We start from the raw sequence: 56300 nt of genomic DNA on the forward strand, positions 1-56300 counted from the left end.
ACGCGCTCATGCGTGAACTGGTCAAACTGGAAACCGAGCATCCCGAGCTGATCACACCCGAGTCGCCTACCCAACGGGTGGGGGCGGCACCTTTGGCCGCATTTGGCAGCGTGCAACACGCCGTGCCAATGTTGTCCTTGGGCAATGCCTTCGAGGCCGAGGATGTCCAGGCGTTCGATCGTCGCGTTTCCGACACCCTGCGCGGGGCGGGTCTGTTGCGCCTCGATCAATCTCCAGAATACTTCTGCGAGTTGAAATTCGACGGCTTGGCCATCAGCTTGCGCTATGAGGACGGCGTGCTCGTCCAGGCGGCGACACGCGGAGACGGTCAGACCGGCGAGGACGTGACGGCCAACGTGCGTACGATTCGCGTCGTCCCTCTGCGTTTGAAAGGCGCAGCCCCTCGTGTGCTGGAGGTGCGGGGCGAGGTCCTGATGAATCGCGCCGACTTCGAACGTCTGAATCGTACTCAGGCCGCGCGCGGTGAAAAGGTTTTCGTCAATCCGCGTAATGCGGCGGCAGGGAGCTTGCGCCAATTGGATCCGCGCATCACGGCTCAGCGTCCACTACGGTTTTTTGCCTATAGCTGGGGCGAAGTGCACGGCTTGCCGGGCACGCAATCGGGCTTGTTCCAGGAGCCCACGGGCAATGCACGCCAGCAATCCACGCTGCCGCATGACTCGCACGGCGCCATGTTGAGCTGGCTGGCTGAATTGGGTCTGCCCGTCAACACGCAATACAACAAGCGCGTCCTCGGCGCCGAAGGGCTGCTGGCATTTTACGAACAAGTCGGTCGCGAACGGCCGGGCTTGCCGTATGACATCGATGGTGTGGTCTACAAGGTCGATTCCCTGGCAGCGCAAAAAGTGCTGGGTTTCGTCGCACGTGCGCCGCGCTTTGCGGTAGCGCACAAGTTTCCCGCCGAAGAAGCCACGACGCGATTACTGGACATCGAGGTGCAGGTGGGACGTACCGGCGCCATCACGCCGGTGGCGCGACTGCAGCCTATCTTTGTGGGCGGCGTCACGGTCACCAATGCGACACTGCATAACGAGGACGAAATCCGCCGCAAAGATGTCCGTATCGGCGACACCGTCATCGTGCGCCGCGCTGGCGACGTGATTCCCGAGGTTGTGGGGCCCGTCTTGAGCCAACGGCCGCAGGACGCGCGCGAGTTCGTCATGCCGACTCGCTGCCCCATCTGCGATTCGGCGATCGAGCGCACAGAAGACGAGGCGATTGCACGATGCACGGGGGGACTTTTCTGTGCGGCCCAGCGCAAACAAACTCTCTGGCATGCGGCGGGACGCAAAGCGCTGGACATCGATGGCCTGGGTGAAAAGCTGGTCGATCAATTAGTCGAAAGCGGGCGCGTCAAATCGTTGGCTGATTTGTACAGCCTGACGGCATTTGAATTGGCTGCTCTCGATCGCATGGGCAAGAAGTCCGCCGAGAACCTCGTGGCGGCAATCGACAAGGCACGTACGCCGACTTTAGGGCGTCTGTTGTTTGCGCTGGGCATTCGCCATGTAGGCGAGACCACGGCTCGCGATGTGGCCCGTCATTTCGGCAGCATTGAGGCCATCATGGATGCGGACGAGGAAGCCTTGTCCGGTGCGCCCGATGTCGGCCCTGTCGTTGCGGGTTCGATTCGGCGCTTTTTCGCCGAGCCGCATAATCGTGAAATCATCGAGTTGCTCAAGGCCCAAGGTGTACATGCGGTTGCTGAAGCAGGGCCTGAGGGCAATGCGCTGGCAGGCAAGACGTTTGTCTTGACCGGGACCATGCCTACCTGGACGCGTGACGAGGCTACTCGGTACATCCTGGCGGCGGGGGGCAAGGTCAGTGGTTCGGTCTCCAAGAAAACCGCTTATGTGGTGGCGGGGGAAGAGGCTGGCAGCAAGCTCACCAAGGCGCAGGAATTAGGTGTGACGGTGTTGGATGAGGATGGGTTGAAGGCTCTGTTGGGCGTTTGATCTTGTTCTGATGGTCCGGTTGCTATGGTTATGTTGAGGTGAAGTCATGGCCGTGTGCTCATGCGTCGGATGGAGTTCTTTTGGCGCAGGAGCTCGGCGTGTAAAAGCCCCGCCGGGCCTATCGCATTAGCAAAGACAGCTTAAAAAAATGCTGATGGCAATCAGCCCTCGTTGCATTCCCTCATCATCAGTCCCTGTCGCGTGCCTGGGCGTGGCGCCGGGCCGTTGAGCGCGGATTTAGTCCGCGCAGCGGACCGAGGCCCCTGGTCATGGGCCGAGTCCGTGCGATAGGCCCGGCGCCACGCCCAGGCACGCGGCAGGGACGCCTTCATAGAGACAATCAAGAGCAGCAAATGCCTCCACAACACCAACAGCGATAAAAAAAGCCCCAGTTCAAAACCAGGGCTCTTCTTCACAATCATCATGCAACGGCCAGCTAGCAAGATCCGTTAACAAACGCGTCCTGCCAAACCTGACCACAGTACTAAACCGCAGCCAGGCGCACCATCAACATTACTTGATCGTAGCTTTCGCGCGCAGTTGCTTCTGGTATTCACCCAGCGCCTGCTGACGCAGCATTTCCTCGAGTTGCGGACGGACCTGATCCAGCGGGGGGAATTCCACCGGACGGGTGTCCTCGACCTCGATGATGTGCCAGCCGAATTGCGTCTGCACCGGCTTGTCGGCCAACTGGCCTTTCTTCAGGCTGCTGACGGTGTCGGCAAACGGCTTGACGTAGTTGGTGGGAGCAGCCCAGCCCAGGTCGCCGCCATTGGCGCCGCTACCAGGATCCTTGGAGTTTTTCTTGGCCAGATCGGCGAACTTGCTTTTGTCTTTCTTGATCTGCGCGAGCAAGTCGTTGGCGGTTTTCTCGTCTTCGACCAGGATGTGGCGGACCTTGTATTCCTGTTGGCCAGCTTGTTGCTGCTTGGCCTTGTTGTACTCGTCCTGAATCTGCTTGTCGGTGACGGGATGCTTTTTCAGGTAGTCGGCCATCAGCGCGCGAACCAGGATGCCTTCGCGGGCCAGCGAGATTTCGGTCTGGACGTCGGCTTGTTTGGCGATGCCGTCTTTTTCGGCCGCCTGGACGAAGATCTGGCGGTTGATCATTTCCTGCTTGACCTGTTCGCGCAGTTGCGGCGAATCGGTTGCGCCCTGGCTGACCAGCAGTTTGACGAATTGATCCAGGCTTTGCTGAGAGATCGCCTTGCCATTGACGGTGGCGACGTTCTGAGCAAATGCAGGTACCGCGACCGCGCAAGCAGCGGCCAGCATCACGATGCGTTTCATGGATTTCCTTTAGGATTTTGTCAGAGGGGCTTGGGCGTCAAGCGCAAGCGCATGGATAGGATGAGGGATCAGGTCTTGCAAAAGATCATACACCAGACGATGCCGGGCAACCGGCGTCAAACCGGCAAAGCGCGAGGCCACGATACGTACATGGTAATGGCCAGCACCACCTTGTGCGCCCGCGTGTCCGGCATGCAGGTGCGAGTCGTCTCGGATGTCCAGGGCGGTCGGCTCCAGGGCAGCCAGGCGAGTGCGTATCAGCGCGATGCGGTCAGTGGTGTCGGGCATGAGTAAAACAATGAACGATGGGTAAAACGATCAGACCTTAAACAGAGAATACAAGCAGATGACTCAAACGGATGAAAATCGGACGATGAGTCCTCGCTGAGCATCACTCTTTGCCTATTTCGCGTTGGGGATCATTGGCCTCTGGTTGGCTGGGATGCTGCATGTGCTTGCCGAGCCACAACGACTGGCCAATCACAAATACCAGTAGCAACCCCATCAGCCCGAAGACCTTGAAATTCACCCATTGCGATTCCGTGAAATGGCCGGAAAACGCCACGTACAGATTAATGGCGCCGGCGGCCAGGAAAAACAAGGCCCAGCTCAGGTTGAGTTTGTCCCAGGCTGTATCGGAAAGTTCAATTTGGGTACCGAGCAGCCGGCGCATCAGGTTGCGGCCGAACAGGAAACGAGAACCGAGCAGGGCGCCGCCAAACAGCCAATACAGGACCGTGGGCTTCCATTTGATGAACACGTCGCTGTGCAACCATAAGGTCGCGCCGCCGAAAATCACAATGACCGACAGGTTGATCCAGTGTGTCATTTCGATACGTTTGCCTGTTGCCCGTAACCAGACAAACTGGGCAACCGAGGCGGCGATCGCCACCGCTGTTGCGGTATAAATATCGGCAAACCGGTACGCGATGAAGAAAAGGATCAGCGGGAACAGGTCAAACAGGAATTTCTTCATTCGTTCTCGAGGGGTTCGAATTTGAGCGATACCGAATTGATGCAATAACGCAGCCCGGTGGGCTCCGGCCCGTCGGGGAATACGTGGCCCAGATGGGAGTCGCAGATATTGCACAGGACTTCGGTGCGCACCATACCGTGAGAGGTATCGCGTTCTTCGCGCACGCGCGCTGGATCGATAGGCTCGAAATAGCTGGGCCAGCCACAGCCGGCGTCGAACTTGGTGTCCGACGCAAACAGCGGGGTGCCACAGCCGATGCAACGGTAAATGCCCAACTGCGTCGTGTCCCAATAACGGCCGGTAAAGGCGCGCTCGGTGCCTTTTTGGCGCGCTACCGCGTATTCTTGTGGCGTCAGTTGGGCGCGCCATTCCTCGTCGGTTTTACGTACTTTTTCCATATAACCTCTTGGAGCCCGGATGATTGAAATGGTTCAAGCATGGGGTTCGGGCATAATTCCGCCCCATGTTAATCGAGTTTGAACACGCCGTCGTTGCCACGCCGCATTCTCAGGCATTGCGGGGGGTGAGTTTGACCGTCGATCAGCGCCGGGTAGGCGTGGTCGGCCCGAATGGCGCCGGCAAGAGCACCTTTGCCAAGCTGCTCAATGGTCTGGTGCTGCCGACGGCCGGCCGGGTGACCCTCGATGGCCTGGATACCCGGCACGATATCAAGGCGATTCGCCGCCAGGTAGGGTTCGTGTTCCAGAACCCCGAAAATCAAATCGTATACCCTATTGTGCGCGAAGACATGGCTTTTGGCCTGAAAGCGCAGCGTCTGCCCGCGCAAGAGTCGGCAGAGCGCATTCAAGCCAGCCTGGACGGCTTGGGGGTCGGGCATCTGGCGGACCGGGCGAGCCACACCTTATCTGGCGGTGAATGCCAACTGGTGGCGTTGGCATCGGTACTGGTGATGCGCCCGGCCCTGGTGGTATTTGACGAGCCTACGACACAACTGGACCTGCGCAATCGTAATCGGGTCGCCGGCGCGATTGCCGGGCTGGAGCAGCAAGCCGTCGTCGTCAGCCATGATCTGGAATTGTTGCAGGACTTTGATCGTGTCCTGGTGGTCGTCGACGGCCAGATCGCTGCGGACGACAGTCCCGGCCCTGCGTTGCGCTGGTATCGGGAGCACTGCGCGTGATGATCGAGCCCCTCTATATAAAGGGTGATCGCTGGCTGCATCGGCTGCCTGCCGGCTATAAGTTGGCAGCGCTGGTGATTGCGGGCATCGGCTTGTTTCTGGTGCAGAATGTCTGGGCGTTGACGGCGGCATTCGCAGTGTCCTGCTTGTTGGTGTGGTCTACCGGCGTGGGGGCGGCGGCTTGCTGGCGTCAGGTGCGTGGCCTGGTTTGGGTGCTGGCGGCAATTGGTGTGTTCGCCGTGGTGTTCCAGGGCTGGCTGCCGGCGGCTATTGTGCTGCTGCGCATCGCGACCTTGGTCGGCCTGGCTTTGGCGGTGACGCTGTCGACGAGGAGTTCGGACCTGATCGCCGTCTGCGAACGCGCTTTATCCCCGCTGGACCGGCTAGGATGGGTGGACGCAGGCAAGGTGGCACTTGCCCTGGCCTTGACCTTGCGTTTCGTACCGGAAATCTGGCGTCATTATCAGGAAATCCGCGAGGCCCAGGCGGCACGCGGTTTGGCCCGACATCCCCTGGCCTTGCTGGTGCCGTTGGTGGTGCGGACATTGAAACGGGCCCAGCAAGTCGCTCAGGCCATTGATGCGCGTGGTGAATAGTGAAAACTCAAGATACCGTGTTGATTGCGCTGTTTGCAGCGCTGATTGTGGTGCTGAGTCTGGTGCCGCCGATCCCCCTGCCGGCTATTCCTGTGCCAGTGACTTTGCAGAGCCTGGGCGTCATGCTGACTGGCGCCATGTTGGGGCCGGTGCGCGGCGGGTTGGCCTGCTCGCTATATTTGCTGCTGGCCGCAATTGGACTGCCCGTGCTGCCCGGCGGCCGTGGCGGGCTGGGCGTGTTTTTCGGCCCGACCGGCGGTTTTCTGTTCGGCATGGCGCTAGGCGCCTTCGTGACGGGTTGGCTGGCGCGTAGCTGGGTCCGTGCCCCGGGCCAGAGCGTCAGGACCGTACTGGCTTATGGCTTGGCGTGCATCGCTGGCGGTATTGGCGCCGTGTATCTGATCGGCGTGCCATGGCTCGCCTGGGTGACGCAGATGGGCTTGGGCAAAGCGATGATGGCGATGTTGGTATTCATCCCGGGTGATCTGGTCAAGGTTGCCGTTGCCTCTTGGGTGGCGTGGCGTGTCGAACGCGTATGGCCGATTCTGCGGGAATCCCCTTAATGACGCCGTTCCCGGTCAGAGGCAACATTCGCTATTGTTGAATGCATTTGATTTTTTGGTGTGCCCATCTGACCGTGGGGAACGGGGAGGGCAGCCTTCGCCAATCGCGGCGGGCTCGTCGTCCGCGCGGCCGACGGCAGGCTGCATGTGGGGTCACTTCTACACCGAGATGCTTGCACGCATTCGAAGGCAGACTAGGGAAGTCACGGGGTTCTATTTGAAGGCTATTTGATACACTTCTGGCTCAAATATCTGAATTTCTGTATAACGTCAACCGGGCTCACTTTCCCGATTTCGGGGCCATAACAAGAGCCCACACAGGAGACAACAACATGACGCGCAAGTATTTCGGCTTGTCCGCGGCCGCCGCGGCTGTGGCGCTGAGCCTGCCGCTACTGGCCAGTGCCCAGGTCAAGGTGGGAGTCACCCTCGCCAGTACCGGCCCGGCAGCATCGCTGGGGATTCCTGAGCGCAACACGGTGGCATTGCTGCCCACCGAAGTCGCAGGTCAAAAAATCGAGTGGATTGTGCTGGATGATGCGACCGACACGACTCAGGCCGTGAAAAACTCGCGCAAACTCGTCTCTGACGACAAGGTCGACGTATTGGTCGGGACCTCTGTCACCCCAGGCTCGCTCGCCATGGTGGACGTTGCCGCCGAAGCCAAAGTCCCTATGATCAGTGTCGCTGCCAGCGCCAAGATCGTTGAGCCGGTTGATGACAAACGTCGCTGGGTCTTCAAGACGCCGCAAAACGATGCCTTGATGGCCAGTGCCTTGGCCGATGCCTTGGTCAAGTCCAAGGTGAAAACCTTGGGCTTTATCGGTTTTGCCGATGCCTATGGTGATGGTTGGTTGGCAGTGATGCGCGAGGCCGTCAAGGGCAAGGGCATCGAGATCACGGCGGTCGAAAAATACGGCCGCACGGACACGAGCGTCACGGGCCAGGTACTGAAATTGGTCAGCGCCAAGCCCGATGCGATTCTCATCGCAGGCGCCGGTACGCCCTCGGCACTGCCGCAAAAAGAACTGCGCGCGCGCAATTACCGAGGCACGATTTATCAAACGCACGGTGCGGCCAACAATGACGTGTTGCGCGTTTGCGGCGCAGATTGCGACGGCATGCTGCTGCCTGCGGGCCCGTTGCTGGTTGCGGCGCAATTACCTGACAGCAATCCGGTGAAAAAATCGGCCCTGGCCTACACCACCGCCTACGAAGGCAAGTATGGCGCCGGCACCACCAATACCTTTGGCGGCCATATGTGGGACGCAGGTCAGTTGATCGTTGCGGCCTTGCCCGAGGCGCTAAAGAGCGGCGCCAAGCCTGGCACCCCCGAGTTTCGTGCCGCGATGCGCGATGCGCTGGAGGGCATCAAGAATCTGCCCGCCTCGCAAGGTGTGTTCAACATGAGCCCCACCGATCATGCCGGTTTTGACGATCGCTCGCGCGTCATGGTCAAAGTCGAAAAAGGCAAGTGGGTGTACCAGCCTGACCTGTGAGGCAGCCAACGCCCGACGTGGCGCTGACGTCTGCTGGGTTTTCAATACACCGGCCTGAGGGCCGGTGTGTCATATCCGCGATAATCCACGTCAACCCTGATGGCATATCCGTGCCATCAGGCAGTCTTGTCAGAATCCCATAAGGCAGTTTCATGGATTTTTCAATTGCCCTCATCCTGTTGCAGGACGGTATCGTCAACGGTGCCATCTATGCATTGCTGGGTATGGCGCTGGTCCTGGTGTTCACCGTGACGCGCGTCATCTTTATTCCTCAGGGCGAGTTCGTCGCGTTTGGCGCGTTGACCTTGGCCATGTTGGTCAATGGCCGCGTGCCGGGTACCGCTTATCTGTTGCCGCTGTTGGGCGCCGTGGTGCTGGTGCTGGAACTGTTGCGCGCCGTGCGTACAGGCAGCTGGACCGCATTGCCCAAAGTCGTATTGACGTGTGTGATCCTGCCGCTGGCGTTGTTATGGTTGGCCTCGGTCTATGCCGCGCCGGATAACTCGCTGTGGTTGAATATGTTGCTCGCCTTGGTGCTGATCATTCCGATGGGTTCGATGATCTATCGCATTGTGTATCAGCCGCTGGCCGAGGCGTCGGTGCTGGTTCTATTGATTGTTTCCGTGGCTGTGCACTTTGCGCTGACGGGACTGGCGTTGGTGTTTTTTGGCGCAGAGGGATGGCGAACGCCGGCCTTTGTCAGCGGGCAGGTGAATCTGGGGCCTGCCACGTGGTCGGCGCAGAGCCTCTTTGTCGTCGGGACCTGCGCGCTGTTGATTGTTGCGCTGTGGTTGTTCTTTGGCAAAACCCTGTATGGCCGTGCGTTGCGTGCGACGGCGGTGAATCGCCGCGGTGCGCGGCTGGTCGGCATCAGCACCACGATGTCAGGCAGCTTGACCTTTACATTGGCGGTCGCGATCGGCGCCATGTCGGGCATGCTGATCGCGCCGATCACGACGGTGTACTACGACACGGGCTTTCTGATCGGCCTGAAAGGCTTTGTGGGCGCCATCATTGGCGGCTTGGCCAGTTATCCGGTGGCGGCCGCAGGGGCGATCCTGGTGGGCGTGCTCGAGGCGTTTTCTTCATTTTGGGCCAGCGCCTACAAAGAAGTCATTGTGTTCACGCTGATCATTCCTGTGCTCGTGTGGCGATCGTTCAGCAGCCACCATACGGATGACGAGGAGTGATCGCCATGAGCAACCGTATTCTGTTAATCGTGTTCATTGCCTTGGTGGCAATATTGCCCATGGTGCCTGCGACGCCCGAGTTCTGGATTACGCAGCTCAATTACATCGGACTGGCTGCCATGGTGGCGCTGGGGCTGGTGTTGTTGACGGGCGTGGGCGGCTTGACCTCGTTTGGCCAGGCAGCCTTTGTCGGGTTGGGGGCATACACCACCGCCGTGTTGACCAGTCATTACGACACCTCGCCGTGGCTGGCCTTGCTGGCCGGGCTATTGTTGACCGCGGTCATCGCCTATTTGCTGGGCCTGATCACCTTGCGTCTGTCGGGCCATTATTTGCCATTGGGCACCATTGCCTGGGGCCTGTCGCTCTATTTCTTGTTCGGCAATCTGGATTGGCTAGGCAAGCATGACGGGATCGCGGGTCTGGAACCGATCAGCCTGTTTGGCTTTTCATTGGCCAATGGCCGCCATATTTACTACCTGATCTGGGTGTTCCTGCTGTTGTCGTTGTGGGCGACCAGCAACTTGCTCAGCTCCCGTCCGGGCCGCGCCATCCGTGCACTGAAAAGCGGTGCGGGCATGGCCGAGTCCATGGGGGTGAACACCGGTTCATACAAAATCATTATTTTTGTCTGGGCCGCCTTGCTGGCCTGCTTGTCGGGCTGGATCTACGCGCACATGCAGCGTGCCGTCAGTCCCAGTCCGTTCGGCTTGAACTACGGTATCGAATACCTGTTCATGGCTGTCGTGGGCGGCGCGGGTCACGTCTGGGGCGCCTTGGTGGGCTCGGCCGTGATTCTGGGTTTGAAAGATCAACTGCAGAATCTGCTGCCAAAATTGCTGGACACGGATGCCAATTTCGAACTCATCGTTTTTGGCGTGCTGCTCATTTTGGTGCTGCAGTATGCCGCGAATGGCTTATGGCCGATTCTGTCTGCGGGCTGGGCTCGTTTGACGGGCAGCGAGGGATCGCGTCGCCATCGGGCGCCTCCCCCCGACGCGGAGGCCTTGCCACATCGCGATCGTCCAGGGCGCGGTGAACTGGTGCTTGACGTCGAAGGCATACGCAAAGAGTTTGGCGGCCTGGTTGCGGTCAATGATATTTCGTTCAAAGTCCGCGCTGGCGAGATTGTGGGCCTGATCGGTCCCAACGGCGCGGGCAAAAGCACGACCTTCAATTTGATCAGCGGCGTGTTGCCGGCGACGCGCGGTGAGGTTCGTTTCCTGGGCGAATCCATCAACGGCCGCAGCGCGCGCGATATCGCGCGCCGTGGCGTAGGACGTACCTTTCAGCACGTGCAGCTCTTGCCGGGGATGTCTGTCCTCGAAAACGTCGCGCTGGGTGCGCACATGCGTGCGGATGTCGGTGTCGTGGCGGGCGCGCTGCATGCCGACCGGGCCAAGGAAGCCCGCTTGTTGCACGAGGCCGCCACGCAGCTCAAGCGCGTAGGCCTGGGCGATTATCTCTACGAGCAGGCGGGCAACCTGGCTTTGGGTCAACAACGCATTCTGGAAATCGCGCGCGCGTTGGCGAGCGATCCGATCTTGCTGTTGTTGGACGAGCCTGCAGCGGGCTTGCGCTACAAGGAAAAGCAGGAATTGGCACAAGTGCTTGAGCAATTGCGCGCCGAGGGCATGAGCATTTTGCTGGTCGAGCACGATATGGATTTTGTGATGCGTTTGACCAATCATCTGGTCGTCATGGACTTTGGCACCAAGTTGGCCGAGGGCATTCCGGCGGAAGTTCAGCAGAATCCTGCCGTGCTGGAGGCCTATCTGGGAGGCATCGACGATGACCTGCCCGAAGCCGATCAAGGTGCACCGGTAACGGGGAGTGTGCAATGACGCAAGCTCAAAATGTGATCCTCGATGTGCGGGGACTCAGTGCTCGCTATGGCAAAGTCGGTGCGCTGAACGAGGCCTCGTTGACGGTGGCTCCGGGCAGCATCGTGACGGTGATTGGCGCGAACGGCGCAGGCAAATCCACGTTATTGAATGCGATGATGGGAGCCTTGCCGACGACGGGGCATGCTTCGGGTGTGGTGCATTACGCTGGAGCGGATGTGTCCGGGTGGGGTGTGGAGCGCCGTGTTGGGGCGGGCATGTCCCTGGTTCCCGAACGTCGCGAATTGTTCGGCAGCATGTCGGTCGAGGACAACCTCTTGTTGGGCGGCTTTCGTCGTTATCGTGCGCGCGAAAGCGGTTGGCGAGATACGCTGGAAGAAGTGTTCACCTTATTTCCCCGGTTGAAGGAGCGCCGTCGCCAAGAGGCGGGTACGCTGTCGGGCGGCGAGCGCCAGATGCTGGCCGTGGGCCGTGCCTTGATGGCCAAACCGCGTTTGCTGATGCTGGATGAGCCCAGCCTGGGGCTGGCACCTCGCATCGTTCGCGAGATTTTTCACATCATTGCTCGATTGCGTGAGACCGGTGTGGCGATCTTGCTGGTCGAGCAGAATGCGCGGGCGGCGTTGCAGGTGGCCGATTATGGGTATGTGTTGGAAACAGGTGAAGTGATCCTGCATGGTCCCGCGCGGGAATTGGCTGGGAATCCTCGGGTGATTGAGAGTTATCTGGGACTGGGGAAGGGGGCGGCTGAGGGGTGATCAGTGTTCTATTGGACGTCGAGCCGAGGCAATCGGCCCGGCCGGGCTTCACAAAGTCGGTCCGGCGCGCGGGCGCCGGACACCGCGTCGCTCACCTCGTCCGCGCCTTCGCGCTCCCTACGGTGGCTGCTCGCTCGACTTTGAGGCGCCCGGCCGGGCCGATTGCCTCGGCTCGACTGGCAGCAACTAGAATTCTCTGCATCGCTGGCACGACTTTCTTGCTTGGCGTTTTTTCGCAGCCGCATTGGCAAAGAAGAAAATCTTACAGTGCTGCTTTCGGCGGACGCCCAGCGCGTCCCCCTCAAGCGATCGGTCCGGGCATGCGGAAGGGGTGGCATGGTGCCTGGTTGGAAGATCTGCTTGGCTACGTTTGATGCTTGCGGCGATGATGCGTAGGGCACTTTTTCCGGCGGCGTATCCATAGCATGCCCGTGCTCTGGATCAGAGTTCATCGCCGCGGACATGATTTGCGCTCACCACGATCGCGCTATAACGAGTGCCATGCGTGGCATTACGTCAATGTGACTCGAGAGATCTTTTGCCCAGCAACGGTGCCACAGCCTGTGCATGCCGATTCCGAACGCGATTTTCGGGTGTGCAGGGCACCCGAAAATCGCAGCCCTGCAAGATCTTTCTCTTTACCCAGGCTGATACAGAAAAATGCCAAGCAAGAAACTCGTGCCAGCGATGTGATGAGCTTGAGATACTGCGAGTCGATGCGGGGCAGTGGCTGCGTGGGGGCGCCTCGTGGTCGAGTGGAGCGGACACCGTAGGTAGCGCGAAGGCGCGGACGAGGTGAGCGAACACGGTGTCCGGCGCGCAGGGCGCCGGACCGACCACGTGAAGCCCCCACGCAGCCACTGCCCCGCATCGACGTCCATAAGTACTCAATCCTCCCCCCACACTCAAGCCCAACTTAACCTTTACCAGCCGGCCACCGCCCACCGAGTGCCTGCGTCGCAGCCGTAGCAGCCTGACTCGCAAGACGCGACATTTTTTTGATGGCTGCCGGCGTAAAGCGCTCCTTCGGCCCGGATAAAGAGATTGCCCCGCACATCTCTCCGTCTGGACCGAACACCGGGCAGGCGACGGCCGCGCAATTCGGATCCCGTTCACCCATGGAGATGAGTGTCAGCTCGGACGGTGGCAGGGTCTGGCGCTTGACCAGATAGGTTGTCAGCAATCGGCCTGCGGCTCCTTTGTCCAGCGGCAGCAGGTCCCCCACGCGAATACGATCCAGTGTGGAGTGATGCGAGTCTACGCGTAACAGGCACACGCGCGACTGCGCATCATGGTAGGCATGGAACGATGCGCTCTCCGTGCCTTGATCGACCAATTGCTGCAATAGCGGCTGGACGGCCTCGGCGAGGCGATAGGTCGCTTCATAGGCGCGCCCCAGGCGATGTGCATAGGTACCCAACGCGTATCGGCCATCCGCACGCCGTACGACCAATGCCGATTTTTCCAATGAGGCGATCAGCCGCAGCAATGTACTCTTGTAGAACCCCGTGGCCCGGGATAGATCAGCCAGGCTGATTGCTTCGGTACGCTGCGCAATGGCGTCGACGATGGATAGGGCACGTTCGACGGCGGCGACGCCGTCGGAGGAGGGTTCAGATTGAGAGCTGCGGTTCATTGGTCGGATAAGACGTTAATCGGGGCCGGCCGAGTCCGCATCGATGTATCGACTGATGACCGGAAAATAGCAAGTGCCCTGGCCCTGTTCGATGGCGGCAGCAAACCAATCATCGACATTGCGGGCACCCGACGCATTCACGCCAGTCTGCGCCGCCAGGGCCAACGCATAGCGCAGGTCTTTGCGGGCGTACTCGACCGAGAAGGCTTTCTCAGGAAAGTTTCCGGGCAGCATAGCCTTTAAGCCATGGTTGCGCAACGCGAAGCTGTCCGCGGACCCACGCGTAAACGTCTCCAGCAGGACCTGCGGATCTACGCCGGCACGGCGCGCAATTGCCCGCGCTTCCGATAGCGCTGTCACCGTTTCGAATAACACCATATTGTTCAGGATCTTTACGACCTGACCGCTGCCGACCGGACCGCAATGGGTAATCTCGGAGGCAAAGGTGGCGATGAGCGGGCGCACTTGTTCAAAGATGCCCGCATCGCCGCCCACCATCACTGACAAGGTGCCTGATTCGGCCGCTGCGCGGGTACGTGCCACCGGCGCATCGATAAAGACAGCGCCACGTGAGGAAAACTCGTCCGCCAGCGCTCGCGTTACGTCGATAGGAGAGGTGCTGGTATCGACGATGATCTGCCCCGGGCGGGCATGGGCTAACAGGCCTTGGGGGGCGCGTGCGACGTCCGCGACGACTTCCCCCGAAGGCAGTGACAAAAATATGATGTCGCTGGTTTGAGCGACCTCGGCCACCGAAGCGGCCGTGGTCACGCCGTGTGTCGCCAGGCGCTGCAAAGGTTCAGGGTTGCTGTCGAAACCTCGCACGGGCAGTCCGCCTTTTTGTGCCAGGTTGCGACAGATGGGCTCGCCCATTACGCCCATGCCGATGAATCCGGCATGCTGGAAATTCGTCATGTGAATCGTCTCCTTGAGATGAAAAAGGCTTACATGCCCCAATAAATACCCTTCGATTGCTGGTACAGACGCAGCCCTGACAAGCCTTTCTCACGCCCGATACCGCTTTGCTTAAAGCCTCCAAAGGGCGTCGCAATCGACAACTGTTTGTAGGTGTTGATCCATACGCTGCCCGCCTCCAGACGACGAGCTACTCGCCAGGCGCGTTGATAGTCGGCGGTCCAGATGCCTGAGGCCAAGCCATAGACGCTATCGTTCGCCTGATCGATCAGGTCGTCTTCGTCATCGAAAGGCAGCGCACACAGGACCGGGCCAAAAATTTCTTCACGCACGGCATGGGCGTCGCGCGTGAGGCCGCCCAGAATTGTGGGCAGGTAGAATGCGCCGGATTGCAATGCGTCGGTGGCAGGGCGTTCGCCGCCCAGCAGGACCTCGCCGCCGTCTGCCAAGGCGGTGCCCACCATGCGCTCGATTTTGTCGCGGTGGGCGAACGAGGCAATCGGCCCCATTTGCGCACCTGCCGCATCGGGCAGATCCACTTTTAGTTGCGAAGCCCGTTTCACCAGCTTGTCGATGAATTGCTGGGCGATATTTCGTTGCACATAGAGTCGCGAACCTGCCACGCACGATTGGCCGCTGCCCTCAAAGATGCCGCCGATCACGCCCTCGACTGCTTTGGGCAAGTCGGCGTCCGCGAACACAATATGAGGCGACTTCCCGCCTAGTTCCAGCGCCACGGGCATGAGTTTCTCGGCCGCAGCGAGCGCAATAGCGCGACCGCTGGCGGTGCCGCCGGTAAAGGACACCATGCGTACGCCGGGATGCTCTACCAGTCGTTTCCCCACTGTCGCTCCCAAACCGGTGACCACGTTCAGAATGCCCGGCGGCAAGCCTGCCTCCAAGGCAATACGCCCTAGTTCGAGAGCCGGCGAGGAGGTGACCTCCGATGGTTTCAGGATGACGGCATTACCCGCTGCGAGCGCTGGTGCGACCTTTTGCGCTTCCATGGTCATGGGCGAATTCCATGGTGTGATCGCTACGACTACGCCATAGGGTTCGTACTGCGTCATCGATAAGTAATTGCCGCGAGATGGCGTGACCTCTGCATTCAAGGTCTCGCAGACGCTGGCGTAATAACGAAACGTGGCTGCGGCGCTGGCGACTTGTGCCTGGCATTCGGCCCACACTTTGCCGTTCTCGATCATCTGCAGTCGCGCCAATGTGTCGGCATGACGTTCCATGCCGTCGGCAATCGCACGCAGTATGGATGCACGTTTGTGCGGCAGCATATCGCGCCAGGCAGGTTGGCGTACCGCTTGCCATGCGGATTCGACAGCTTGATCAACGAGTGACTCCGAGGCAGCGCTGATTAGAAAGTTGGCTGATCCGTTTGCAGGATTGATCGATTCAAAAGTGCTGGTGGCAGTGGTGATCCATTCGCCAGAAATCAGCAGTGGCTTGACGGTATTAGGGGATGCAGATGCGGCTGGCATGCACGTAGTTCCTTGTTTTGGCATGGCTGCCCGCAGGTTGGGGAAAACCTGGATGACAGCATTTTCTTGTTGACACCTAAAGTGGCTAAACCTATAAAATAGAATATACGTTCTGCTAAACAGAACATCAAGAATAAAGCAAACCGCTCGCAAATGACAAGAGGAGATTCGTAAAAATGCTCAAACAGTGGATGCGTGCAGGTCTCTGTGCGGCTGTATTAATCGGTGGTGCTGCTCATGCGGATTCGTATCCGGTCAAGCCTGTCAGCATGACCGTTCCTTATCCCGCAGGTGGCGCAACAGACGTGGTTGCGCGTGCTGTTGCCGAGCAATTGACGCAGCTCTGGAAACAGCCCGTCGTTGTTGAAAACAAGAGCGGTGCAGGGACGACGATTGCCGCGGCCGCCGTCGCACGTGCGCCGGGTGACGGCTATACCTTGTATATGACGACCTCCGCGCACACCATCAGTGGGTATCTATATCCGGACCTGGCCTACGACCCCGTCAAGGACTTTGCGCCCATTACGTTGGTCACGAAAGTGCCCCTCGTGCTGGTCGTCAATCCCAGCGTGCCGGCGACCACACTACCTGACTTTTTGACCTACCTGAAGACGCATGGCAATGAGGTCAATTTTGCATCGCCAGGTAACGGGACAGCCCAGCATTTAAGCGGTGAACTATTCAAGCTGGCGACCCAGTCGACGATCACCCATGTCCCATACCGTGGCGATGCGCCTGCGTTTACCGATCTCGCCGGTGGTCAGGTGCAGATGATGTTGGCGACCATCACCTCGGCATTACCGTTGATCGAATCAGGAAAGCTGCGCGCTCTGGCTGTCGCAAACGCCACGCGTGTCCCTGCATTGGCCAATGTGCCAACCTTCGATGAAGCAGGCATGCCGGGTTTTGAGGCAGCAACCTGGTTTGGTGTTCTGGCTCCCGCATCGTTATCGCCGGAGCGCGCGCAGCGCATCTATCAGGATATATCGCGCATTGTCGCCACGCCAAAAATGCGCGAGCGGATCGAGGCGTTGGGCGGAGAGGTGGTCAACAGCACGCCGCAGGCCTTTGCCGATTTCATTACCGTCGAACAACAAAAATGGGGCAAGGCGGTGCAGGTCGCTGGCGCAGCCAAACCTTAGCAGTGCAGGACGCCCTGAGCGCGTCGCAATCGAGCTAACGACAGCGTCGGTCTATCGCTACCGTCCGACGCGACATATATCCATAATCAGGAGACATCGATGAAGCGTCTTTGCAATTGGCTGGCCGCGGCTGGCGCGGCTATGAGTTTGATCACCGTTGCGGCACATGCTGCCTATCCCAGTGAACCGGTGAAATTCGTGGTGGGATTCAGCCCTGGCAGTACGATCGATACCGTTGCGCGTATTGTGGGGGATGCACTGTCGGCGCGCACCGGGCAGTCAGTCGTCGTCGAAAACAAGACGGGCGCCAACGGCATGATTGCTGCTCGGGCGGTTGCCCAGGCGGCCGCGGATGGCTACACCATCCTGGTCAGCAACTCCAGTTCCATTACGGTCAATCCGCTGCTCTACAAAGACCTCGGCTATCACCCGCTAAAAGATTTCGCGCCGGTCACGACGGTGGTAGAGGTGCCGTTTGTATTGACGATCAATCCGAACAACAGCCGTATGCGCGATGTGGGCAGTGTGCAAGACCTGATCGCCCAGGCGCGCGCGAAACCTGCGTCGGTGAGCTACGGCTCTGCCGGCAATGGCAATCTGATGCATCTGGCCGGCGCACAACTGGCCACGATGGCCGACGTGCAAATGCTGCATGTGCCCTACCGGGGGGCGGCGCCCATGGAGGCAGGATTGCTGGCCAACGAGGTCGACTTTGGTTTTGACACCTTGTCGGGCGTGCCGTTGATCAAGGCGGGAAAGCTAAAGGCGCTGGCGGTGTCGACGGCGAATCGTTGGCACGATTTGCCAGAGGTTCCGGCTGTCGCCGAACTCGGCTATCCCGATTTCGATATTTCGTTCTGGGTCGGCATATTTGCGCCCGCCGGCACGCCACCTGCGATTGTGAAACAGTTGAATGAAGCAATCGCCGATGTGGTGTCCGATCCCGCAGTCCGTCAGCGCCTGGCGTTGCAGGGGCGGCCGTTGACGCAGTCCCCCGAGGCGTTCCGCACCAAAATCGGGGATGAGCTCAAACAGAATGAAGCACTCATTCAGCGTGCCAATATCAAGATCGATTGATCGTACCGACCCAAGACAAGGAGCAGAGCGTGACGTGGCACAAAGAACTGGACGAACTGGCACAACGCAAGAAACTGGCCGCTCAAATGGGCGGAGCAGAAAAGGTTCAGCGTCATCGAGACGGCGGAAAACTGCCGGTGCGCGAACGTATTGAGCGTTTGGTGGATGCGGGGTCTTTTCGCGAGGTCGGCGGATTGGCCGGCAGCGCGCAATACGATGAGCAAGGACGATTGCTCGATCTGACGCCTTCGAATTTGCTGATCGGCAGGGCCCGTGTGCAAGGCCGTCCCGTCGTGCTGGCCGCTGATGATTTCACTGTGCGCGGCGGTGCCAACGATGGTGCAGTGGGCGACAAGCTGGTTGAGTCAGAACGGATGGCGCACGATCTGCGCCTGCCATTGGTGCGGCTGGTCGATGGTACGGGTGGCGGCGGCTCGGTGCGAAATATCGAGATCAAAGGGCATACGCTGTTGCCCAAGCTGCGTATGTGGCCGCTGATGACACAGAATCTGGCTTGCGTGCCGGTGGTGTCGCTGGCATTGGGTTCCGTCGCAGGCCTGGGGGCGGCCCGGGTGGCGGCGAGTCATTACTCGGTCATGGTGCGCGATACGTCGCAGTTGTTTATTGCGGGTCCGCCTGTGGTCGCTCGCATCGGTCAGGTGTTGAGCAAGAACGAGTTGGGCGGCAGCGACATCCACACTCGTAATGGCGTAGTCGACGACGAGGCGGAATCCGAAGAGCAGGCATTTGCCATGGCGCGCCGCTTTCTTTCGTACTTGCCTCGTTCGGTGCACGAATTGCCTGCACGTGGGCCGTTGCCTGAGGGCGAGGTCCCCGATTTGGCTTGGTTACGCGACGCCATACCGCGTGACGGACGCAACGTGTACAAGATGCGACCCATTGTGGATGCATTGATGGACCCGGGGTCGTTCATGGAGATCGGGCGGCGATGGGGGCGGGCCATCATTACCGGCTTGGCACGCATTGACGGCTGGCCCGTCGCCGTGTTTGCCAGCGACCCGTATGTGTATGGCGGTGGTTGGGATGGCCCAGCAGCCGAGAAGTTCACGCGACTGCTCGATCTGGCCGAGACGTTTCATTTGCCGGTGGTCAACTTTGTCGATATCCCGGGGTTTCAAATCGGGCTGGCGGCCGAAAAGTCAGGTGCGATGCGCTACGGCGTGCGCGCATTGACGGCGGTCGCGCAGTCCACGGTACCCTGGTGTTCCATTCTGGTACGCAAGGCGTTCGGCGTAGCCGCGGGTGGACATCAAAGCGCGGGCCGATTCAATTTTCGCTATGCATGGCCCTCGGCACAATGGGGATCCCTGCCTATCGAAGGCGGGCTGGAGGTTGCGTACAAGGCCGAAATCGAGGCGGCCGCCGATGCCGAAGCAAAGACCCGCGAGATCGAGGAACGTGTCCGCAGCTTGACTTCGCCCATGCGCAGCGCCGAGGCATTCGTCGTCGAAGACATTATCGATCCCGCGCAGACCCGTGACGTGTTGCGGGAGTTCATTGATGTGGTGATCCCATTACGCCAACCCGGCGAGCGCGCCGTGGGCTATCGACCATAAGGAGCGGTAGATGAAACGGGTGCTAGTCGCGAATCGCGGCGCCGTGGCCAGGCGGGTCATCCGCGCGTTGCGCGTGCTGGGTATGGAGTCTGTCGCCGTGTATTCGGAGGCGGACGCAGCGATGCCTTATTTGCAGGAGGCCGATCATCAATGCCTGATCGGTCCGGCAGCGGCGATCGATAGTTATCTGAATATCGAAACCTTGTTGCGCGTCGCACGTGAACAGGCTGTGGATGCTGTGCATCCTGGCTATGGCTTTCTGTCAGAAAATGCGGATTTTGCGCAGGCGGTGGAGGATGCAGGGCTGATATTTATCGGGCCCTCACCACGTTGGATCCGGCTGCTTGGGCACAAGACGCAGGCCCGGGAAACGATGCGAGCGCTCGGCATGCCGATGGTGGCGAGCAGTGCGGTGCTGGAGGGCGGTGCTCAGGAATTGCAGCGTGTTGCGTCAGCGCTGGGCTATCCGGTGCTGATCAAGCCCGCGGCAGGCGGCGGCGGTATCGGCATGCTGCCTGCAAACGGACCGCATGATATCGAAACGCAGTGGGCACGCGCCCGGGATATGGCGCAACGCAGTTTTGGCCGTGCGGATCTGTATCTCGAAAAGCTGTTGCAAGAGCCACGCCATGTGGAGTTTCAGTTCCTGGCAGACAGGTATGGCAATGTTCGCTGCTTGTATGAGCGTGATTGCTCAACCCAGCGGCGCCATCAAAAAGTCATCGAAGAAGCGCCAGCGCCCGGCATCGATCGCGCTGCGCTCGATGCGATGTCCACTCAACTGCAGGCCATTCTCGGCGGCCTGGGCTATGACGTGATTGGCACCGTCGAAATGCTGTACACCCCGGATACAGGCTTCTCCTTTCTGGAGGTCAACACGCGTCTGCAGGTGGAGCATGCGGTGACCGAACAGGTCACCGGTGTGGATATCGTGGTGGCGCAGTTGCGATTGGCGGCGGGCGAACGTCTGGACACCGTACTTGATTCCGTACCGGTACCTATGGGCCACGCCGTGCAGGCGCGGGTCTATGCCGAAGACCCCGTTCGTTTTTTTCCGTCGCCTGGAATGCTGACGAGGTTCGAGCTGCCTGCCATGTCCGGTGTCCGTGTCGAAACGGGATATGCGGCAGGCTGCCGAGTCTCGAGTCACTACGATCCCTTAGTGGCCAAAGTCATTGCGCATGCGGCGACTCGGGCCGGCGCGATCGATCTGCTCGAGCGGGCGCTGTCCGAATTCCGGATCGAGGGCATCAAAACCAATATTCCGTTTGTCATGCAAGTGTTGGCAGACGCAGATTTTCGTGCAGGCCGAGTCTCGACTGGCATGGCCAGCCGTGTATTGGCTGCTACGCGCGAACCCGCGCAGATATCGTAAGGAGACCACAATGAGCAAATTGGAAACACCGGTAGCAGGCCGCGTGCTGTCAGTAACCGTAGCCGTCGGCGCTCGCGTTGCAGAGGGGGACACGATAGCCACGATCGAGTCGATGAAAATGGAATTGCCGGTCGAGGCGGAGCGCGCCGGCACGGTTGCGCAGGTGCTGATCGCGGTGGGTGACGAGGTCGATGAAGGCCAGGCCCTGCTGGAACTGGCATGAGTACGGCACTGATTCATACCGAACGTCGCGCTAGCGGCCGTGTTGCACTATTGACGCTGGATAACGCGCCGGTCAATAGTTTGAGTGCAGCGATACGCCAGGGGCTACATGATGCGTTGACGTCAGCCCTGGCGGATCCGGGTGTGCAGGCTATTGTGTTGGCCGGCGCGGGGACTTTGTTTTGCGGTGGTGCGGAAATCCGTGAATTCAATACCCCTGCGTCGGTACGAGAGCCGACATTGCGAGACATCGTGCGGCAGTGTGAGCAGGCCGGTAAGCCCATTGTGGCGGCGATGCATGGGACGGTGCTGGGCGGCGGGCTGGAGTTGGCGCTAGGCTGCCATTATCGCGTGGCGCATACCGATACCTCGTTGGGGCTGCCCGAGGTGAAGCTGGGCATCCTGCCTGGCGGTGGAGGAACGCAGCGTTTGCCGCGTGCTATCGGTGTCGAGCGCGCGTTGAACATGATCGTCACTGGCGATCCTGTCGATGCCGGCACCGCGATGCAGTGGGGCCTGATCGATGCGGTATTCGACGGTCAGCTTGTGGAGCAAGCCGTTGCCTATGCCCTCGAGCAGGCCGGACAGCCATTGCAAACGCGAGTGCTGGGCGCACGCCGCGCGCAGGCGCCCGCCGATCCTACGGCGTACGCCCGGGCGCGGTCCGAGGGAGCCCGTCTCTACCGGGGATGCGTGGCGCCTGATGCTTGCGTAGATTGCATCGAACAAGCTGTCAGCAGTGATATTGATGCGGGCCTGGTCTACGAGCGCCAGCGCTTCGTCGAGTTGGTCAATGGCGAACAATCGAAGGCCCAGCGTCACCTGTTCTTTGCCGAACGCAAAGCGCAGAGACCGCCCACGCAACGGCGTACAAATGCCTCGCTTCAGATCGTGGGGGTGGTGGGCGCCGGAACGATGGGCGGCGGCATCGCCATGAGCCTGGCTAACGCGGGCATCACGGTGATTCTGGTTGAGCGTGAGCAGGCTGCGCTCGACCGCGGCTGGGCTCTCATTCAGCGAAACTATGCTGCAACCGTTGCCAAGGGTCGATTGACCGAGCAGGAGCGTGATGCGCGATTGGCCCGCATTCGTTGCAGTTTGAGCCTGGCCGATTTGGCGGAAACTGAGTTAGTGATCGAGGCCGCCTTCGAAGACATGGCCGTCAAACTTGAATTGTTCCGCGCATTGGATCAGGTCTGCAAGCCGGAAACCGTGCTGGCATCGAACACCTCCCGTCTGGATATCAATCTATTGGCGCAAGCGACGGGTCGGCCGGGCTTGGTCTTGGGCACGCATTTTTTCAGCCCTGCAAACGTGATGCGCCTGGTTGAGGTCGTTCGCGGGACTGCTACGACAGACGAGGTCATCGCCTCGGTGTTTGATCTGGCACGCCGCATGAAAAAACTGCCCGTGCTGGTGGGTGTATGCGATGGGTTCGTCGGTAATCGAATGGTGAGTCCCTATACACGTGAAGCCCATTTCCTGCTGGAGGAGGGCGCATCACCCTCGCAGGTCGATGGCGCTCTGCAACGTTTCGGCTTCGCCATGGGCCCATTGCGCATGGCGGATATGGCAGGGCTGGACATCAGTTGGGCGGCACGCAAGCGGCTGGCGCCCACGCGGCCTGCCCACCAACGTTATTCGAGAGTCGCCGACACCTTATGTGAGCGCGGACGGTTCGGCCAGAAGACCGGCGCGGGATTCTATCGCTATGAAAAGGACAGCAGAAGCCCGCTGCCCGATCCTGAGGTGGATCTGCTGATCGAGCAATGTGCCCGTGAGGATGGCATCACGCGCCGGGACATCAGTGATGCAGAGATCATCGAGCGTACGGTGTATGCCCTGGTGAATGAAGGCGCACGCATCCTCGAAGAAGGTATTGCCGCAAGAGCATCGGATATCGATGTCATCTATGCCCATGGGTATGGCTTTCCTGTATATCGCGGCGGGCCGATGTTCTATGCCGACCAGATAGGGCTGGCGAATGTATTGAACACGATCGAACGGTTTCATCTTCAGCATGGCGAGCTGTGGGCGCCGGCGCCGCTGCTTCAGCGGCTGGTGCGTGAAGGTCGCAGTTTCGGCGATACCTGAGAAACATAGGAGAACGCGTTTGGATACAAAAAAGGAGATGGGCATGGCTAGCGAGGCGGCAGGCATGGGACCTCAGGCGCATTACTTTGCCGCGCTGTCAGAGGGGCGGTTTGAGATCCAGCATTGCGGCGTTTGCCAAGCCTGCCAGTTTTTCCCTCGTACGGTGTGTATGCATTGCGGCGCAGAGGATCTGACTTGGATCCGTCCTTCTGGACGAGGCACGGTGTATTCCACAAGTGTCGTGCGGCGCAAGCCTGAGGCAGGAGGGGATTACAACGTCGCTCTGATCGATCTGGAAGAAGGCGTACGACTCATGAGCCAGGTTGAAGGGGTTGCCGCTACGGACGTGCGTATCGGCATGGCAGTTCAGGCGCGGGTACGCCAGATGGATGCCGCACCGCGGCTGGTTTTCGTGACGGAGGCTGCAGAATGAATCTGGAGAGTTTGCGTGGACAGGTGGCGATCGTTGGGGTAGGGCATGCAGGCCTGGGGGCGGCCCACGGGTATACCGAAATGGAAATTCTGGCGCAGGCGGCTGCGAGAGCGGTCGCGGATGCCGGGATGTCGATGAGCGACATCGATGGGCTGGCCACGTGCAGCTCGTCGGCCACCATGTGGAGCATGCCTGTTGCCGAGTATCTGGGACTGCGGCCTCGTTATATCGAGGCGACGATGTTGGGCGGCTCCAGTTTTGTCGCGCATCTGCTGCCGTCTGTAATGGCGCTGGTGACGGGCCAGTGCGATGCGGTATTGGTGTGCTACGGCAGTACACAAAAAACGGCTACCTTCGGGCGCCAGGCGGGTGTAAAGGCCCGCGCCTTGCTCGACCCTCAGCCATTCGAGCAACCCTACGAACCGATTTCTCCCATCACTTCTTATGCATTGGCCGCCGCGCGGCACATGCATGAATACGGAACCACGCGGCGGCATCTCGCCGAAGTCGCGGTCGCCGCGCGTCAATGGGCGCAGCTCAATCCCGAGGCCGCCATGCGCGACGCGCTGACGATCGATGATGTGCTGGGCGCGCGTATGGTGTCGGACCCTCTGAGCGTGCGTGATTGCTGCTTGGTCACAGACGGCGCTGGCGCCTATGTGATGGTGCGTGCCGACCGGGCGCGCGATTTGCCGCAGCCGCCGGTGTACGTATTGGGTAGCGCCACGGCGGTGTGGAATCGTCAGATCTCTTGCATGGCGGATCTGACGGTGACTGCCGCAGCTGAATCCGGCCAGCGTGCCCTGGACATGGCCGGCCTGAGCGTTGGCGATGTGGACGTGGTGGAGCTATATGACGCGTTCACGATCAACACATTATTGTTCCTGGAGGACCTCGGTTTCTGCGGCAAGGGTGAGGGCGGATCCTTTGTGCAGGACGGTGGCATCGCGCCGGGAGGCCGACTGCCGGTGAACACGAATGGCGGGGGGCTGTCGTGCGTTCATCCGGGTATGTACGGCATCTTCCTGATTATCGAGGCAGTCAGGCAATTGAGAGCACAAGCCGGTGATCGTCAGGTTCCTGGCGCCGAAATTGCCCTGGTACACGGTAACGGGGGCACATTGTCCAGCCAATCCACCGCGTTGTTGGGCGGCCCGTCGACACGTTAAACGCAGGTCTTGCGACAAATCTCAAGGAAAACCATGTTGGACAAGATCGTGGAATCGTTGCATGAGGCGGTAGCCGATGTGCAGGATGGGGCTGTGGTGTTGATAGGAGGATTCGGCGCTTCCGGTGTGCCGACCGCATTGATTTGCGCTCTGCTCGAACAGGGGGCTCGTGATCTGACGATCGTGAACAATAACGCAGGCAATGGCCCTCGTGGTTTGAGTCAATTGGTCGAGGCAGGGCGTGTACGCAAAATGATTTGCTCATTCGCCCGGTCATCGGATCGCAAGAATCCCAATGCTGCGGCTTTTGCGGATGCATATCGTGCCGGACGCATAGAACTGGAATGCGTGCCGCAAGGCACGATGGCCGAACGGATGCGGGCTGCCGGTGCGGGGATGGGCCCTTTCTTTACGCCGACTTCCTACGGGACACCTCTCGCGCGAGGCAAGGAAACCCGGGTGATCGACGGAGTGGGTTATGTGCTCGAAACGCCGCTGAAAGGCGACCTCGCGTTAGTAAAAGCCCAGCAAGGCGACCGCTGGGGCAATCTGGTTTATCGCTACGCGGGGCGCAATTTTGCGCCAGTGATGTGTACAGCTGCGACGCTGACGGTTGCTCAGGTAGACGAGATTGTGCCCTTGGGGGCAATTGAGCCGCAGCACGTGATGACCCCCGGGATTTTTGTGCAGAAAGTGGTGCAGGCGGGAGATCAACATGTCCATTGAAAAATTGTCTCGGCGGGAGATCGCCCGTCTGGTCGCACAGGATATTCCGGATGGCGCGTATGTGAACCTGGGCATAGGCATTCCGACGCTGGTGGCGGCTTTCTTGCCCAGCGATCGAGATGTGATTCTGCATACCGAGAACGGTATCGTGGGCATGGGACCTGGGGATCCCGGGATACCCCTCGATCTGGATCTGATCAATGCCAGTAAAGAGGCAGTCACGTTGCTGCCGGGGGCGTCGATCACCGATCATGTGATGTCGTTTGCCATGATGCGCGGTGGCCACTTGGATCTGACGGTGCTCGGCGCGTTTCAGGTGTCAGGCTGCGGTGATCTGGCGAATTGGGATACGGGCGAGCCGGGGACGATTCCGGCCGTGGGCGGCGCTATGGACCTGGTGGCCGGCGCACGCCAGGTCTATATCACCATGGAGCACGTGACCAAGCGCGGAGAGCCAAAGATCGTCCAGCAATGCAGTTACCCGCTGACGGGCTCAGGAGTGGTGGATCGCATCTATACGGACCTCGCCATCATGGACATCACGCCTGGCGAACTGATGGTGCGGGGGATGGTGGCTGGCCTGACGCTAGAGGCATTGCAGGCGGTGACGGACTGCCCGTTGAGTCTGGCGCCCGATTGGCGCGAGCTGATCGTCGAAGCAAACTGATTTTTGTGCGGCAAATTGGTTGACAGCGAGAAACTGGCCTGCCTAGAATGTTCTTATAGAAAGAATAAGTGTTCTGTCAAAAAGAACGATCCACGGGAATGGAGACATGAATATCCAGATAGACCAGTCTGCCGGGGCGCAGTTGGCTGCGCGTTTTGTGCGGGTTGCAAGCACATTTACGCGGGACCGTCTGTTCACTGCAGATATGTTGGTGCAGTTTGGCGCCAGCCCTGTGCGGGTGTGCATACGCGATGGCGCCGTCATGCAGGTGCAAACGCAGTTGCCGCCCATGTACGCATGGGATTTTGCTGTGCGTGCGTCGGAACACGCTTGGCAGGAGTTCTGGCGCGCAACACCGGCACCCGGCTGGCACGATATTTTTGCGCTCAGCAAACGCGGAGAGCTGGAGATTCTGGGTAATTTGCAGCCTTTGATGGCCAACCTGCAGTATGTCAAGGATCTGTTGGCCGCGGGCCGCGAGGAGAACCCATGAGCGCCGAACTGGAGCCCATCACGGGACGCTATGTGCATCTTGATGTCGCTGGCCAATCTTGCCGCGTGTATTTCGAAGAGGCTGGCAGCGGTATACCGTTGGTCTGCCTGCACACTGCGGGCGCCGACAGCCGTCAGTATCGGCATCTGATGTGCGATGAGGCCGTGACCTCACGCTTTCGCGTGATCGCCTTTGATATGCCATGGCATGGCAAATCCTATCCGCCGCAAGGGTGGCAGGACACCCAATATCAATTGACGACGCAACAGTATGTGCAGACGATCCTGGCTTTTTGCGATGCGCTGGCGTTAGATCGTCCCGCGCTGATCGGTTGTTCTATCGGCGGCCGGATTGTGCTGGAGCTGGCCCGGTTGCATGCAGAACGTTTCCGCGCGCTGATCGGCGTCGAGGCGGCGGATTTTCAGCAGCCTTGGTACGACACATCGTGGTTGCATCGCGGCGATGTGCATGGCGGCGAGGTGTGTGCCGCCTTGGTGTCGGGCCTGGTGGCGCCGCAGTCGCCTGCCGTATATCGCCACGAGACGCTATGGCAGTACATGCAAGGTGGTCCGGGCGTGTTTCGCGGCGATCTGTATTTCTATCGCGTCGATGGCGATCTACGTGGCAGGCTGGATGGCATCCGTACGGATGTGTGTCCCCTGTACCTGTTGACAGGTGAATACGATTTTTCTTGTACGCCCGAGGACACCTTGCGTACTGCTGCGTCCATCCCGGGTGCACAAGTCACGATCATGCGCGAACTGGGGCATTTCCCCATGAGCGAGAATCCGCAGCAGTTTCGCGGCTATTTGCTGCCCGTGCTGGATGCGGTTGCGTCCCGTTCGGCGGCCCGATAACAGGAGACAACATGATATCCACTCGCATGGCGGCAGTTGCCGCTTGCCTGGTTTTGCCCGCAGCCGTCTGCGCTCAAGAGACACTGAAGATCGGTGCCCTGGTAACGTTGTCCGGAGCAGGCGCTGCCTGGGGCCAGGGCATGAAAAACGCCGCGGAGATTGCCGCTGATCAAGTCAACAAGGCAGGTGGACTCGAGGTGGGCGGCAAGAAGTATCAGGTCAGTGTCGTGGCCTACGATGACAAGTACCAGGCCAACGAGGCTGTGACGGTGGCCAACCGTCTCGTGTTCGAGGACAAAGTGCAGTACATCATCGGCCCGGTAGGCTCGGCGCCGGTGCTGGCAATACAGCCGACCACCGAGAAAAACAAGGTCATTGTCATGACGCTGGGCTTTACGGCAAAAGCCTTGAGCCCCGACAAACCATATACGTTCCGCCCCAATGTGACCACCGCCGAGGTCTCGCAACCGCAGATCAATTGGTTGGTGAAGACACAGGGCTTGAAAAAAGTGGGTGCCCTGTTTCCCAATGACGAAACGGGTCAGCAGATTGCTTCCGACTTGGAAGGAGCCTACAAGAAGGCTGGCGCAGACCTCGCAGTGAAGGAATTCTTCGAGCGTGATCGCGTCGATTTCGTACCGCTGTTGACCCGCATGATGGCGCGGGGAATCGACGCCATCGAGTTGGATGGTAATTCGCCTACGACGGCCGGCCTGATAGTGAAGCAGGCGCGTGAGTTGGGATTCTCCGGCAAGATCGTGCGCACGGGCGGCCCCGCGACTCAGGAAATCATCAATGTAGCGGGGCCGGAGGCGGCCGAAGGGATGTTCGTGCATACGCCTGTCGACCCGGCGTTGCCCTCGACCAAGGCCTATGCCGACCTGTATGCAGCCAAATACAAGCATGCGATGAACGGCTTCAGCCCCGCTTTTTATGACGGAACCAATCTGTTGTTTGAAGCGATGCGCCGTGCCGGCACGGTGTCAGATACCGAGAAGGTCCGCGACGAATTACAAAAAATCAGTAATTTCGACGGGGCGCTGGGCACGTTGAATTGGACCGGGCAGGCAATGTATGGCATCAACCATCAGTTGAATGCGCCATTCTATGTGGCGCAAGTGCACGAGGCCAAGGAAGTCATTCGCGCTCGCTGCACCGTCGACGGCTGCCAATAACCCAGGAGGCGTGCGTGGACTGGAGCATTCTGGTGGCGCAAGCCACCATCAACGGACTGGTCGTGGGCCTGCTGTATCTCTTGATGGCGGTGGGTTTCACGCTGGTGTTCGGTGTCATGCGCATGGTGAACTTTGCACATGGCGAGTTCTACATGCTGGGCGCCTTTGGCGCGTATTTTCTGACGAGCAATCTGCATCTGCCTTTTCTGGCAGCCGTGGCCGTTACGTTCGCCGGCGCCGTGGTGATAGGCGCGTTGCTGGAGTGGGTGATATTGCAGCCATTCCGGCACGATGAGCTCAACGGCATGATCGCCACCATTGGATTGGCCATGATCTTGCAGAACCTGGCCCTGATGTTCTTTGGTCCTGATCCGCTGTCTATGCCTGCCGTGGTAAAGGGCGTGACCAGGCTGGGATCAGTGGTGATTCCCTCGGCGCGGGTTTACGTCGTGGTCTTTGCCCTTGTGGTGCTGGCGTTGCTGTATGGCTTTCTACGCTATTCGCGTCCGGGTCGCGCATTGCGCGCTGTGGTCGAGGATTTCGAAATCGCTTCTATACAGGGCATACGCGCTCGTATCTATTATCCATTGGGATTCGGCATTGGTGTGGGCCTGGCCGCCGTGGCGGGGGCCTTGATGGCGCCGTTGTTTTCGGTCTCGCCATTCGTTGGCGCTACGCCATTGCTCAAGGCCTTTATCGTCGTGATCCTGGGCGGGCTGGGCAGTATTCCTGGCGCCGCTGTCGCCGGGTTGGTGTTGGGATTGGTGGAAAGCTATGCCAGCCTGTATCTCACAAGCAGCACGGCAGACATGTTGATTTTTGCCTTGGTGATTCTGATGCTCGTGGTACGCCCCAAAGGGTTGCTCGGTCGAGGAGAGGTTTGATATGACGGCATTGGCTCTGACGACTCGACAAACGATGCATCCCGGTTGGCGGATAGCAGCGCTGGCCGGGATCGTGCTGGCGGGGATGCTGCCATGGTTCGGCAGTCCATTCGTGCTGCATCTGGCAGTATTGACGGCATTGAACATCCTGATCGTCAATGGTTTGGCGCTCATTAATCTCGGGGGGCAACTGTCTCTAGGCCACGCTGCATTCGTTGCCGTAGGCGCCTATGCCTCCGTGCTGGCGGGCCAGCATCTGGGATGGTCTTTTCTCCCTGCCGCCGCGACAGGGGTGGTGGCTGCTGCGTTGATTGCCGCGCTCTTGGGATGGGTCATCTTGCGGCTGCGTGGTGTGTATTTTGTGCTGGTGACGTTCGCATTCGGGGAACTGATCAGATTGGCGCTGCTGGACGGAGCAAGTTGGAGTGGCGGTGCGAACGGGATAGCGGGTATTCCGGCGGCGTCGCTGCTCGGATTCGAATTCGATACGCGCGGCCGGTTCTATGGTTTGGCATTGGTGACGGCATTGTTGTCGACGGCAGGTTTGTGGTGGCTGTTTCGGCGTCCATTGGGACATGCGGTTGAGTCCGTGCGCGACAATGCGGCCTTGGCGGAATCTACCGGCCTGAATGTGCATCGGTTGCAGCTGCTCTGCTTTGTCATGGGGTGCATGTTGGCGGCATTGGGCGGTGCGTTGCAGGCTCGCTATATCGGCTTTGTGTCGCCAGAGTCTTTTAATACCGGGATGTCCGTCGCGTTTGTCATCATGCTGGTGATCGGCGGACGTCAGTCGGTATGGGGGCCGTTGATCGGCGCCTTGGTGCTGACGCCGTTACCGGAATTGTTTCGCGGTGCAGTGCAGACACAGCACGTGTTCTACGGAGCCGCGTTGATCTTGATTCTGCGCTTTTTACCCGATGGGTTGGTCGGAATCGCGCGCCATGTCGATCGTAGACGCAAGGAGCATGCATGAGTTCCCCTCCGTTATTGCAGGCCAACAACCTGTCACGTCGATTTGGCGGATTGACCGCGTTGCGCGACTTGACGTTCTCGGTGGCAGAGGGCGAGATCTTCGGTCTCATCGGCCCGAATGGTGCCGGCAAGACAACGGCTTTCAATGTGCTCAGCGGCAGCATGCCTCCCTCGTCGGGGACGGTGCGGTTCGCGGATCACGATGTCACGGGAGGCCCGCCGAGCCGTGTCGTCGCCGTGGGGCTGGCTCGTACATTCCAGGCGACCTGCACCTATCCTGCTGTGTCGGTCGCAGAGAATATTTATCGCGGGCTGTTGTCGCGAATCTCTGGATCGATGGCTGCGCGCCTGGTCGGGCGGCGTGATGCGGCATTGTCCAGAGGGCAAGTGAGCGAAGAAATCGATCGCATCTTGGCCATGACCGATCTTGATACGTGGCGCGAAGCCCCTGCAAGTGCTCTAGCCTATGGCCTGCAGAAAAAGCTGGGTATTGCAGTGGCATTGGCTGCTCGGCCCCGCATGCTGCTGCTCGATGAGCCGGCCGCCGGCTTGAATCACGAAGAGTGCCGGGAACTCGGCAATTTGTTGCGCCGCCTGCGCGACGAGCATGGTTTGACCTTGCTGCTGGTCGAGCACCATATGGCCTTGGTGATGGAGCTGTGCCAACGTATCGTGGTCCTGGTGCAAGGGGAAAAAATTGCCGAAGGCACCCCACAGCAAATTCGTGAACATCCAGCCGTTATCGAAGCCTACCTAGGAGCACCAGACTATGCCCATGCTTGAGGTGACCGGCCTGACGGTGCGGTATGGCGCGTTGCGTGCGGTGCATAACATCGATTTCTCGGTCGATGCGGGCCAGATCGTCGCGTTGATCGGGTCAAATGGCGCCGGCAAGAGCACGGCGTTGAAGGCTGTCATTGGTTTGGTTCGTGCGGCGGAAGGCACCATACGTTTTGATGGTCATGACATCGCTTCGCACGGGGCTGCCGCCAGAGTCTCTGCCGGTATCGCCCTGTCGCCAGAAGGCCGGCGCCTGTTTGGCCGCATGTCCGTGCGTGATAATTTGTTGGCGGGCGCGCACGGTGTGCGGTCGCGTTCGGCCGTGGCGCATAGTCTGGATGAGGTATATGCGCTGTTTCCCCGAGTGAAAGAACGCAACGCACAGTTGGCGGGCTCATTGTCCGGGGGAGAGCAGCAGATGGTGGCGATAGGCCGGGCTCTCATGGCCAATCCCAGGCTGCTGATGCTGGATGAACCGTCCCTCGGCATTGCCCCCAAAATAGTCGGTGAAATTGCTGCCGCAATCGAACGGATCAATCGCGACAAAGGGATGTCGATCGTGCTGGTCGAGCAGAATGCCCGCTTGGCGCTGCGCTTGTCGCATCGTGCCTATGCGCTAGAGCATGGCGAGATCGTACGGACCGGTAAAGGCGTCGAATTGCTAGCGGACCCCTTTGTACAAAAGGCTTATCTTGGAATCTGACCTATGACTGGCGTTGCTTCACAGGCGTTACCAGAATACGAAGTCTATGCAGTCCGCTATGCGACGGTGTCGCGGCGGCGGGCCGAGAATTTCCTGGGGGGCGATCTGCACGATGGGCCGATGCCCATGGATTTTTTCGTCTGGTTGATACGGGATCAGCATCGCTGCGTGCTGGTGGACACCGGTTTCAGCGCGGAAATGGCAGCCCGGCGCCGTCGGGACTTTATTGCCTGTCCGATTGAGCACCTTGAACGATTGGGGGTGATGCCAGCGCAGATCCGTGATGTGGTGTTGACGCATCTGCACTATGACCATGCGGGTAATCTGGCAAAGGTGCCCGGCGCACGCCTGCATGTGCAAGACGATGAACTCGACTATGCGACAGGACGTTGTATGTGCCACGCATCGTTGCGCCACGCCTATGAGGTAGAAGACGTAGTATCGATGGTGCGCCGCGTGTACGAGGAACTCGTCGTGTTCCATGACGGTGACACTACGCTGTACCCGGGCATTGAATTGTTGAAAATCGGCGGCCATACAAAGGGACTGCAGGCAGTCCGCGTACATACTCGCCGTGGCTGGGTCGTCCTGGCCTCGGATGCCAGCCACTTTTACGAGAACATGGATGAGGGTCGTCCGTTTCCCATCGTCTTCAATGTGGCCGACATGCTGGCAGGCCATCAGCGGTTACGCGAAGCGGTCGCTGGCCCGGACTATGTCGTGCCTGGGCACGACCCGCAAGTATTGCGGCGCTATCCTGCGTATTCCGGGGAGCCTGACATCGTCATGTTGCACGAGATGCCCGAGCCTTTCGGGTCGTGAAAGCCTGCAGGTGCTTATAGCTTCGCTTGCACGCGCTCGGCAACGTCCGTGGGAACCCACTTTTGCCAGACGTCAGGATACTTGCGCAGGAAATACAACGCAGCGTCCTCGGGTTCGGCCTTTTCGTTTTCCAGCCATCCCAATGTGTCATCGATGGCCGCACCGGGCACATTGAGTTTCGTGAAAAATGCTTCGAGCTGCGGAGCCTGGCGTGCGAAATCGGCGTTCAAGCCGGTGACGACGCGATTGGATTTGAACTCGGTAGCAACCGGGTTTTCGCATTTAGGATCGGTCATGCAGGTGTAGGCCGCTTGATCGAACGGCGGCAGTTCCAGTTTGACCAGGTCCAGCGATCCCACCAATGCCGTGGGTGTCCAGTAATAAAACACAATGTCGCGTTTGCGTTTATAGGCCGAGATGATGGCGGCCTTTTGCGCGGCGCCGGAGCCGGGTGCGAAGAGCGTGTATTGGTCTTCGAGTTTCAGGGCCTTGAGCAGATTTGCATTCAGGGTGCCGCACGCCCAACCGGCGGGGCAGCCATAAATGCGCCCTTTGGATGGATCCTCGGGGTCGGCAAAGACCTTTGTGAATGCTTTTAGATCGGCGGCTTGCTTGAGCTCGGGATGGCGCTCCTGGGTGTAGCGCGGGATGTACCAGCCTTCGCCTGCATCAAAGACATGGCCTGCGGCAAGGACCTTGCCGGATTTCTGGGCCTTTTCCCAGGCGACCTCGATCTGGCCGGGCCAGACTTCGGGCGTCACGTCCACATCGCCGCGTTGCAATGCGGCCAGCATGGCCAAGGTTTCGCCGATTTCCACCGACGTTTTGCAACCATAGCCGTGTTCCACGATAAAGCGTTCGATACCGGCGAGGACGAGGTTGGATTCCCAGTTCAGTCCGCTGAAGCGCACGGGCCGGTCGATTTCGCAAGAGGCGGTGGAGGAGGCCGAGGCAGCAGAGGCGGATGAGGACCAGAGCAGCGCCGTGGCGCTGGTCAGGACGGCGAGAAAGCTCACAGCGGAACGCATCAGGCGCATGGGAATTCCTGGACTGACGAAGGGAGGAAACTTCATTGTACGTAGGCCTTGTCGGGTTTTTGTAAGGTGATCAAAACTAGACTGAACGTCTCAGTTTATTTTGTGCGTTGCAAAATCCATGGAAAACGATTCGATTCCTAAAGCCGATTCGGCGCAGAACGCTGATCATGCGCCGGTGGCGGCAGGGGCCGCGGCGCAGGGTGAGAGTGCCTCACAAAACAATAGCCCGGGCCGTACGGCAGACGTCCGCGGGAAACCGGCCAGTAAAAGATCCCAGGCCATTTTGATTCTGGTGGTCTTTATCATCGTCATTCTAGGTGTGGGGTGGTGGTTTCTGACCCGCAATCAAGAGTCTACCGACGATGCCTTCACTGAAGGCAACACAGTCAGTATGGCGGCGCAGGTCAGCGGCTATGTCGAGGAACTGCACATTCAGGATAACGCCTACGTGAAACGTGGCGACTTGTTGTTGCGTATCGATCCGCGTGATTATGTGACGCGACGTGATCGCGCCAAGGCGCAGTTGGGGTTGGCACAGGCGCAGTACGACCAGGCCGAGGTGCAACTCACTTTGGCGCAGACCCAGTATCCCGCTCAACTGGACCAGGCCAAGGCGCAAGAGGCCTCGGCCTCTGCGGCCTTGCAACGTGCCGAGCAATCGTATCGCCGCCAACGTTCCGTCAATGCGCGCGCGACGACGCAAGAGAACATCGATGCGGCGAATGCCCAGTTGCGCGATGCGCGGGCCACGTTGCAATCGGCACAGGCGCAAGTGCGCATTGCCAGTCAGGCCTCGCAGCAAGTGGCCGAAGTCCGGACCATAGTGGCGCAGCGCAAGCAACAGGTAGAGCAAGCGCGGGCCGAATTGGCGCAGGCCGAGTTGGATCTGTCGCGCACGGAGATCCGTGCGCCAAGCGATGGCTGGGTTGCCCGGCGCAATGTGCAGGTGGGCACGCTGGTGCAACAGGGCAGTGCGATGTTCACGCTGGTCACCCTTGATCGATGGATCACTGCGAATTTCAAGGAATCTCAACTGGATCGCATGCAACCCGGCGACAAGGTGGACATCGAAGTCGATGCCTATCCCGGTCTCAAGCTCAGCGGCCATGTCGACAGCATTCAACAAGGCAGCGGTTCGCGCTTTTCCGCATTCCCGGCGGAAAACGCGACCGGTAACTTCGTCAAAGTCGTGCAACGGGTACCGGTGAAAATCGTCATCGACGAGGGGCTGGATGCAAAACAGCCGTTGCCGCTGGGGCTGTCAGTGATTCCTACGGTGACTGTGCAATGAGTGCGGCTGGCAGCGTGCAGGGCCAACTCGGTTGGACGCCGCGCGCCAATCCCTGGGCGGTTGCCGTGATCGTGACCTTGGCGGCGTTCATGGAGGTGTTGGACACCACCATCGTGAACGTCGCGTTGCCCCATATCGCGGGCACCATGTCGGCCAGCTATGACGAGTCCACGTGGGCGTTGACCTCATACCTGGTGGCCAACAGCATCGTGTTGCCGATCTCGGCGTTTTTAGGGCGCTGGATGGGCCGCAAGCGGTACTTCATGGTGTGCATTGTGATGTTCACCGTGTGCTCGTTCATGTGCGGCGTGGCGACCGAATTGTGGCAACTGATCCTGTTTCGCTTGCTGCAAGGTTTTTTCGGCGGTGGATTGCAGCCCAATCAGCAGGCCATCTTGCTGGACTATTTCCCGCCCGAGGATCGCAGCAAGGCGTTTTCTGTCTCTGCGATCGCCATCATCGTGGCGCCGATCTGCGGTCCGACCCTGGGTGGCTGGATTACTGATACGTTCTCATGGCGTTGGGTATTCTTGATCAATGTGCCGGTGGGGATCGTCACGGCGTTGGCGGTCATGCAGTTTGTCGAGGACCCACCCTGGGAAAAGCGCGCTGATAAAGGCACGCTAAGCGTCGACTATATCGGTATTGGATTGATTGCCTTGGGTCTGGGTGCGCTGGAGGTGACCTTGGATCGCGGCGAAAACCTGGATTGGCTGGGATCGAACTTCATCAGGGTATCAGCAGTGCTGACGGTAGTGGGCCTCGTCGGCGCAGTGATTTGGTTATTGCGCACGCGTCATCCGGTGGTGGAGTTGCGCGCCTTGAAAGACCGCAATTTCGCCTTGGCATGCGTTTGCATATTTGGTTTTGCGACGGTGCTGTATGGCAGTGCAGTGTTGATTCCGCAGTTGGCGCAACAGCAACTCGGCTATACCGCGATGTGGGCGGGGCTGGTGCTGACGCCAGGCGCGGTGCTGATCATCTTGATCATTCCCATCGTCAGCAAAATCATGCCGCATGTCCAGACACGCTACATCGTGGCCACGGGGTTCTTGTTGCTAGGGTTGGCGATGGTGTACTCGCACGGACTGACTCCCAATATTGATTTTCACAACCTGGCGATGATGCGCAGTGCGCAGTCGATGGCGATAGGACTGTTGTTTGTACCGGTGACGACGCTGGCCTATATCACGCTGCCAACGCGCTTGCAGGCCGACGGCACGGCGTTGTTTACGATGTTCCGCAATATCGCCGGCTCGGTTGGTATTTCGACGGCATCGTCATTGTTGCGTGAGCGTTCGCAGGTGCGGCAGGCGTATTTATCCGAGCATCTGAGCACCACCAATCAGAACTATCAAGACACCCTGCAGGGCCTGACGAATTCGATCCAGGATTATGCGCACGTCGCTGGCGACAGCACGCAGGCTGCCGCCGCACACATGTACCAAACGCTGATCGCGCAATCGACCATCCTGGCTTACAAGGACGTGTTCATTTATTGCGCCATTCTGGCCTTTTGTTTGATTCCGCTGACGCTGTTGTTTTCCAAAGTGAAGACCGCGGGTGCTGCACCGGGACATTGAGCCATGGCTAATCATCATTCATCACGTATGCTCAATCACTTTCATCGTTTTACGCCGCGAGCGACGAGCGTGTTGCTCGCCTTGATGCTGGCAGGTTGCGCGGTAGGGCCTGATTATCATCAACCGGATTCTCAAGCGCCCGCGCAGTTCAACGATACGAAACAATCATCGGAGGCTGCGTCTTCAGTGACGATGCAGTCCGAGCCGGACCCGCGTTGGTGGCGGGGGTTTAAGGATCCGGTGCTGGACAGCCTGATCGAGCGCGCCATCGCGGGCAACCTGACGTTGCGTATGGCGGTGCTGCGTATTGCGCAAGGCCGGGCGCAAACCCAGATGGAGGGGGCTGCAGGATTGCCGAGCATCAGCGCCAACGCCAGCTACAACCGCCAGTTGCTGGGGTTGAAGGGCCTGTTGCAGTCCAATGGTGCGTATGACAAAGCCCGGGACTATGACGGCGCGTCAGATGTGCTGGACCAAATCACTCAGCCAACGGGATTGTTTCAGGTTGGCTTTGATGCCTCGTGGGAACTGGATCTGTTCGGCCGTGTGCGCCGTGCCGAAGAGGCTGCCCAGGCCCAAACGGATGCAGTCATAGAAAGCCGTAACGATGCCTTGGTCAGCCTGCAAGCCGAGGTGGCACAGGCCTATGCACAACTACGCGGCGCACAAGCAATGCGGCAAGTTTTGCAGAATGAGTTGAATGTCGCGCGCGATACCTTGGATCTGACACAGAGCCGCCAGCGGTCAGGACTGGCAAGTCAAATGGATGTCGCTAACCAGCAGACGCAACTCGCGCAGCTGGAGTCGCGTTTGCCGTCGACCGAGCGGCAGGAGCGCCAGGCATCCAATGCGTTGGCGGTGCTGCTGGGATTGACGCCAGGGGCGTTGGATGCCGAGCTCAGTGCACCGGCAGCCATTCCCGCCGTACCGCAAATGGTGCCTGTCGGTGTGCCATCGACGTTGGCGCGCCGCCGTCCTGACGTACGGCAGGCCGAAGCCCAGCTGCATGCCGCGACGGCACAAACGGGTGTCTCGATCGCGCAGCTATTTCCCGATGTCTCGTTGTCAGGGCAATTCGGTTCGCGTGCCACCGATGGCGACTACATAGGCCGATGGGCCAGCCGGTTCTGGTCGATCGGTCCCAGTGTGTCTTTGCCGATTTTTCAGGGCGGCCGCTTGATCGAAAATGTGAAGCTCGCCAAAGCCCAGCAAGCCGAGATGGCGTTGAACTACCGGCAAACCGTGCTGACCGCGCTGCAAGATGTAGAGAACGCATTGGTCGCGTATCGCAGCGATCAGGTCAAGCGCGATTCTCTGCAACGCGCGGTAGATGCGGGCCAGGAGGCTTTCGAACTCGCGCGGGACGCGTATAGGGGAGGATTGGGCAGCTTTCTGGATGTATTGTCTGCAGAGTCAAGATTGGATGAATCCCGGCAAGCGTGGGTCGAGGCCAATCTGCAGGTAACGACCGATCTGGTGGCACTGTACAAGGCCTTGGGTGGAGGCTGGCAGGATGATGTGCAACCAGGGGCACCATTGCCGCCAGTCGGGTCTATCGGCAATGCCGGGCACGTTGCGCCATCTGAACCGATCGAGGATAAGGGAGATTCGCGCGATAATGCCGGTCTAGGAAAATCGGAGCCGGCGCAATGACGCAGTCCGCGATGCCCACGAACGTGTTGGGGCGCAAGCAGGAGCAGGTCATCCAGGCTGCGCGTGATCTGTTCCTGCAGCATGGCTTTGAGGGCGCGACGATGAATATGATCGCCGCACAAGCCGAGGTCTCAAAGGCTACGTTGTATGCGTACTATCCTACGAAAGAACAGGTTTTTGTCGCAGTCATTCAGCGCGAGGTCACGACGCTGCGTGCGACCATCATGTCGACCAGCGAAGACGAGAGCCGGCCTATCCGGGATAAGTTGCTCGAGATCGGCAATACGGTGATTTGTGCGGCGACGATGCCGGATCATGTGTTTTTCTTTCGCGCCATTATTGCTGCGACGTTGCGATTTCCAGAGCTCGGCCGCATCATCAATCAAGATTTCCGGGCGCCGTTGCGGGACAGTGTGGCGCAGATGTTGTTGCAGGCGTCGCAGAAGGGCGAGCTTTCCTGTCCGGACCCTCAGTTTGCTGCGCAGACGTTTCTCTCTATCGTGCGGGGGGATGTTGCGATGACGGCGCTGTTTGATGCCAGTGCGGCGAGGCAGTTGCAGGCTGGCATTCATGAGCATGTGCGCGAGAGTGTGGAGGTGTTCTTGCGGGCGTTTGGTGGTGGCGGTGGCGTTGAGTAAGGGGTGTTCGCTCGCAATGAGTCGAGTTCTTTAGGCGCATTCGGTCGGTGTGCAAAAGCCGCGCAGGCCCTATCGCACGGACTCGGCCCATGACCAGGGGCCTCGGCCCGCTTCGCGGGCTAAATCCGCGCTCTACGGGCCGGCGCGGCTTTTGCACACCGACCGAATGCTCGCAATGTCTGCTGGCATCGGATGCTGGATGCCGTGCTAAAAAAACTGGTCGTGGGCCAGTCAGCATCCGTTGTTTATCTCTATTGTGAGTCCCGGGTGCGTGCCTGAGTGCGGCACCGGGCCGTTGAGCACGGATTTAGTCCGCGAAGCGGACCGAGGCCCCTGGTCATGGGCCGAGTCCGTGCGATAGGCCCGGTGCCGCACTCAGGCACGCGCCCGGGACGCCTAAAGAAATCCATACTGCCATCAGCAAACGACCACCAAAAACCGTCCGCCTAAACGAGCGTTACGAAGAAGAAACCCGCCTCCGAGCCATAAACGCCTGCAATTCCCCGACGATGCCTCGCCGAAACGCCAGTACGCAGATGATGAAAATCAGGCCAATGACGATCGTGACCGATTCACCCAGTCGCAGGAACCAGTCATTGCCCGTCGCGTTGGCCATGAACCGCCCGAAGTCGCCGACTTTGTTTTCCAGCAGCACGACGATAAAGGCTCCCAGGATAGGCCCGGTCAATGTTCCCAGGCCACCGACCAGCGTCATCAGAATCACCAGCCCCGACATCTGCCACGTTGCATCGGACAGTGTGGCGGATACGAACACCAGTGTCTTTGTCGCGCCCGCGAGTCCGGCGATCGCTGCCGATAAAACGAAAGCGAGCAGTTTGAACCGGTCTACGTCATAGCCCAATGACAAGGCTCGCGGCTCGTTCTCGCGCAGTGCCTGCAGCACCTGCCCGAATGGCGAATGGACGGTGCGCCAGATGATGAAGTAGCCGATCGCAAAGATCCCCATCACCACGTAGTAGAGATTCAGGTCGTTGCTCAGATCGATAAAGCCCAGCAGCGTGCCGCGCGGAACGCGTTGCAGGCCGTCTTCGCCGCCGGTGAAGGGCGCCTGCAGGAAATAGAAAAAGACCATCTGCGCCAGGGCCAGCGTGATCATCGCAAAATAGATGCCGCTGCGGCGAATGGCCAACAAGCCCATGACGAGGCCGAGCGCGGCGGCGACAGCAGTGCCGAATATCAGGCCCAGTTCGGTGGGGAATCCCCATATTTTGATGGCATGTCCCGCCGCATAGGCTGCGCTGCCCAGGAATGCGGCATGGCCGAATGAGAGCAGGCCGGTGTATCCCAAGAGCAGATTGAAGGCGCAGGCAAATAGTGCATAGCACATCACCTTCATGGCAAAGATGGGATATACGCCCATGTAGGGCAACAGGGCCACAATGATGGCCGCCGCCGCGTAGCAGAGTAATTGGCGATTCATTTCTCTTTCCCAAATAACCCGGCGGGGCGAAGCAACAGGACGATGGCCATGATGATGAATACGACGGTGCTCGAGGCCTCAGGCCAGAACACTTTGGTCAGGCCTTCAATCACACCGAGCCCCAGGCCTGTGACGATGGCGCCCAGGATTGAGCCCATGCCGCCGATCACCACGACGGCAAAGACGACGATGATCAGGTTCGACCCCATCAGTGGCGATATTTGCAAGACCGGCGCGGCGAGGACGCCTGCAAAGCCAGCCAAGGCGACACCGAAACCATAGGTCAAAGTCACCATGCGCGGTACGTTCACGCCAAAGGCTTCGACGAGTTTGGGGTTTTCCGTGCCGGCGCGCAGCAGGGCGCCCAGACGGGTGCGTTCGATGACGAACCAGGTGGCCATGCACACGGTGATTGACGCTACCACGACCCAGCCGCGGTAGTTGGGCAGAATCATGAAGCCCAGATTCGTGGCGCCACGCAGGGCGTCGGGCGTGGGGTAGGGTTGGCCCGATACACCGTAAAAGCTGCGGAACAACCCCTCGATCAAGAGTGTCAAGCCAAAGGTCAGCAGCAACCCGTAGAGGTGATCGAGTTTGTAGAGATGTTTGAGCAGCAGTTTTTCGATGATGATGCCGAACAGGCCCACGACGATCGGCGCGAGGATCAGCATGATCCAGTAGTTCAGGCCGAAGTACGACAACCCCATCCATGCGACGAATGCCCCCAGCATGTACAACGAGCCGTGCGCGAAGTTGATGACGTTGAGCAGTCCGAAGATGACAGCCAGACCCAGGGACAGCATGGCATAGAACGAGCCATTGACCAGGCCCAGAAGCAATTGGCCCAGCAAGGCCTGTATTGGTATGCCGAATAGATCAGTCATGTGGCAAGAATCCTGCGCGTTCGGATGGATGCGTGCTAACTCTGAGCGCCCCGGTCCGGGTAGAGAGCCAGGGCGCCGCGAGGATCAGTGGATTACTTCTTGATGAGTTTGCAGGTTGATTCCGAGGGCTTGGTGTAGACCTCGTCGCCAGGAAGATTGGCGACAACCTTGTAGTAGTCCCACGGGCCTTTGGACTCTGCGGGCGTCTTGACCTGCATCAAGTACATTTCGTGCACCATGCGGCCGTCTTCGCGCACGTAGCCGTCTTTGGCGTAGAAATCGTTGATCTTGTTGGACTTCATCCATTTCATCAACGCATCGCCGTCGTCGGTGCCGGTGGCTTTGACGCCGTTCAAGTAAAAGGCGACCGAAGAGTAGTCGGCGGCTTGCAGGCTGGAGGGCTTGCGTTTGACCTTTTCTTCGAACTTCTTCGACCAGGCGCGGGCTGCGTCGGATTGATCCCAGTACCAGCTGTCGGTCAGGTACATGTTCTGCGTGGCTTGCAGGCCCAGGGAATGGATGTCGTTGATGAAGATCAGCAGGCCTGCCATTTTCATGGTCTGCGTGACGCCGAACTCATTGGCGGCTTTGATCGAGTTGATCGTGTCGCCGCCCGCATTGGCCAGGCCCAGGATCTGAGCGCCAGAGGCTTGGGCTTGCAGCAGGAATGACGAGAAATCGGCAGTGGCCAGCGGCGCGCGCACTGCGCCTTTGATTTCGCCGCCAGCGGCCTTGACCACGGCGCTGGTGTCGCGTTCGAGCGCATGGCCAAACGCATAATCTGCAGTCAGGAAGAACCAGCTCTTGCCGCCGTTTTTCACGACTGCCGAGCCCGTGCCGCGCGCCAACGCGACGGTGTCATAGGCGTAGTGCACGGTGTACGGCGTGCATTGTGCGTTGGTCAGGTCCGATGCGCCCGCGCCGATGGAAATAAAGGGGCGTTTCTTTTCTGCTGCAACGGCTGCCATGGCCAGGTTGGTGGCGGAGTTGGTGCCGCCGATCAGAACGTCCAGGCCTTGTTGGTCGAACCATTCGCGCGCACGGCTCGAGGCGATGTCGGCTTTGTTTTGATGGTCTGCGGTGACAAGCTCGATTTTCTTGCCATTGATCTCACCGCCCGCATCGGCAATCGCCATGCGGATGGCTTCGACACCGGCCGGGCCATCGATGTCGGAATAGACACCCGACATGTCAGTGATGAAACCGATGCGGATGACATCGCCGGAGATACCTTGTGCCTGGGCGGGTAGCCCGGCCAATCCCAGACCCGCTAGGGCCAGCACGGCAGTGATGTGATGCAGCTTCATGGGATGACTCCTTTGCTTCTCTTTTATGGATGCCGTCAATGCGGCGAACGACAGGATTCTTATACGCCCAACAGTTCGTTCAACGTATCCTGTTTCTCTTGAAGTTGATGGGCCTCGAAGTGCTCGACGATCTGGCCGTGTTCCATGACATAGAAACGATCAGACAACGGCGCCGCAAAGTGGAAGTTCTGCTCCACCATCACAATGGTGTACCCGCGTTGTTTCAAGGCGGTGATCATGCGGGCGAGGGCTTGCACGATGACGGGGGCAAGCCCTTCGGATATTTCATCCAGCAACAGCAGATTGGCACCTGTGCGCAAGATGCGTGCTACGGCCAGCATCTGCTGTTCGCCGCCGGATAGACGCGTGCCCGGAGAATTGCGGCGTTCCTGCAGGTTGGGAAACATGTCGTAGATTTCGGCTAACGACATGCCGCCGCCGAGCGCACCGCCGACGGCGGGAGGCAATAACAGGTTTTCTTCGCATGACAGGCTGGCAAAGATGCCGCGTTCTTCGGGGCAGTAGCCGACGCCGAGATGCGCGATCTTGTAGGTGGGCAGATCAATCGCCTCGGTGCCGTGAATCCGGACCGAGCCTTTGCGTGAGCCCGTCAAGCCGAGGATCGCTCGCAGGGTAGTCGTACGGCCTGCGCCGTTGCGCCCCAGGAGGGTGACGACTTCGCCTTGACCTACCTTTATATCTACGCCATGCAGGATATGCGATTCGCCGTACCAGGCCTGCAAACCGGAGATTTCGAGGGCGAGCGTACTCATGCGTGTGCTCCTTGCAAAGCTCCTTCCGTGGTGCCCATATACGCTTGCATGACTGCGGGGTGGCGCGACACCTCTGCGTAGGGGCCTTCTGCCAGTACTGCGCCGCGCGCCAGTACGGTGATGGTGTCGGCGATGGACGAGATGACGTTCATGTTGTGCTCGACCATCAAGATCGTGCGGCCTTCGCTGACGCGTTTGATCAACTGGGTCACGCGGTCTACGTCTTCGTGGCCCATGCCCTGCGTGGGCTCATCCAGCAACATCAGTTCGGGCTCCATGGCCAATGTCGTTGCAATCTCGAGTGCGCGTTTGCGGCCGTACGGCAGGTTGACCGTGATCTCGTTGGCGAACGCGCCGAGATCGACTTGTTCCAGCAGCGCGAGCGCCGCCGCATTGAGTGAATTCAGTTGTTTCTCGCTACGCCAGAAATGAAATGACAAACCTGTCTTGCGCTGCAGGCCGATGCGTACGTTTTCCAGCACGGACAGGTGCGGGAATACGGCCGAAATCTGAAACGAACGAATAATGCCGCGCCGCGCAATTTGCGCAGGACGGTCGCGGGTGATGTCAGTGCCGTTAAAAAGAATCTGGCCCTTGGTCGGAGCGAGAAATTTCGTCAGCAGATTGAAGCAGGTGGTTTTGCCCGCGCCGTTCGGGCCGATCAACGCGTGGATTTGCCCGCGCTTGACGCGCAGATTCACCCCGTTGACGGCAACGAAGCCGAGAAATTCTTTCGTGAGGCCTTTTGTCTCCAGGATTATGTCATCCATGCTCGCGGCACCCGCATTATCTTTTTTAAGAGTTGCGGCGAGTATGCGCATCTACGGTTGAAAATTCCATGAGGGTTTTTCATAGGTATTGCAATGCGGCATGACGCATTGTCGGCCAGCCGACAATGCGCTGGCTGGATACCGGGAATAATCAACAGTTACAAGCAAATAACCCCGCCATCCAAAGGGGTGGCGGGGTTATGTCTGCATTATTGCAGTGGTGTTTTATGTTTGTATTCGCACAAATCCGCAATGCCGCATTGCGGGCATTTGGGTTTGCGTGCGACGCAAATATAACGGCCCAACAAGATCAGCCAATGGTGGGCGTCCTGCATGTATTCGGCGGGGACGAATTTGACCAATTTGTTTTCGACTTCGAGCACATTTTTGCCCGGGGCGATGCCGGTGCGATTGGATACCCGAAAGATATGCGTATCGACTGCCATGGTCGGCTGACCAAAGGCAGTATTGAGCACGACGTTGGCGGTTTTGCGGCCGACGCCGGGCAGGGCTTCGAGGGCCTCGCGCGTTTGCGGGACTTCGCCGCCGTGCTGTTCGAGCAGCAGCCTACAGGTGGCGATCGCGTTTTTCGCCTTGGTGCGATAGAGGCCGATGGTCTTGATGTATTCCGATAAACCTTCTTCGCCGAGTTCAACCATCGCCTTGGGCGTACCGTAGCGCGGGAAGAATTTGCGCGTGGCGATGTTGACGGATTTGTCGGTGGCTTGGGCCGACAACAGCACCGCGATCAACAATTGAAAGGGGGTGTTGTACTCGAGCTCGGTCGTGGGGTGTGGGTTGGCGGCTTTGAGGCGTTCAAAAATGGCCCGGCGTTTTGCAGCGTTCATATTCAGGTAGAGGCAGTACGGCGTGCGCGGGCGCGCGCCAGGGCGGACTCGATGGCCGAGCGCTTACGCGTTTCGTCGTCGGCGCTGATGGCTGGAGGCTGTGCGGCGGGCAGCGGCGCCGGGCTGTCTAATTCAGCCGATGCGGCCATGAGCCGCTCGTTGTGCGCCGTTTCGCGCGCCAGGCGCAATTGCCGTGTCCGATGACGTTGGCGGCCCGCCTCTGCGTCGGCGGGTGTCCAGGCCCGGTTGGCGGGCACCATGTCGATGCAGTCCACAGGGCATGGCGCGACGCAGAGGTCGCACCCTGTGCACCAGTCGGTGAGTACGGTGTGCATGCGTTTGTTGGCGCCCACGATCGCATCGACCGGACAGGCGCGAATGCACAGCGTACAGCCGATGCAATGCGCCTCGTCGATGCGCGCGACCAGCAGCGGGCCCGGTTCGCCGCGGCTCTGATCCAGCGGCAGGACGGCGGTGTGCAGCAACGCAGCCAGGGCTGCAATGCCATCGTCACCTCCCGGAGGGCAGCGATTGATGGGCGCTGCGCCATCGGCAATCGCCTGGGCGTAAGGTCGGCAACCGTCGTACCCGCACTTTGTGCACTGTGTCTGAGGCAGCAGGGCGTCGATACGGTCGGCAAGAGTAAGACAGGACATGGCGGAAAAACGGAAACAGGGCATGCTGACGATTTGGACCTGGCGCAATGCCGCTACCGAACCGAGCACATGAGCCCGGCAACGACGTGGGCGTACACGAACGTAGGTGAACACAGGCGGCCCGGAGGCCGCCCCATCAGTCGTCAGGCTTGCGAGGCAATCGTTACACGTCAGGGCTATGCCTGACGGATGAACTCCGCAATTTTAGGACAGATCAGCTCGCGCCACCGCCGGCCCGAGAAAATGCCGTAGTGGCCGCAGCCTTTCGCGGTGTAGTGCTGTTTGCGTGCCGCCGGAATGCTACTGCATAGCGAGATCGCCGCGCGCGTCTGGCCCTGGCCAGAAATATCGTCCAATTCCCCTTCGATGGTCAGCAAGGCGACTTGCTTGATGTCGGCAGGTTTGACGGTCTGTTTGCCAACCTTCCAAGTGCCGTTGGGCAACTGGAATTCCTGGAACACGATGCGTATGGTGTCGAGATAAAACTCGGCGGGCATGTCCAATACGGCGTTGTATTCGTCGTAAAAGCGCCGATGGGCCTCGGCATCGCTATCGTCCCCGCGCAGCAGGTCCAGGTAGAAATCGTAGTGCGATTTGAGATGGCGATCAGGATTCATCGCCACGAACCCGGCATGCTGGAGAAAACCGGGGTAGACCCGGCGGCCTGCACCCGGATAACGGGCAGGCACGGTGTCGATCAGCTGGCTTTCGAACCAGGAATGGGGCTTGGTCGTGGCCAGGCGATTGACCTGAGTGGGGGACTCGCGCGGATCGATCGGGCCACCCATCATGACCATACTGCGCGGCTGGTGGGCGTCGCCTGCGGTGGCCATCAGGGACACGGCCGCCAGTACTGGCACCGTCGGCTGACAGACCGAGATCACGTGAACGTCCGGGCCCAGATGACGGATGAAGTCCTGGATATAGCGAACGTAGTCGTTCAGATGAAAGGGGCCGGCCGCCAGCGGGACCATGCGGGCATCGACCCAGTCCGTGACGTAGACCTCATGATCGGGCAGCAGCGCACGAACGGTGTCGCGCAGCAGGGTGGCATGGTGGCCGGATAGGGGCGCGACGAGCAGCACGCGCGGATCGTTGCGGCGCACGGCGCGTTCGAAATGCACGAGGCGGCAAAACGGCTGCGCCACGGCCACGGTTTCTTTGACCTCGACGTGTTTGCCGTCGATCTGGGTGGCGGGCAGTCCCCAGGCCGGCTTTTGATATTCCTTGCCCAGCCGGTGTATCAACTCACAGCTGGCCGCCAATTGGCGCGAGAGCGGGGTATAGGCCAGCGGACTGTACGGGTTGGAAAATAATTGCGAGCTGGCGTCGGTGAATGCAGCAAGAGGCGTCAGGAATGCTCGCTGCATTTCATGTAAGTGATACAGCATCTAGGCGAGGGTCCTTTAACTGAGCGGGGGCAGCAGAGCTGGCCAAAGCGTCCATGAATGAACCGGGACTATCCGTCGGAACGCGTCCAGACGTCGAATTGATTATTACTATTTCGAGTAAGGATATATCTATTGCGTCTGGCAAGTTGGGCACAAAAGCGCGAAATTTGTCCCTAAAAAACAACATTTTGCCGCGAAGGGCGCGTTACCAGTAATTTTCGACGGCCAAATTTCCGGGGATACCGCGCCGGCCAGGCGCAAATCCTCGTGCTGCGAGCAGTTTGCGGGCCTCGCTGAGCATGGCTGGATTGCCGCACAGCATGATCTTGGACTGCTGGGCGTCCAACGGTATGCCGACGAGTTGCTCGAGGCCCCCGTTTTCGATCAAGGTCGTCAGCCGTGCCTGAGGCATCCCCGGGATGGTTTCGCGCGTGGCGATAGGCAGGTAGATCAGTTTGCGCGGATCTTCCTTGAAATAGTCCGCGTAGGCGGGCTGCTGCGACCAGTTTTCGATCTCGTCTCGATAGGCCAGCTCGGTGGCGGATCGCACGCCATGGACCAGAACAATGCGTCGAAATGCCCGCCACGTTGCAGGATCGCGCAGGATGGATAGATAGGCCGACAGGCCCGTCCCCGTGGCCAGCAGCCAGAGGTCACCACCCTGAGGGAACCGCTCGATGGTCAGAAAACCAAAGGGCGTCTTGTCGACGTAGAGGGCATCACCTGCGCGCAGTTGCGCCAGCCGTGGGCTGAATTGCCCGTCCGGCACCACGATGGAATAGAACTCGAGTCGGTCTTCGTGAGGGGCGGAGACCATGGAATAGGCACGCCACAGCGTGGGCTCCCCGTCCGGGTCGTTCGCCTCTGGCAGCCCCACGCGCGCGAACTGTCCGGCCTGAAACGTAAAGGCCGGATCGCGGGTCACGTGTACCGAGAACAGTTTTTCGGGGACCCATGTCTGTACATGGGTGACGGTTTGGCGCGTGTACTTGGATTCTGTCATCTAGAACGTAGTCGGGCGTGCGGCAGCGAGTGGCGCGGCCGAGCCTGGCCTATTTTTCCAGGAGTTCCAGCTTGCCTTCCTTGCCATTCCAGTCGTCGGCATCGGGCAGCGGCTTTTTCGCGCGGCTGATGGGAGCGAATTCGGGCGTCAGCTCGGCGTTGATCGCGATGAACTTTACCTGGTCCTGGGGCACGTCTTCTTCGGCGTAGATGGCGTTGGCAGGGCATTCGGGGATACAGACTGCGCAGTCAATGCACTCGTCGGGGTCGATGACCAGGAAGTTGGGGCCTTCGCGGAAACAATCTACCGGGCACACGTCGACGCAATCGGTGTACTTGCATTTGATACAGTTTTCGGTAACGACGTGGGTCATTCGGGGCTCCGCGGACAAGCAACAGCTTTTTTGAATTCTTAAGATTTTACCCATATGCAGCCCACGAGGCGATGATAACCCTGGCTACGGTAGTGGCGAGGCCTCTGGCTGGGGGAGGGGCGGGGGGCTGCTTATGCTATGGTGTGGAAAAAAATCGGCTTGACGAACCCCTGCGCGCCCGACGCGCGTCATCATGATAATTACTTCACTGCTTGACACCGATCTGTACAAATTCAGCATGATGCAGGTGGTGTTGCATCACTTTCCCGCTGCACAGGTCGAGTATCGCTATAAATGCCGCACGCCCGGCGTGAATTTGCAGCCGTATCTGGACGAGATCCGTGCCGAGGTGCACGCGCTATGCCAGCTGCGGTTTACCGATGCCGAATTGCAGTACTTGGGTGGGTTGCGCTTTATCAAGAGCGATTTTGTGGATTTTCTGCGCTTGTTCCACTTGCCCGAGCGCTGCATTTTCATCGGCGAGGGCGATCAGCCCGGCGAGATATCGATCACGGTGAAAGGTCCGTGGCTGCATACGATCTTGTTCGAGATTCCGGTGCTGGCCATCGTGAACGAAGTCTATTTCCGTAATACCCGTCGGGACCCGGATTGGGACGAAGGCCGCAAACGCCTGCAGTCGAAGATGCATCTGGTGTTGGATGATCCCGCGTTGGCCGATTTCCGGGTGGCCGAATATGGGACCCGCCGGCGCTTTTCCAAGCAGTGGCACGAGGAAATCGTGGCGACGATGAAAGCGCAGATGGGCAAGCATTTTGCGGGCACCAGCAATGTGCTGTTGGCGATGGAGCACAACGTGTTGCCACTGGGCACCATGGGCCACGAGTATTTGCAGGCCTGCCAGGCATTGGGGCCGAGACTGCGCGATTCGCAGGTGTATGCATTGGAGGTCTGGGCGAAAGAGTACCGGGGCGACTTGGGTATTGCGCTATCGGATGTCTATGGCATGGACGCGTTCCTGCGCGATTTCGATATGTATTTCTGCAAGCTGTTCGATGGTGCGCGGCATGACTCGGGCGATCCTTTTTTGTGGGGCGAACGATTGCTGGAGCACTATCGGAATAATCGTGTCGATCCACGCGCCAAGACGCTGGTGTTTTCCGATTCGCTGACGTTTCCGCGTGCGATCGAGCTGGCGCGACAGTTTGCGGGGCGTTGCAAGGTGTCGTTCGGGATCGGTACGAATCTGACGAATGATTTGGGCCACGAGCCGCTGCAGATTGTGATGAAGATGGTTCGCTGCAATGGCCAGCCGGTGGCGAAAGTCTCGGATGCGCCGGAAAAGACGATGTGCGACGATCCGGCGTATCTGGCGTATCTGCGCCAGGTGTTTCAGCTGCCGCCGGCTTGAGCGGGTGATTTTTTTGCCGCCGGCGCAGCGTGTTTTTTTGCCGGGCCGTTTGAAGGCTAGGCATTTCTTTAACGTACTCTTTGGGGATGTTTGATGAGTGGTATTAAGCGCGTCAATGTGGAAAAGCGTCTGTCCGATATGGCCGTGTATAACGGTGTTGCGTATTTGGCAGGTCAGGTGCCGGATGATGCTTCGCTGGATATGACGGGGCAGACGGAACAGGTGTTGGCGACGATTGATCGTTTGCTGGCTGAGGCGGGCACCGACAAGACCAAGATTCTGATGGCGCAGATTTTTGTGGCCAATATGAAAGAGTTTGACGCCATGAACAAGGCGTGGGATGCGTGGGTGCCGGCGGGCAATGCGCCTCCGCGTGCCACGGTCGAGGCGCGTTTGGCTAATCCTGACTTTAAGGTCGAGATTGTGGTGACTGCTGCTGTGGCTTAAGGAGGGGCACTGCGCTTCTTTCTTTTGAGGTAGTGATGGGCCGTCGTGTGGGAATGCGCGATGGCTCTTTTTGTTTTTTGGTAGCGTTGTTGGTGTTTAGGACGAGGTAGGGGTTCTATTGGTCGTCGAGCCGAGGCAATCGGCCCGGCCGGGCTTCACAAAGTCGGTCCGGCGCGCGGGCGCCGGACACCGTGTTCGCTCGTCTCGTCCGCGCCTTCGCGCTCCCTTCGACGTCCGCTCCACTCGACTTTGAGGCGCCCGGCCGGGCCGATTGCCTCGGCTCGACTGGCAGCAACTAGAATTCTCTGCATCGCTGGCACGACTTTCTTGCTTGGCGTTTTTTTGCAGCGCCCGGGAAGAGAGAAAGATCTTGCGGTGCTGCTTTCGGGGGACGCCCTGCGCGTCCCCCTCAAGCGATCGGTCCGGGCATGCGACGGGGTGGCGTGGTGCCAGTTGGAAGATCTGCTTGGCCTCGATCAAAGTTCACCCGTCAGCAAAGTAGCCGCCAGCAGGCCGCCGAGTTCCTCGCAGCGGGAGAGTGCGTCTTCAGGCGCGGTCTTGGGGGCCAGGATGGCTGACGGCGTCTGGGCGCCGTTGCGTTCTATGAGGGGCGGCGCGATGGCCCTCAGGCGCCAGCCGGTGCAGATGCGTTCGAGTTGGCGTGCGGCGCCTGTGCCGTCTGTGCCGGCGCTGATGGCAGCCGCATAGGGACGGCCCTGGATGTGGTCGAGGACGCCGTAGTAGCAGCGGTCCAGGCATTCTTTCATTTCGCCAGTGAGGCTGGCGAGGTTTTCAGGGGCGCAGAACAGATAGCCGTCGGCATTGAGCAGGTCGTCAGGGGACGTGTCCTGTGCACGCCGGAGGTGTACTTGCAAGCTCGCAACTTGTTCCAGCGCCTGGGCGGCGTCGCCAGCGCCACGCGCCAACGCCCGGGCCATTTGTTCGGCATAGCCGGTGCGGGAATGCCAGATGATGAGGAGGTGTTTCATGGCAGGGCTCTGTGTGCAGCGATAGCGGGCGCTCTGTGAAAATGAAAGGCGAAAGGCGAATGATCGGGTATCAGGAATGTCCGGGCTGTTCCGCGGGCGCTTCAGGAGAGTGCGGCCCTCTGTCTGCCGCCCGCGCCAACGGATCTTGGCGATAGTAGGCACGCAGCAATTCGTACCAATCAGGCAAGGCCAGGGCCAACGGGGCAGGATCGACAAAAAAATGTTCGGAACTGACTGCGAAGAATTCCGCCTCGTCGGTGGCGGCGTAGGGGTCCAGAGGCAGTTGGCTGTACCAGGGGGCGGCTGCTTCGCTTTCGGGATCGATGTCGCCGGGGATGGCAGCCTCGATCGTGTCCAGGGCGATGGTGAATTGGTCCAGGCTGCTGCTCAGAATACCGTGCCACGTGCGCGGGGACAGGCCGGGATGAGCGCTCAGGTCGGGAATGCCGTCAGCGTCTCCCGAGGACAGGTCCAGTTTATGGGCGAACTCGTGAATGATGACGTTAAAGGCAGTATCGCCAGGCAAGGTGTCTGCCCAGGACAGGATGACGGGGCCTCCCTCCCAGGCCTCGCCCGCGGCTTCTTCGTCGTATTCGTGGACGACGCCGGCATCGTCCTGGTGGGTGCGCGGGATGCTGAAACCTTCAGGGTAGACAATGATTTCGTCCCAGCCTTCGTAGAGGGTGGGCGATAAATTCAAAATAGGCAGGGCGGCCTGGGCGGCAATAGACAAGCGCATGAAGTCGCTGAGCATCTGGCCGCGTGCTCCGTTCATGGTCTTGCTGGCCAGAAGCCAGGCCGCGCGCGCTTGCAGTTGTTCGGCTTCTGCGGCACCGAGGGTTGCCAGAAAGGGATAGGCTTGCAGAACGTCGCGCCACAGTTCTGGCGTAATGCGAGCTTGCATCTGGGCGACTGCCGAGGCGGCTGCGCCCCGGCCTTTGAGCCATCGCAACATGAGTCAAAATTCCTTATCAACCGCGTGGGAGAGCCGTCACCACGCCTGGGCTTAGTGTAGAGTGTAGGAAATTTCCGCTTCTTAGCCTGCTGGTCCGTTTCGTTTGCGATGTCCGTGATTCCTGATTCTGATGCGTTCTCGCCTTTTGACGACGCGTGGCACCAGATGGCTGGGGCCGGCCTGGACGCCGACGCGTCCGCGCGCATCGAGCATGCTGTCGCTTGGGCCTTGCCCCAGTTCGCTGATCAGCGCGCTGCGTCCGGTGAGCCCCTGGCTACTCACGGGGCGGGGGTGGTGCGCATTTTGGCAGGGCTGCAGACGGATGTTGCAACACGTATTGCGGCGTTGTTGGCGGCCTTGCCTGCCGATTTGTCGGCGCCGGCTCCGCCCCTGCGCAATGATCCGCTGGCAACCGAGTTCGGCTCAGAGATCGCCCGTCTGGTACAAGGGGCGCGTGCACTGTTGCGTCTGGGGCTGGTCGCCCGTCACGCGAGCGACAGCGAAGCCGACACTGGCGACCAAAAAGAAATGCAGCGCAAAATGCTGCTGGCCATGGCGGCCGATCTGCGCATTGTGCTGATGCGCCTGGCCTCGCGTTTGCAGACGCTACGTTGGCACGCGGCTTCGAAAGAACCCTGCTCGGTGGCGTTCGCCCGAGAAACCATGGATCTGTATGCGCCGCTGGCCAATCGCCTGGGCATTTGGCAGGTCAAATGGGAAATGGAGGATTTGTCGTTCCGTTTTCTCGAGCCCGATCGTTATAAGCAGATCGCGAAGCTCCTGGAAGAAAAACGGGTCGAACGCGAGGCCTTTATCGAGGCGGCGATCGAGCGTTTGCAATCGGCGTTGGCCAAGGCCGGAATTACCGCCGAGGTGAGCGGGCGGCCCAAGCATATTTACAGTATCTGGAACAAGATGCGCCTCAAAGGGCTGGAGTTTTCACAACTCTATGATCTGCGGGCGTTGCGTGTGATCGTGGACGATGTGCGCGATTGCTATACGGCACTGGGCATGATCCACGATATGTGGACACCGCTGTCCGAGGAATTCGACGACTACATTTCGCGACCCAAGCCTAACGGTTATCGCTCGCTGCATACGGTGGTGACGGACGATGATGGCCGGCCGTTCGAGGTGCAGATCCGCACCCGCGAGATGCATCAGTTTGCCGAGTATGGGATGGCGGCGCACTGGCGCTATAAAGAGGCGGGAGCCAAGGGCGGCCAAGTCTCGGCATCCAGTGATTATGATCGCCAGTTGTCGTGGATGCGGCAGTTGTTGGCCTGGAATACCGATATCGAGGCAGGCGACGCAAATCAAGCCTCGGGCACACAGGCGCCGCAGGCGGGCGCGCGCGGCGCATGTGACGCTCAGACGGCAGGCGCGGCCAATCGGGTGCGCGACGAGCGTATTTACGTGCTGACTCCTCAGGCTCGCGTGATTGAGTTGCCCGAGGGGGCGACGCCTGTGGACTTTGCCTATCATTTGCATACCGATCTGGGACATCGCTGCCGCGGCGCACGCGTTGATGGCCAGATGGTGCCGCTGCAGACACATTTGGCGACGGGCCAGACGGTGGAGATCATTTCTGCCAAATCTGGCGGCCCGTCACGCGATTGGCTGAATCCGCAGTTGGGCTTTTTGGCCAGCCCGCGCTCGCGCGCCAAAGTGCGGATGTGGTTCAACGCCATTGAGCTGCAGCAGCGCATCAATACCGGCCAGGCGTTGGTGGAAAAGGAATTGCAGCGCCTGGGCAAGACGGCGATCAATCTGGAACAATTGGCGCAAAATCTGGGGTTTGCGCGGGCCGACGATTTGTATGTGGCTGCAGCGAAAGAGGAATTCAGTCTGCGCCAGATCGACGCGGTGTTTCAGGAGCCCGCGCCTGAGGCCGAACCCGACGCGTCGGACCTGGCCCATGCGCATAGCGCGGACAGCGCGGCCCGCAGCGGAAAAAGCGGGGTGCTGGTCGTAGGCGTGGGGTCGCTGCTCACGCAGTTGGCGCGCTGCTGCCGCCCGGCACCGCCGGACGAGATCGCCGGATTCGTGACCCGTGGGCGCGGCGTGTCGATTCACCGCAAGGGGTGCCGTAGTTATCAGGCGTTGGCCGAGCGTGAACCAGAGCGGATTATCGATGTCGCCTGGGGCGACACCGCCGAGACGTTTTACCCTGTGGATATCAGCGTCCACGCCCGTGATCGCCCGGGGCTTCTCAGAGATCTGTCCGAGGTGTTTGCGCGTCTCAGGATGAATGTGGTGGGCGTGAATACACAAAGCCGCCAGTCATTGGCGCACATGATTTTTACGGTCGAGGTGCGCGGCGGAGAGTCGTTGAACAAGGCATTGGCGGCACTGTCCGAAGTGTCCGGCGTGAGTTCTGCGGTTCGATATTAGGCGGGGGCGGGGTGCGGCCGGCTGGAAATCTTCGATTTCTCGCCTACACTGATGCTTTACTCCTAGAGGGCCATCACATGGATACGCGCACCTGGCTTGAAACCTTGGTGGGGATCGATACCACCAGCCGCAATTCGAATCTGGGTTTGATCGAAACCGTGAGGGACAACCTCAAGGCGCAAGGGGTGCAAGCGTGGTTGGCACATAACAGCGATGGCAGCAAGGCCAATCTCTTTGCTACCTTGCCGGCCAGTGACGGCGGTGAGCAGGGAGGCATTGTGCTGTCGGGGCATACCGATGTGGTGCCGGTCGATGGACAGAATTGGTCTACCGATCCTTTTACGCTCTCGGAATCCAACGGCCTGGTGTATGGCCGCGGCACCTGCGACATGAAAGGTTTTATCGCGGCGTCATTGGCGTTGGTGCCCGAGTTCCTGGCCATGCCGCGCAAAAAACCCATTCATCTGGCGTTTTCCTATGACGAAGAGGTCGGCTGCGTAGGCGCTCCCGTCATGTTGGCCGAGTTGCTCGATCGCGGTATTCGGCCGGATGGGTGTGTGGTGGGCGAACCCACAGGAATGCAGGTCGTGGTGGCGCACAAGGGGATCAATCTGTTTCGCTGTTGCGTTCAAGGCAAGGCGGCGCATTCGTCGTTGACCCCGCGCGGCTGCAATGCCATCGAATACGCGGCCCGGTTGATTTGCCGGATTCGCGAGGTGGCCGACGCCTTCAAGGCCAAAGGCCCGTACGACGAGTTTTACGACGTGCCGTATTCGACGCTGACGACCAATCTGATTCAGGGTGGCATCGCCGTGAACACGATTCCGGAGCGTTGCGAGTTTTCCTATGAGTTTCGTAATTTGCCGGGTACCCCGGCTGATGAGATTCAGGCGGAAATCGAACGCTATGTGCAAGAAACGCTCCTGCCCGCCATGCGCGCGGAATTTGACGGCGCGCGCATTGACATTCAAACGGGTGCCCAGGCTCCCGGCCTGGATGCCTCCGAGGCGGCAGCGATTACGCAACTGGTGCGTGCGCTCACTGATGATCGTGCCACGCGCAAGGTTGCCTATGGCACCGAGGCGGGCCTGTTTCAGGGACTGGGGATTCCCACCGTAGTCTGCGGCCCCGGACATATCGAGCAGGCTCATAAGCCGGATGAGTTCGTGGCGTTGGACCAGTTGGCCGCCTGCGAGAATTTTCTGCGTCGTTTGGGGCAATCGCTGGCGTAGTCTGCGCAGCAGTGATTGTTCAGACGCGAGCGTGGGTGGCGGGTCCGCCTGGCATGGGTTCTGACCAGGGTGGCTTGGCCGCCAGGTTGCGACAGTTGACCATTCCCGCCTGCTGAGGCGGCATTGGCCAGGCGCTGTACCTTGCCGATCCTGCCGAGGCTGTCCGCCTGCGTACGGACCCTATCGCCCCCTCGCGGGCGGACCGGCCCCCATCGTTTCGG

At 59.7% G+C, this 56300-nt stretch carries 54 protein-coding genes (1 of these 54 running past the window's edge); 34 read left to right on the plus strand and 20 right to left on the minus strand.

Annotated elements, in window-relative coordinates:
• On the plus strand, window positions 1-1976 hold the 3' portion of the coding sequence (gene ligA / locus ACYVIT_RS05665; protein WP_415808398.1) for an NAD-dependent DNA ligase LigA. 124 nt of this gene lie to the left of the window's left edge; only the last 1976 of its 2100 coding nucleotides appear in the window; its start codon lies off the left edge, out of view; the stop codon is at window positions 1974-1976.
• Between the two features lie 513 nt (window positions 1977-2489).
• Here ligA and ACYVIT_RS05670 read toward each other — a convergent pair.
• The 4 genes from ACYVIT_RS05670 to msrB all read right to left on the minus strand — a co-directional run bounded on the left by ACYVIT_RS05670 (window position 2490) and on the right by msrB (window position 4640).
• Entirely contained in the window at window positions 2490-3266 is a 777-nt protein-coding gene (locus tag ACYVIT_RS05670) for a peptidylprolyl isomerase (RefSeq protein ID WP_415808399.1), read from the minus strand.
• 9 nt (window positions 3267-3275) lie between these two features.
• A complete protein-coding gene (locus tag ACYVIT_RS05675; RefSeq protein WP_415808400.1) occupies window positions 3276-3554 on the minus strand; it encodes a BolA family protein in 279 nt (92 codons plus the stop codon).
• Window positions 3555-3657: 103 nt separating this feature from the next.
• Window positions 3658-4242 carry a septation protein A gene (locus tag ACYVIT_RS05680; protein ID WP_415808401.1) on the minus strand — a complete coding sequence of 195 codons (585 nt, stop codon included), beginning with the start codon at window positions 4240-4242 and terminating at the stop codon, window positions 3658-3660.
• Window positions 4239-4640 carry a peptide-methionine (R)-S-oxide reductase MsrB gene (gene msrB / locus ACYVIT_RS05685; protein WP_094821438.1) on the minus strand — a complete coding sequence of 134 codons (402 nt, stop codon included), beginning with the start codon at window positions 4638-4640 and terminating at the stop codon, window positions 4239-4241. The genes ACYVIT_RS05680 and msrB overlap by 4 nt, the downstream gene beginning before the upstream one ends.
• A 65-nt stretch (window positions 4641-4705) precedes the next feature.
• On the opposite strand from msrB, the gene ACYVIT_RS05690 reads away from it, so the two are divergent.
• The 7 genes from ACYVIT_RS05690 to ACYVIT_RS05720 all read left to right on the plus strand — a co-directional run bounded on the left by ACYVIT_RS05690 (window position 4706) and on the right by ACYVIT_RS05720 (window position 11833).
• Window positions 4706-5383, plus strand: a complete 678-nt coding sequence (locus ACYVIT_RS05690) for an energy-coupling factor ABC transporter ATP-binding protein (protein ID WP_415808402.1) — start codon at window positions 4706-4708, stop codon at window positions 5381-5383.
• Window positions 5383-5979 (plus strand): energy-coupling factor transporter transmembrane component T family protein, encoded by a 597-nt coding sequence (locus ACYVIT_RS05695; protein WP_415808408.1) that lies wholly within the window; start codon window positions 5383-5385, stop codon window positions 5977-5979. Before ACYVIT_RS05690 ends, ACYVIT_RS05695 begins: the two co-directional genes overlap by 1 nt.
• A complete protein-coding gene (locus ACYVIT_RS05700; protein ID WP_415808403.1) occupies window positions 5979-6542 on the plus strand; it encodes a biotin transporter BioY in 564 nt (187 codons plus the stop codon). The genes ACYVIT_RS05695 and ACYVIT_RS05700 overlap by 1 nt, the downstream gene beginning before the upstream one ends.
• 332 nt (window positions 6543-6874) lie before the next feature.
• The gene (locus ACYVIT_RS05705; RefSeq protein ID WP_415808404.1) at window positions 6875-8041 is read left to right on the plus strand and encodes an ABC transporter substrate-binding protein; all 1167 of its coding nucleotides are present in this window, start codon (window positions 6875-6877) and stop codon (window positions 8039-8041) included.
• Between the two features lie 152 nt (window positions 8042-8193).
• Window positions 8194-9231 carry a branched-chain amino acid ABC transporter permease gene (locus ACYVIT_RS05710; protein ID WP_415808405.1) on the plus strand — a complete coding sequence of 346 codons (1038 nt, stop codon included), beginning with the start codon at window positions 8194-8196 and terminating at the stop codon, window positions 9229-9231.
• Between the two features lie 5 nt (window positions 9232-9236).
• Window positions 9237-11075 carry a branched-chain amino acid ABC transporter ATP-binding protein/permease gene (locus tag ACYVIT_RS05715; protein ID WP_415808406.1) on the plus strand — a complete coding sequence of 613 codons (1839 nt, stop codon included), beginning with the start codon at window positions 9237-9239 and terminating at the stop codon, window positions 11073-11075.
• On the plus strand, window positions 11072-11833 hold the full coding sequence (locus ACYVIT_RS05720) for an ABC transporter ATP-binding protein (RefSeq protein ID WP_415808407.1): 762 nt from the start codon (window positions 11072-11074) through the stop codon (window positions 11831-11833). Before ACYVIT_RS05715 ends, ACYVIT_RS05720 begins: the two co-directional genes overlap by 4 nt.
• A gap of 916 nt (window positions 11834-12749) precedes the next feature.
• Here ACYVIT_RS05720 and ACYVIT_RS05725 read toward each other — a convergent pair.
• Genes ACYVIT_RS05725 through ACYVIT_RS05735 form a run of 3 tightly spaced genes read right to left on the minus strand, consistent with a single transcriptional unit; the run spans window position 12750 to window position 15877 of the window.
• Window positions 12750-13469 (minus strand): IclR family transcriptional regulator, encoded by a 720-nt coding sequence (locus ACYVIT_RS05725; RefSeq protein ID WP_415808864.1) that lies wholly within the window; start codon window positions 13467-13469, stop codon window positions 12750-12752.
• 15 nt (window positions 13470-13484) lie between these two features.
• Window positions 13485-14384, minus strand: a complete 900-nt coding sequence (locus ACYVIT_RS05730; RefSeq protein WP_415808865.1) for an NAD(P)-dependent oxidoreductase — start codon at window positions 14382-14384, stop codon at window positions 13485-13487.
• A 29-nt stretch (window positions 14385-14413) separates the two neighbouring features.
• Window positions 14414-15877 (minus strand): aldehyde dehydrogenase, encoded by a 1464-nt coding sequence (locus ACYVIT_RS05735; RefSeq protein ID WP_415808866.1) that lies wholly within the window; start codon window positions 15875-15877, stop codon window positions 14414-14416.
• A gap of 176 nt (window positions 15878-16053) precedes the next feature.
• On the opposite strand from ACYVIT_RS05735, the gene ACYVIT_RS05740 reads away from it, so the two are divergent.
• The 18 genes from ACYVIT_RS05740 (at window position 16054) to ACYVIT_RS05825 (ending at window position 33045) form a co-directional block, all read left to right on the plus strand.
• The gene (locus ACYVIT_RS05740) at window positions 16054-17019 is read left to right on the plus strand and encodes a Bug family tripartite tricarboxylate transporter substrate binding protein (RefSeq protein ID WP_415808867.1); all 966 of its coding nucleotides are present in this window, start codon (window positions 16054-16056) and stop codon (window positions 17017-17019) included.
• Window positions 17020-17118: 99 nt separating this feature from the next.
• The gene (locus ACYVIT_RS05745; RefSeq protein WP_415808868.1) at window positions 17119-18096 is read left to right on the plus strand and encodes a Bug family tripartite tricarboxylate transporter substrate binding protein; all 978 of its coding nucleotides are present in this window, start codon (window positions 17119-17121) and stop codon (window positions 18094-18096) included.
• A gap of 29 nt (window positions 18097-18125) precedes the next feature.
• Complete coding sequence (locus tag ACYVIT_RS05750) at window positions 18126-19673, plus strand: acyl-CoA carboxylase subunit beta (protein ID WP_415808869.1); 1548 nt, start codon at window positions 18126-18128, stop codon at window positions 19671-19673.
• Window positions 19674-19683: 10 nt separating this feature from the next.
• Window positions 19684-21048, plus strand: a complete 1365-nt coding sequence (locus ACYVIT_RS05755) for an acetyl-CoA carboxylase biotin carboxylase subunit (protein WP_415808870.1) — start codon at window positions 19684-19686, stop codon at window positions 21046-21048.
• A gap of 10 nt (window positions 21049-21058) precedes the next feature.
• Entirely contained in the window at window positions 21059-21271 is a 213-nt protein-coding gene (locus tag ACYVIT_RS05760) for an acyl-CoA carboxylase biotin carboxyl carrier protein subunit (RefSeq protein ID WP_415808871.1), read from the plus strand.
• On the plus strand, window positions 21268-23364 hold the full coding sequence (locus tag ACYVIT_RS05765) for a 3-hydroxyacyl-CoA dehydrogenase NAD-binding domain-containing protein (protein WP_415808872.1): 2097 nt from the start codon (window positions 21268-21270) through the stop codon (window positions 23362-23364). Before ACYVIT_RS05760 ends, ACYVIT_RS05765 begins: the two co-directional genes overlap by 4 nt.
• A 43-nt stretch (window positions 23365-23407) precedes the next feature.
• Complete coding sequence (locus ACYVIT_RS05770; protein ID WP_415808889.1) at window positions 23408-23797, plus strand: Zn-ribbon domain-containing OB-fold protein; 390 nt, start codon at window positions 23408-23410, stop codon at window positions 23795-23797.
• Window positions 23794-24966, plus strand: coding sequence for a thiolase (locus ACYVIT_RS05775; protein WP_415808873.1), 1173 nt, complete (start codon window positions 23794-23796; stop codon window positions 24964-24966). Before ACYVIT_RS05770 ends, ACYVIT_RS05775 begins: the two co-directional genes overlap by 4 nt.
• A 33-nt stretch (window positions 24967-24999) precedes the next feature.
• The gene (locus tag ACYVIT_RS05780; RefSeq protein WP_415808874.1) at window positions 25000-25692 is read left to right on the plus strand and encodes a 3-oxoacid CoA-transferase subunit A; all 693 of its coding nucleotides are present in this window, start codon (window positions 25000-25002) and stop codon (window positions 25690-25692) included.
• Complete coding sequence (locus ACYVIT_RS05785; RefSeq protein WP_415808875.1) at window positions 25682-26359, plus strand: 3-oxoacid CoA-transferase subunit B; 678 nt, start codon at window positions 25682-25684, stop codon at window positions 26357-26359. The genes ACYVIT_RS05780 and ACYVIT_RS05785 overlap by 11 nt, the downstream gene beginning before the upstream one ends.
• Window positions 26360-26465: 106 nt before the next feature.
• Complete coding sequence (locus tag ACYVIT_RS05790) at window positions 26466-26852, plus strand: hypothetical protein (protein WP_415808876.1); 387 nt, start codon at window positions 26466-26468, stop codon at window positions 26850-26852.
• Window positions 26849-27709, plus strand: a complete 861-nt coding sequence (locus ACYVIT_RS05795; RefSeq protein ID WP_415808877.1) for an alpha/beta fold hydrolase — start codon at window positions 26849-26851, stop codon at window positions 27707-27709. Before ACYVIT_RS05790 ends, ACYVIT_RS05795 begins: the two co-directional genes overlap by 4 nt.
• Window positions 27710-27720: 11 nt before the next feature.
• Entirely contained in the window at window positions 27721-28884 is a 1164-nt protein-coding gene (locus ACYVIT_RS05800) for an ABC transporter substrate-binding protein (RefSeq protein ID WP_415808878.1), read from the plus strand.
• 14 nt (window positions 28885-28898) lie between these two features.
• Window positions 28899-29768, plus strand: coding sequence for a branched-chain amino acid ABC transporter permease (locus tag ACYVIT_RS05805; RefSeq protein WP_415808879.1), 870 nt, complete (start codon window positions 28899-28901; stop codon window positions 29766-29768).
• A gap of 1 nt (window position 29769) precedes the next feature.
• Entirely contained in the window at window positions 29770-30741 is a 972-nt protein-coding gene (locus ACYVIT_RS05810; RefSeq protein WP_415808880.1) for a branched-chain amino acid ABC transporter permease, read from the plus strand.
• Window positions 30738-31523, plus strand: coding sequence for an ABC transporter ATP-binding protein (locus ACYVIT_RS05815; RefSeq protein WP_415808881.1), 786 nt, complete (start codon window positions 30738-30740; stop codon window positions 31521-31523). Before ACYVIT_RS05810 ends, ACYVIT_RS05815 begins: the two co-directional genes overlap by 4 nt.
• Window positions 31510-32223 (plus strand): ABC transporter ATP-binding protein, encoded by a 714-nt coding sequence (locus ACYVIT_RS05820; RefSeq protein WP_415808882.1) that lies wholly within the window; start codon window positions 31510-31512, stop codon window positions 32221-32223. The genes ACYVIT_RS05815 and ACYVIT_RS05820 overlap by 14 nt, the downstream gene beginning before the upstream one ends.
• A gap of 3 nt (window positions 32224-32226) precedes the next feature.
• Window positions 32227-33045, plus strand: coding sequence for an N-acyl homoserine lactonase family protein (locus tag ACYVIT_RS05825; RefSeq protein ID WP_415808883.1), 819 nt, complete (start codon window positions 32227-32229; stop codon window positions 33043-33045).
• Window positions 33046-33059: 14 nt separating this feature from the next.
• Here ACYVIT_RS05825 and ACYVIT_RS05830 read toward each other — a convergent pair whose 3' ends face one another.
• Window positions 33060-34082, minus strand: a complete 1023-nt coding sequence (locus tag ACYVIT_RS05830; protein ID WP_415808884.1) for an ABC transporter substrate-binding protein — start codon at window positions 34080-34082, stop codon at window positions 33060-33062.
• Between the two features lie 118 nt (window positions 34083-34200).
• Here ACYVIT_RS05830 and ACYVIT_RS05835 point away from each other — a divergent pair, with 118 nt between their 5' ends.
• The 4 genes from ACYVIT_RS05835 to ACYVIT_RS05850 are packed head-to-tail and all read left to right on the plus strand — an operon-like array spanning window position 34201 to window position 39247.
• Window positions 34201-35373, plus strand: a complete 1173-nt coding sequence (locus tag ACYVIT_RS05835) for an HlyD family secretion protein (protein WP_415808885.1) — start codon at window positions 34201-34203, stop codon at window positions 35371-35373.
• Complete coding sequence (locus ACYVIT_RS05840) at window positions 35370-36956, plus strand: DHA2 family efflux MFS transporter permease subunit (protein ID WP_415808886.1); 1587 nt, start codon at window positions 35370-35372, stop codon at window positions 36954-36956. Before ACYVIT_RS05835 ends, ACYVIT_RS05840 begins: the two co-directional genes overlap by 4 nt.
• 3 nt (window positions 36957-36959) lie before the next feature.
• Window positions 36960-38609 (plus strand): efflux transporter outer membrane subunit, encoded by a 1650-nt coding sequence (locus ACYVIT_RS05845; RefSeq protein ID WP_415808887.1) that lies wholly within the window; start codon window positions 36960-36962, stop codon window positions 38607-38609.
• Window positions 38606-39247: a TetR/AcrR family transcriptional regulator gene (locus ACYVIT_RS05850; RefSeq protein WP_415808888.1), complete on the plus strand. Its 642-nt coding sequence runs from the start codon at window positions 38606-38608 to the stop codon at window positions 39245-39247. Before ACYVIT_RS05845 ends, ACYVIT_RS05850 begins: the two co-directional genes overlap by 4 nt.
• A gap of 457 nt (window positions 39248-39704) precedes the next feature.
• Here ACYVIT_RS05850 and ACYVIT_RS05855 read toward each other — a convergent pair whose 3' ends face one another.
• From ACYVIT_RS05855 to fdxA, 10 genes are all read right to left on the minus strand, one after another.
• A complete protein-coding gene (locus ACYVIT_RS05855; RefSeq protein WP_415809019.1) occupies window positions 39705-40688 on the minus strand; it encodes a branched-chain amino acid ABC transporter permease in 984 nt (327 codons plus the stop codon).
• Window positions 40685-41572, minus strand: a complete 888-nt coding sequence (locus tag ACYVIT_RS05860) for a branched-chain amino acid ABC transporter permease (RefSeq protein WP_415809018.1) — start codon at window positions 41570-41572, stop codon at window positions 40685-40687. Before ACYVIT_RS05860 ends, ACYVIT_RS05855 begins: the two co-directional genes overlap by 4 nt.
• 92 nt (window positions 41573-41664) lie before the next feature.
• Window positions 41665-42879, minus strand: coding sequence for an ABC transporter substrate-binding protein (locus tag ACYVIT_RS05865; protein WP_415809017.1), 1215 nt, complete (start codon window positions 42877-42879; stop codon window positions 41665-41667).
• A 59-nt stretch (window positions 42880-42938) separates the two neighbouring features.
• Complete coding sequence (locus ACYVIT_RS05870) at window positions 42939-43652, minus strand: ABC transporter ATP-binding protein (RefSeq protein ID WP_094820203.1); 714 nt, start codon at window positions 43650-43652, stop codon at window positions 42939-42941.
• Entirely contained in the window at window positions 43649-44422 is a 774-nt protein-coding gene (locus ACYVIT_RS05875) for an ABC transporter ATP-binding protein (RefSeq protein WP_094820722.1), read from the minus strand. The genes ACYVIT_RS05870 and ACYVIT_RS05875 overlap by 4 nt, the downstream gene beginning before the upstream one ends.
• Window positions 44423-44631: 209 nt before the next feature.
• On the minus strand, window positions 44632-45270 hold the full coding sequence (gene nth / locus ACYVIT_RS05880; protein ID WP_415809016.1) for an endonuclease III: 639 nt from the start codon (window positions 45268-45270) through the stop codon (window positions 44632-44634).
• A gap of 2 nt (window positions 45271-45272) precedes the next feature.
• The gene (rsxB, locus tag ACYVIT_RS05885; RefSeq protein WP_415809015.1) at window positions 45273-45926 is read right to left on the minus strand and encodes an electron transport complex subunit RsxB; all 654 of its coding nucleotides are present in this window, start codon (window positions 45924-45926) and stop codon (window positions 45273-45275) included.
• 176 nt (window positions 45927-46102) lie between these two features.
• A complete protein-coding gene (locus tag ACYVIT_RS05890; protein ID WP_415809014.1) occupies window positions 46103-47317 on the minus strand; it encodes a polyhydroxyalkanoate depolymerase in 1215 nt (404 codons plus the stop codon).
• A gap of 205 nt (window positions 47318-47522) precedes the next feature.
• Window positions 47523-48320 carry a ferredoxin--NADP reductase gene (locus ACYVIT_RS05895; protein ID WP_415809013.1) on the minus strand — a complete coding sequence of 266 codons (798 nt, stop codon included), beginning with the start codon at window positions 48318-48320 and terminating at the stop codon, window positions 47523-47525.
• Between the two features lie 49 nt (window positions 48321-48369).
• Window positions 48370-48693, minus strand: coding sequence for a ferredoxin FdxA (fdxA, locus tag ACYVIT_RS05900; protein ID WP_415809012.1), 324 nt, complete (start codon window positions 48691-48693; stop codon window positions 48370-48372).
• Between the two features lie 193 nt (window positions 48694-48886).
• Here fdxA and pncB point away from each other — a divergent pair, with 193 nt between their 5' ends.
• Both pncB and ACYVIT_RS05910 read left to right on the plus strand, forming a co-directional pair.
• A complete protein-coding gene (gene pncB, locus ACYVIT_RS05905; RefSeq protein ID WP_415809011.1) occupies window positions 48887-50062 on the plus strand; it encodes a nicotinate phosphoribosyltransferase in 1176 nt (391 codons plus the stop codon).
• 93 nt (window positions 50063-50155) lie between these two features.
• A complete protein-coding gene (locus ACYVIT_RS05910; protein ID WP_094820210.1) occupies window positions 50156-50509 on the plus strand; it encodes a RidA family protein in 354 nt (117 codons plus the stop codon).
• Window positions 50510-50985: 476 nt separating this feature from the next.
• On the opposite strand, the gene ACYVIT_RS05915 is transcribed toward ACYVIT_RS05910, so the two are convergent.
• Complete coding sequence (locus ACYVIT_RS05915; protein ID WP_415808673.1) at window positions 50986-51498, minus strand: flavodoxin family protein; 513 nt, start codon at window positions 51496-51498, stop codon at window positions 50986-50988.
• Window positions 51499-51568: 70 nt separating this feature from the next.
• On the minus strand, window positions 51569-52453 hold the full coding sequence (locus ACYVIT_RS05920) for a M90 family metallopeptidase (protein WP_415808672.1): 885 nt from the start codon (window positions 52451-52453) through the stop codon (window positions 51569-51571).
• Window positions 52454-52561: 108 nt separating this feature from the next.
• Here ACYVIT_RS05920 and ACYVIT_RS05925 point away from each other — a divergent pair, with 108 nt between their 5' ends.
• Window positions 52562-54847, plus strand: coding sequence for a RelA/SpoT family protein (locus ACYVIT_RS05925; RefSeq protein ID WP_415808671.1), 2286 nt, complete (start codon window positions 52562-52564; stop codon window positions 54845-54847).
• Between the two features lie 77 nt (window positions 54848-54924).
• Window positions 54925-56079, plus strand: coding sequence for an acetylornithine deacetylase (argE, locus tag ACYVIT_RS05930; RefSeq protein WP_415808670.1), 1155 nt, complete (start codon window positions 54925-54927; stop codon window positions 56077-56079).
• Window positions 56080-56300: the final 221 nt, after the last annotated feature.

This window comes from Bordetella muralis (assembly GCF_054781015.1).

Coding starts and splice junctions, on each gene's coding strand:
- ACYVIT_RS05730 (WP_415808865.1), bottom strand. CDS start 14,384: ATGACGAATTTCCAGCATGCCGGATTCATCGGCATGGGCGTAATGGGC.
- ACYVIT_RS05690 (WP_415808402.1), top strand. CDS start 4,706: ATGTTAATCGAGTTTGAACACGCCGTCGTTGCCACGCCGCATTCTCAG.
- ACYVIT_RS05895 (WP_415809013.1), bottom strand. CDS start 48,320: ATGACAGAATCCAAGTACACGCGCCAAACCGTCACCCATGTACAGACA.
- ACYVIT_RS05850 (WP_415808888.1), top strand. CDS start 38,606: ATGACGCAGTCCGCGATGCCCACGAACGTGTTGGGGCGCAAGCAGGAG.
- ACYVIT_RS05780 (WP_415808874.1), top strand. CDS start 25,000: ATGTTGGACAAGATCGTGGAATCGTTGCATGAGGCGGTAGCCGATGTG.
- ACYVIT_RS05890 (WP_415809014.1), bottom strand. CDS start 47,317: ATGCTGTATCACTTACATGAAATGCAGCGAGCATTCCTGACGCCTCTT.
- ACYVIT_RS05745 (WP_415808868.1), top strand. CDS start 17,119: ATGAAGCGTCTTTGCAATTGGCTGGCCGCGGCTGGCGCGGCTATGAGT.
- fdxA (WP_415809012.1), bottom strand. CDS start 48,693: ATGACCCACGTCGTTACCGAAAACTGTATCAAATGCAAGTACACCGAT.
- ACYVIT_RS05840 (WP_415808886.1), top strand. CDS start 35,370: ATGAGTGCGGCTGGCAGCGTGCAGGGCCAACTCGGTTGGACGCCGCGC.
- ACYVIT_RS05830 (WP_415808884.1), bottom strand. CDS start 34,082: ATGCGCCTGATGCGTTCCGCTGTGAGCTTTCTCGCCGTCCTGACCAGC.
- ACYVIT_RS05760 (WP_415808871.1), top strand. CDS start 21,059: ATGAGCAAATTGGAAACACCGGTAGCAGGCCGCGTGCTGTCAGTAACC.
- ACYVIT_RS05770 (WP_415808889.1), top strand. CDS start 23,408: ATGGCTAGCGAGGCGGCAGGCATGGGACCTCAGGCGCATTACTTTGCC.
- ACYVIT_RS05775 (WP_415808873.1), top strand. CDS start 23,794: ATGAATCTGGAGAGTTTGCGTGGACAGGTGGCGATCGTTGGGGTAGGG.
- ACYVIT_RS05815 (WP_415808881.1), top strand. CDS start 30,738: ATGAGTTCCCCTCCGTTATTGCAGGCCAACAACCTGTCACGTCGATTT.
- ACYVIT_RS05870 (WP_094820203.1), bottom strand. CDS start 43,652: ATGAGTACGCTCGCCCTCGAAATCTCCGGTTTGCAGGCCTGGTACGGC.
- ACYVIT_RS05695 (WP_415808408.1), top strand. CDS start 5,383: ATGATCGAGCCCCTCTATATAAAGGGTGATCGCTGGCTGCATCGGCTG.
- ACYVIT_RS05920 (WP_415808672.1), bottom strand. CDS start 52,453: ATGTTGCGATGGCTCAAAGGCCGGGGCGCAGCCGCCTCGGCAGTCGCC.
- ACYVIT_RS05725 (WP_415808864.1), bottom strand. CDS start 13,469: ATGAACCGCAGCTCTCAATCTGAACCCTCCTCCGACGGCGTCGCCGCC.
- ACYVIT_RS05705 (WP_415808404.1), top strand. CDS start 6,875: ATGACGCGCAAGTATTTCGGCTTGTCCGCGGCCGCCGCGGCTGTGGCG.
- rsxB (WP_415809015.1), bottom strand. CDS start 45,926: ATGTCCTGTCTTACTCTTGCCGACCGTATCGACGCCCTGCTGCCTCAG.
- argE (WP_415808670.1), top strand. CDS start 54,925: ATGGATACGCGCACCTGGCTTGAAACCTTGGTGGGGATCGATACCACC.
- ACYVIT_RS05795 (WP_415808877.1), top strand. CDS start 26,849: ATGAGCGCCGAACTGGAGCCCATCACGGGACGCTATGTGCATCTTGAT.
- ACYVIT_RS05825 (WP_415808883.1), top strand. CDS start 32,227: ATGACTGGCGTTGCTTCACAGGCGTTACCAGAATACGAAGTCTATGCA.
- ACYVIT_RS05735 (WP_415808866.1), bottom strand. CDS start 15,877: ATGCCAGCCGCATCTGCATCCCCTAATACCGTCAAGCCACTGCTGATT.
- ACYVIT_RS05800 (WP_415808878.1), top strand. CDS start 27,721: ATGATATCCACTCGCATGGCGGCAGTTGCCGCTTGCCTGGTTTTGCCC.
- ACYVIT_RS05710 (WP_415808405.1), top strand. CDS start 8,194: ATGGATTTTTCAATTGCCCTCATCCTGTTGCAGGACGGTATCGTCAAC.
- nth (WP_415809016.1), bottom strand. CDS start 45,270: ATGAACGCTGCAAAACGCCGGGCCATTTTTGAACGCCTCAAAGCCGCC.
- ACYVIT_RS05790 (WP_415808876.1), top strand. CDS start 26,466: ATGAATATCCAGATAGACCAGTCTGCCGGGGCGCAGTTGGCTGCGCGT.
- ACYVIT_RS05720 (WP_415808407.1), top strand. CDS start 11,072: ATGACGCAAGCTCAAAATGTGATCCTCGATGTGCGGGGACTCAGTGCT.
- ACYVIT_RS05860 (WP_415809018.1), bottom strand. CDS start 41,572: ATGACTGATCTATTCGGCATACCAATACAGGCCTTGCTGGGCCAATTG.
- ACYVIT_RS05820 (WP_415808882.1), top strand. CDS start 31,510: ATGCCCATGCTTGAGGTGACCGGCCTGACGGTGCGGTATGGCGCGTTG.
- ACYVIT_RS05740 (WP_415808867.1), top strand. CDS start 16,054: ATGCTCAAACAGTGGATGCGTGCAGGTCTCTGTGCGGCTGTATTAATC.
- ACYVIT_RS05845 (WP_415808887.1), top strand. CDS start 36,960: ATGGCTAATCATCATTCATCACGTATGCTCAATCACTTTCATCGTTTT.
- msrB (WP_094821438.1), bottom strand. CDS start 4,640: ATGGAAAAAGTACGTAAAACCGACGAGGAATGGCGCGCCCAACTGACG.
- ACYVIT_RS05915 (WP_415808673.1), bottom strand. CDS start 51,498: ATGAAACACCTCCTCATCATCTGGCATTCCCGCACCGGCTATGCCGAA.
- ACYVIT_RS05675 (WP_415808400.1), bottom strand. CDS start 3,554: ATGCCCGACACCACTGACCGCATCGCGCTGATACGCACTCGCCTGGCT.
- ACYVIT_RS05810 (WP_415808880.1), top strand. CDS start 29,770: ATGACGGCATTGGCTCTGACGACTCGACAAACGATGCATCCCGGTTGG.
- ACYVIT_RS05835 (WP_415808885.1), top strand. CDS start 34,201: ATGGAAAACGATTCGATTCCTAAAGCCGATTCGGCGCAGAACGCTGAT.
- ACYVIT_RS05755 (WP_415808870.1), top strand. CDS start 19,684: ATGAAACGGGTGCTAGTCGCGAATCGCGGCGCCGTGGCCAGGCGGGTC.
- ACYVIT_RS05765 (WP_415808872.1), top strand. CDS start 21,268: ATGAGTACGGCACTGATTCATACCGAACGTCGCGCTAGCGGCCGTGTT.
- ACYVIT_RS05875 (WP_094820722.1), bottom strand. CDS start 44,422: ATGGATGACATAATCCTGGAGACAAAAGGCCTCACGAAAGAATTTCTC.
- ACYVIT_RS05910 (WP_094820210.1), top strand. CDS start 50,156: ATGAGTGGTATTAAGCGCGTCAATGTGGAAAAGCGTCTGTCCGATATG.
- ACYVIT_RS05855 (WP_415809019.1), bottom strand. CDS start 40,688: ATGAATCGCCAATTACTCTGCTACGCGGCGGCGGCCATCATTGTGGCC.
- ACYVIT_RS05785 (WP_415808875.1), top strand. CDS start 25,682: ATGTCCATTGAAAAATTGTCTCGGCGGGAGATCGCCCGTCTGGTCGCA.
- ACYVIT_RS05925 (WP_415808671.1), top strand. CDS start 52,562: ATGTCCGTGATTCCTGATTCTGATGCGTTCTCGCCTTTTGACGACGCG.
- ACYVIT_RS05670 (WP_415808399.1), bottom strand. CDS start 3,266: ATGAAACGCATCGTGATGCTGGCCGCTGCTTGCGCGGTCGCGGTACCT.
- ACYVIT_RS05865 (WP_415809017.1), bottom strand. CDS start 42,879: ATGAAGCTGCATCACATCACTGCCGTGCTGGCCCTAGCGGGTCTGGGA.
- ACYVIT_RS05680 (WP_415808401.1), bottom strand. CDS start 4,242: ATGAAGAAATTCCTGTTTGACCTGTTCCCGCTGATCCTTTTCTTCATC.
- pncB (WP_415809011.1), top strand. CDS start 48,887: ATGATAATTACTTCACTGCTTGACACCGATCTGTACAAATTCAGCATG.
- ACYVIT_RS05715 (WP_415808406.1), top strand. CDS start 9,237: ATGAGCAACCGTATTCTGTTAATCGTGTTCATTGCCTTGGTGGCAATA.